The following is a 56,150-nucleotide window of genomic DNA, read 5'->3' on the forward strand; positions in this document are numbered from 1 at the left end:
TGATCGCGAAGGCCGGCAAACTGACATAACCGAGCGTAAACGGCGGGCGCAGCGGCTCACCCCAGCCCGAAACGATGAAACCGATCGTCGAGGGGATGGCGATTATCAGACCGAATCCCGCCGCCGTCGCCACCGCGCGATGCACGGCAAGATTGAAGAGGGTCAGAAGCGGCACGCCGAACGTGCCCCCGCCAATCCCCATCAGGACGGAAAGAAATCCGACCGACGTCGCGATTCCGCCCCGCGCCGCGCCGGTCGGCGGCGCGTCGCCCAGGCGCCAGTTCTTCCGACCGAACGCCATGTGGAGCGCGACGACGAAGGCGGCGACGCCAAAGACGATCATCAATGAAGCGCTCCGCAGCCGATCGGCGGCGATCACGCCGAGTACCGCACCGACGGCGATGTAAGGCGCCCAAGATTTCAGGAGCGGCCAGTCCACCGCCCCTTTCTTGTTATGCGACGCGACCGAGCGCATCGAGGTCAGCACGATCGTCGCGAGCGATGTCGCGACGCAAACATGCATCAGCGTCGCCTCCGGATAGTCAAGCGCGATGAAGACATAGAAGAGCGCCGGCACGATGACGATCCCGCCGCCAACGCCGAGAAGCCCCGCGAGGACGCCAGCCACGACTCCAAGGACAAGAAGCAGCGCGACGAGCACTGCGAGTTCACCGATGGTCTGGTCCATTCCCTCTCCTTCAGGCCGCCCTGCGGGCCGGCTCCAGGGCGCTGAGCGCCGCCTCGACGAGTTCCGGCCCTGCGCCGTCCAGATGCGCGCCTTCGGACAGGATTCGGCGCCAGCGCCGCGCGCCCGGCCGGCCCTGAAAGAGCGTGAGCATATGCCTGGTGATCTGGTTCAGCCGGTCGCCTTGCGCGAGCCGCGCCTCGATATAGGGCAGCATCGCGCGCACTGCGGCTTCCGGCGTCACGCGCCGGGACTCGCCGAACAGCCTGCGGTCGGCGTCGATCAGGACGCCAGCCGGATTCTGATAGGCGGCGCGCCCGATCATCGCCCCGTCGAACCCTTCAACCAGAAACGCTTCGACCGCGTCCAGCGAACCGATCCCGCCATTGATGGCGAATGACAGTTCCGGTCGCGCCTTCATCACCCGCCTCGCCAGATCGTAGTCGAGCGGGGGAATCTCACGGTTCTCCTTCGGGCTCAACCCGTCGAGCCAGGCTTTGCGCGCATGGACCGCGAAATGCCGGACGCCGGCGCCCGCCACCCGGTCGACAAATTCGGGGAGCGCGCGCTCCGGGTCCTGATCGTCCACGCCGATCCGGCATTTCACCGTGATCTCGGCGCGCCCCGCCGCAGCTTCGATCATCGCCCCGACGCAGCGCGCGACGAGATCCGGCTCGCGCATCAGGCACGCGCCGAATGCGCCCGAACGAACGCGATCGGAAGGGCAACCGACATTGAGGTTGATCTCCGCGTAACCGAAATCCAGCGCCGCCCGCACCGCCGCCGCCAGAAGCTCCGGCTCCGAACCTCCCAGCTGCAGCGCAAGCGGCTGCTCGGCTTCCGAATAGCCCAGCAATCGCTCACGCGGCCCATGAACGACCGCCGCCGCCGTGACCATCTCCGTATAAAGCAACGCCCGCCGGCAGAGCAGCCGGTGAAGATACCGGCAATGCCGGTCGGTCCAATCCATCATCGGCGCCACGCTCAGGCGGGCCGCCATTTCAGTCTGCAATCTCAATGCCTTAACCCATTGCTTCCGGAGTGATGCGTGTAGCGCATCCCGGGTGTTTCCTCAGGTTTCCCCCGGTTTCTCCGGGTTTCCGGATGGCTCGTGCTACCGGGTAGCACAGTCGGCTCCAAGAACATTTCCGCGCCGCGCGCGCGCCCCACCCCTCGAACTCCCGAAAAAATCACGCGGAAGATTTCTGTGTCCTGAAAAACGAACGCAGCTCCCCGATAGAACGGAATTACGAGGTATATAATGAACACTGACCATCAGAACCACCCTGCAAACGCCGAGCCACATGCCCCTGCGCAGATCGATATCGCCGTTTCGCGCCGGCCATCGACATCATCTGCGGATCGCGAGGTCGAGATCTTCTCCTCCAAGCGAATGAAATCCAACCGGGGAGAGAAAAGAAAACGCGGCGGGGAGCCGAACATTACGGAGCGGGTCGACCGAAACGGGGCCATTCGTTATCGCGTCCAGATCCGTGGCAAGGTTGACGGCAAGCTCCACAGTCTTTGCCAGACCTTCAGGTCGATGCGGGTGGCCAAAAAGTGGCGGGACAAAAAATTCGCGGAGATTGAACTCTACGGATTTCCAACGCGACAGGTTACCGGCTCCACGGTTGGCGAGGTCATCGAGCGCCGGCTCGAGACGCATCGACACCTGGGTCGCACCACAATAGCAAATCTGAAAAATCTCAGAGGCCGTGACATCGGAAAGAAGCCGGTCTCGGCGCTGACCATGCAGGATTTCTTTGAGGTCGCAGACGAGTTGCTGAGTGAAGACATGCTCCCGCAAACCGTGACGGGTTATCTCACCCTGCTTGTCGCCACACTGAAATGGGGGGATAGGCGCGGCGAACGCCTGCCCGCCGGCATCGCCGAGAACGCCATGGCGATCATGTGGGAGGATGAAATCCTTGCGAAATCCGAAGCCCGCACGCGCCGCGTCTCCCCCGCGGAGCTCGGGAGCATCCTCGCGAAAATCGCCGAGAACCCGAGACAGAAGATTCCAGTGGCTACGATCATCGCCTTCGCGGTTTTCTCATCCCGCCGGTTGGGTGAGATTTGTCGTTTGCGATGGGATGACCTGCGGATCGACGGATCCAGAATTCTTGTTCGGCAGATGAAGCATCCTCGGAAGAAACGAACCAATGACGTCTGGTGCGCGCTGCCGCCCGAGGCGTTGCGCATCATCCTGTCAATGCCGCGGGTTTCGGAGTTCATCTTCCCCTTCAACCCTCGCTCGGTTGGCGCAGCCTTCCGGCGGCATCGGAATCGCGCGAATGTGGCCGATCTTCGGTTCCATGATCTCAGACACGAGGCCATCACGAGGCAGTTCGAGATGGAGAAAACGGCGCCGTTCGTCAGCAAGATCTCGGGCCATGCATCCGCCGCATGCCTCGAGCGATACGAGCATGTCGAGAAAGTCGGAGATCGCTTCGCGAGCTGGGTATGGCTGGAGGCGGCCATCGCCGGCGATCTGACGCTCGCTTCCAAACCGGCTTCCGCGATCGGACGATCGCGTTGATATGGTTGGACGGCCGACCGCTGGTCCGGCCGTCCAATCCGCCGCGGAGATAAATTTCGATGGGCGAGATATTTTCTTTTCCGCCGCTCACAGAACGAACCGATCTCCTTCAAAGCACCGGGAAGGATAGATCAAGTGATCACAATGCAAATGCTGACCGCCCATTTCGATGGCCTGCCCATCGCGCCGTAGGAGGCTATCACGCCTTTCTTCAAGATGAGGGTCGACACCCTGATACAGAAGATAGACGAAGGCGTCATTCGCCTCCCGTATTTCAGACTTGACGACAGCCAGAAGGCTCAGCGCCACGTCCATTTGACCGATCTGGCCGCGCTGATTGATCTCCGTCATGCGGAGGCTCAGGAAGAATTCAAGAAGCTCTGGCGCTGAAGAGCCGTGTAGCGCGGCTCTGATGCGGCGCTGCCTCTGAATGTTCGAAAATCCGGAATATCTCTCCGAGCATGCTTTCACCGGATCGAAAGGCATGGATGCGGAATGAAAATGCAGATCGAACACCGGAACGATGAGGGCCTTGGTGTCTTTCGACGCCGAAAGTGGCGCGCTTGTAAACACCCCTCTTGCCCAAAGCGGCTCAGAACGGCCTTTCGGCTCCCTCCAAACGTATTTCCACTTCACGCCGTCATATTCGCCATCCAGCCCGACCTCGGCTGGCCGGACCGCAAGCCACCATTTGGGACGAGCTGAACGCTTGGGGCAAATCCATCGCAGGCTGGCGCCGCCACATCATTTCATACGCCGTGCGAGATGGCACGCTTGGCGATGGGCGCATGGACGAGGTCTATCGACTCTTACCGTGGGACAGGGGACTTGATAACGTGGGCGAGGAGCTTCCAGGCGTGCCCGGTTCGGTAACGGGCCGCACTGCTGTCGCGGCTCCTACGCCGCCCGTCGCAAGCGCGCCTCGGCTCTATCCAGCCGCGGCGATCCGCCGCCGGTCTTACCGCCATGCGCGTGCGGCGGCGTCGCCCTCGCTCAGCGCGGAATATTCCTTTCCGGCTTTGAGCGTGGCGTGACCGAGATGCGTCGAGATGATCCGCGCGGCGATCACGGGGTCGTGCCGACGCATGTAGTCGGCGGCGAGGGTCAGCCAGTTTTTTGCCGATGACCTCGCCGTAGCGCAGATGGATCAACCGGTCCGGGCGTCCGCACAGGATCAGCTCGTCGAGGACTTCACCGACCTCGGGCCAGAGCTCGCCGGCTTCCGTCATCCTGCCGGTCTTCCCCTGGCGCCAGGCGAGACGCCAGGAGCCGTCCGTTGCGCGCCGGAGATCGTGGCCGAGGCGCCAGCCCGCCATGTCCCCGGTCCGGGCGGGCTTGTTCATGTCGATCGCAGCGATCGCCGCCGATCGAAGCAACAGGACCTTGCGCGCGGAATGGTCAGGCAGGGACGCGGCTTCCGTGCGCATTTCACCGATCCGCCGGGCGATGTATTCGAAGCCTCCCCTCCTCATCAGGTCGGCGATCGGGGCGAACCGCGCTCTCGGTACTGCAGTTCCCGGTCGAGGAGAACGGCCGCTGGTGTGGCCTTCCACTTCGACCAGCCGGCCGCGCGCGCCGCCAACGCTGTGCTGCTGGCCGTGCCGCCACGGCTGGGCGAGCCCTGGTCGGCCGACACCATGATCGGCGTGCTGCGCGACGCTCTGGAAATCGGCAAGATCCGGGCGGTGGACGGCGCGGCGCTCGAGGGCCTCGGACAGTACCTGCCGGCGATCATGCTCGCTGCGAACGAGGGCGGCGAGACCGTCAGCACCGACATCTCGCGCGCGGTCTTGCCGATCCTGATATGGCCCCAGCTTCTGGACGTCGTCACCGAGGTGTCGCCATGAGCTCGATCATCGGATGGAACCAGATCGAACCGGTCGCCCGCGACCAGAGCTTCCGCGAGGGGCTTGAAAGCACGATCTACGACCCGGCCTGGACCCTGGCCCGGCAATGGCAGATCGGCGAGTTCCAGGGCGAGGATGCCGGCAGCGCGGTGCTGGCGCGGATAGCCATGCGCGCCCGTCCGGTCACCCACTACCGGCCGGGCCCGCCCGGCAGCGCCGCCGCGCCGGTGGCCCTGGACGAAGCCCGGCCGCTGGAAGCGCTCGTCGAGACCGAGACCGCCGCCGATTTCGGCGCCACTGGCTGGCTCGACCGCTCGGAGGCCGGGGTGCACTTCCTGCGGCTGCTCGACGTCCACCCGGCCCTGCCGGAAGAGCGCGCGGGCTGGATCGCCAGCCACGGCTTCCCGTCGCTCCCCGCTGACGCGGTGCTTTCGGCCACGCACGGCGCCTCGCTACGCCGTCACCGCCCTCGCCATCCTTCTGTTCCTGCTCGCCCTGCGCCGCTCCGGCGTGCGCGCCGGCCGGCTCGCCGAACGGCTCGAGACCATGGAGAGAACCCATGAAGCCCAACGACGGATGCTCAAGCCTGCGGCGCGTCGCCCTCGTTCTCGCGACGATCTGGCTGAGCGGCTGCGCGACGGGCGGTTCTGGCGGAGGTCGACCTGAACGTGTAAGGGCAGGCTACTCGGCGGAGGCGAGAGAGTCATGGGCCGGCCGGACGAATGGCACGTCTCTGGCGGCTCCACCTTCTACGATGTATCGTTCATCGAATCCTGCCAGGCTCGCCTGGCGGTTGCACCAGCACACCACAGGCCGCCCGTTCCGCAAGGTGGGCTGCTCCGACCGGAAACCGGCGGGGCATGGCGATCGTTGGAAGGATCAACCCTTGACCGGCCAAGCCGCTCCCATGCGGCGCCCCGGCAACAGATGCTTGAACCCATGACCGATTTCCTGATTTTCCTGAGCCGTTTCTTAAGGCTGCTGCATTTCGTGCGCGGCGCGCTCGGCGCGCTCCTGCTTCTCCTGGGCGTCTGCGCGCTGGCGCTGATGTGGGCGGAGGGCTTGCCCCTGGGCGACGCCCTATACCTTACCGCCGTGACCGGCTTGACGATCGGCTACGGCGACATCGCGCCGGCGTCGCCGCTCGGTCGGATTGCATGCGTCACGGCGGGCTTGATCGGCGTCGTCTTCGTGGGCCTCGTGGTCGCCGTGGCGACCCGGGCTCTGGCGCAGGCCGTCAAGGACAACAGCGAAGGCCGCTGAGCCCTCGGCTCCGGCGCGCTGCCGCACGACCAAATCCGAGTTCAGATCGCCGTAGCGGCCGCAGAGCGTGGGGCTTTGCGGAGCGCTTGCATGAAGGTCACCTGACCGAGCCCGGGCTGGTCCACCCGGCGGACTCGAGCGCGTCCGTCATCGCGGCCAGGATCTCATCCGCGGCCTGATGGCTGCCGGCGTAACCGACGGGATCCAGCCCGGGACTGATCTCGTTCATGGCGGCCAGAGCCCGCTTGGCGCATTCCCTGTCCTCCAGCAAGCCGCAAGCCATGGCGAGGAGCGATTGGCTGAAAGCCGACCCGTCGCGGACGGCGCTTGTCGCGATGCTCCTCATGGCCTCGCCGTCGCCTTTCATCAGCCGGTCGATCGCGAGCAAGTGGAAGTACCAGCCGGGCGGGTTGAGGGACAGCGCGACGGCGCGTTCGATCAGCGGAACCCCCGCTGCGAAATCGCCGCGCACCGCCAGTCTCCATCCCAGTTGCACGAGCGTGTATGGGTTGTTGGGATTGCTGTGGAGCGCCAGCCGTGCAAAGCGTTCGCCTTCCTCGAAGTCGCCCCGGTAGTGGTTGATGGCTGACAACGCGTTGAGACCAAGAATGTTTTCCGGCTCCAGAGCGATGGCTTTCATTCCCGCCTCGACGGCGGTCTCCAGCGTGATGTCCGGGTCGGGCGAGCGGATGTGGCCGAACCTGAGGGCGTCCAGCCGAAGCCAGGCCCGCATCGCCCAGGCGTCCGCGTAATCGGGATCATTCCGCAGAGCGGCCTGAACGCAGTCATATAGCGGCTGGTACAGGGCCGGCGAAAAGCTCCGCTTGTAATAGTATCCGCTCAATATGCATTCGTGGCTCGAGACGTCGACGCTAACGCCTTCATCCATACGACTTTCAGCAACGCCCATGATCGCGCCATAAGGCTCGCCAAGACTGGATGCAATCCTAGCGGAGATATTGTCTTGACGCCCAAGATTCTGAAACAGGTCCACGCTGCTCCGGTATGAATCGCTCCAGATGATTTCGCCGGAACGCGTGTCGGTCAATTGAACCGCGATCTCGGTGTTTTCCTTGTCGGATCGCAGGGTTCCGGTGACAACGTGGGATATGTCCGGCCGTCTGATCGCATGCTCCGCGTCCCAGCCGGGATCGCGCAGATCCCGGCTGGCGGTCGGGAAGAACACGCGAATCCCCGAGAAGCGGCTCAAATCGTTGGCCAGCTGGTTGGAAATCCCAAACGCCAGGTAGTGGTCCCTGTCATTGTCGCTGACCGCCACGATGGATCCGATCGCAACGGCGGGCAGATCGCCCCGACCCGTCGCGGACGAAGCGTCGACCGCTCCGCGATCGAGGAAGAGCGAGCCGACGGCGGCGACCATCGCAACGACGCCCGCAGCGACCAGCGCGAGCCTCGGCCAGGTCCGTCGCGGCCGGAGAGCGACATGCGCCTCGACCTCCTCCTCGGCCGCCTCCGGCATGGTCGTCTCGGGTTCCGGTTCGTCGAGCGGCGCCCCCGCGCGCCGTTCGAAAACCGGCACGTATGCGCCCTTGGGGATCGAGATCCGGACCAGGTCCCCGGCTCCGGCCCCGACATAGTAGCTGCTCAGGTCGTGGCGTAGACGTCTCGCTTCGAGGCGCACTACCGGGTCCGTCCTTGGATCGAAGGTGTGGTCCCGCCCGTAAACCGCGGTAGCGATGGTGAACCCCTTGAGCTCGCGAGCGCGCCCGACGAGGGTTTCCTCAACCACGAAGCGAAGCATCGCACGACGCTTTGTCGTCGCGGGAAAGTCCTTGCTGGCCAACAGCTGGGCCAGCACCGCCCGCACCTCGTCCTTGGAGGCGCCCTCGCTCTCCGAAGGAAAGGGTTCGGCCTGCATTGCTGAACTGCACATATATCCACCCGCCGCCGACTCGTTAGCGCACCATAGCACGATCAGTTCAAGGCAAGAATTGGGATATCACTGGAGTTCAGCGCCGCTCCGGAGCGCTCCCCAAGTGACTTCAGATAAAGCACTTCTGAGAGTTCGAACACGTTTGAACTCCCCCGCGCGCTGCTGTTGGCGCAGACTGCGTGCAGTTGGATATTTGATGAATGGGAAGGATTCTTGATAAATGGGAAGGGCGCGCCGCCGAAGAACTTGGATTGCATGAGACGGTTCTGAGGCTTTGGATTCGCAAGTTTGGCCAGAGTGGGACGGGGTCTGCGCGACCCTCCGTCAGGCAGGCGCAGGGCCCGTCCCCGGCCGACCTGGCCGATGAGAAGGCCCGGCTGAAGCGAGAGCTGCAAAGGGCCCAAACGGAGCGCGACATCCTAAAAAAAAGCGCGCTCATCTTCGGAGCGGCCACCCGATGAGTTTCGGGTTCGTCGATGAGCATCGCAACCTCTGGCCAGTGCGCACGATCTGCTCGGTCCTCGGGATATCGGCCAGTGGATATTATGCTTGGCGACGGCGCCCGGAGAGCCGGCGCAGCGTCGAGAACCGAACCCTTCTTGGCGATATTCGTCGCGCTCATGTCGAGAGCGGCGGATGTTACGGCGCGCCACGCATCCATGCCGTGCTGCGCGCCGCCGGCCGATGCGTCGGGCGCCACCGTATCGCGCGCCTGATGCGCCTCGCCGGCCTGCGCGGGCTGGCCGCAATCCCACGCCGGGTGCGAACCACGAACAGTCGGCACGGCTATCCGATCGCCCCCAACAGGCTGCGCAGGAACTTCGCGGCAGCCGCGCCGAACCAGGTCTGGCTCGCTGATCTGACCTATATCAGAACCGGTGAAGCGGGCGCCGGTCCACTCCGTCCAGCCTTCAGGCTGAACGCGCCGCCGCTGGTTTCGCGCCATCATCGTTCCGTCTCTTCTCCAACATCCTTCATCGTCACCGTGCAAGGCTCGTGCGCCGCTGAGAGATTCTCGTCATGGTCCTCGAGAATCGAGGCGAGGAATGAAAGAGGCGCGCCGATCGTGTCCGCGACGACCTTCTTCGCGATATCTCCCTCGGAGAGATCCACTCGCGGATCGTCAATGGGCCCGGTGACCGATACGGAGCCGATGGCGTCTATCACGCCGCGCCTTTTCGGTCTCGGATTGAAGTGCATGTCCAACGTGCGCTGCCGAAGATCGATCGATCCGCCGCCGATCATCTGCACCTGCCCCGTCTCCAGAACGAACCTCCGCGCGTCGCCCTTTCCATCTGCGAACTCAAACCGGACCTTGACGCAGGTGAGCGGCGCTCTCCCGTCCGCATCGCGCGTGAAAAGCCAATGCAGCGCGTTCTCTCCGGCAAGATCGACGACGGCGCTCGGAAGAGTCCCGTCGCGAAGATCGGCCGACACGACCCCGCTCATGGATGCGGCGAAGGCTTCCGCTCCGTCCCAACGTCCCGAGAGGGATGCGTCAACGTCGAGCGTCCCTGACAGCTTCGGCGGCCCGACGAAGAACGCTTCCAGACGTTGCAGCTGCAATCCACGTCCTTGCCCGTCGACCGTCAGCGAGAGCGGTTTCGTATCGGTTTCGGCTTCGATGGCTCCGCTCAACGTCTCGCCGAGAAACTCGAGAGCCAGCGGATCTAGCCGAACCCGGCGCCCGTCTACGGACACGAGCGCATCCAGCCGCTTCGCTTCGCCTCCCACGCCGCGCACCGTACCCGCGGAGACCTTGATCGTCGCACGAGTGCGTTCGACGAAACCTTTCCTCAGTTCGACCTCGGGCGTTTGACGCGCCGCGAACAGCCGCGCCACTTCTCGGCCCATCTTCACGTTCGAAAGATCGGCCTCGCTCATCGCCACCGAACCGCTGATCCGCGGCGCATCGCCTTCCACCGCGCTCCGGATGTCGACGGCCGCCGCAGTCTGTCCCAGCCTCGCATCGCCCGTGATGGAAAGCCCCGGATCGCCGAGCGCCATGGCGCCGTCGAAGGCCACCCCGTAGCCAGGGGACGCCGTCGTTTCGAGCGCCGACGCCAGCGCGCTCACGTCGGGAATGTCGATGCGCACATCGAAGGCGTTCGGTTCCGAGGCAGACCGGTGCGCGACGCTGAGCGCGATCAGATCCGAGCCTTCGGACTTCGCGTCAAAGCTCGTGACCTGCATAGCCCCCGAAGCGTCGGACAACGCGGCGCTGCCGGCGAAACCGCCGACGTCGCCCGCCTCTGGACGCCCGGTGATCAGCCGAAACACCGGAACGCGGAAATCGGCGTCCAGGCTCCATCCTCGGAGTTCGAGAGCGTCGTCCAGGCTCCCGGCGACCTCAAGGGCCCCGCCATCGGCCCAGTCCTGCCGCAGCTGGATGTCTGCGATCTGGAGCCGACCGTCAACGGTGCGACGCACAGCCCCTATCTTGACCGGACCGATGGTCTGCAGCTGGAACCTGGCGAGGTTCGTGTTCAGAACGAGCTCGTTCACCGCGATCTCCGACACGCCTCCCTCGATGCGTCCGGCCATCTTCAGCAGATGAAAGGCGGCGTCAGCTTCGGCAGACAGGCTGTCATCGGGGGCAGCGCGTCCAGGTTCCTTCACGCCGGGCATCCTGATGGGACGCGGCTTCGGAATGGGCGAAACGGCAACGCCTTTCACCCTTTCTTGCCCGCCGCCGGGCGAACCGCTGGCGGAAGGCGACGGCGAACCGTGATCGCCAGGCGCGTCCCCGTGGCCGACATCGTCCACGCCGGCCGTATCCGTCCGGGACGCGTTCGCGGTCAACGCGACGAAGTCGAACGCGGCCCCCTCGCCCGCCGACAGGTCATCGATCGTGCCGTTTACGGTCAGCGTGGAGCCGTCCGCGCCCTTCGCCTCGAGGATCGCGGAAGACGCCGCCAGCGCATCCAGCGGGCCGCTGAGCGTCATGCCTCCCGTCGCCGAGCCTTCGATCAGACGCTTGAGGCCGAAGCTTTCCTGCAGATCGCCGAGCGACGTCGAAGAATATGCAAGCTGGGCGTCGAGCGCCGGGGATCGAGAGGTTCCGTGGAGACGTCCCCGCAGCTCGGCCGCAAGGCCCGGCGCCGTCACGCTGACATCGAGATTCTGCGGCCCGTCCCGCTCCAGCGCCATCGAGAGATCCGGCAGAGTCGCAGCGAGTTCGACGGGCTGGCCGTCGAAAGCGGCCTTTCCCTCGATTGCATAGACGCCCTCCTGGGCCTCCCGCGTAGCGAGTTCATGCAGCGACAGCGTCCAGTTCCAGCCGTCCGGATCGTCAGTGCGCATCACTTGAACGTCGTTGAGCGTCAGCTTGCCGAGCAGCGGCGAGCCGAGGGCATCGCCTATCTGCGCGGCGATGCGCTGCGGAAGCGGCCTCTCGTGGGGGGCAGCCGGGCCGTCGAGGACGAAGCGCAAACCGGCGAGCTCAAGTCGCTGCAGATCGAACCGCCCAGAGAGCAAGGCAGCGGTCCGGAAGTCCAGAGACACCCGCCCGATCGGCCCGTCGTCGAGCGATGCGCCAGATTGAGAAACGCCGTGGATCATGACCTTGGAGACCGCGCCGAGCTCTACTGAGACCTCGCCGCCGACGGCGACCTCGCGTCCGGTCAGCCGAGACAGCAAAGAGGCCGCAACGGCGCTCCGCGTCCCGTTGAGCGGCGGCGCCAAAAGCACCGCCAGCACGATCCCCCCTAGCGCAACGAGGATGACCCCGGCGAATAGCGTGAGGCGACGAAAGGTTCTGATCATACGCTCTCGTCTCCTTGTGGACGATTTAAAGAGAATCTTCGGCGTCAGCTGCGAACGGCGCCGCCAGAAGACGCAGAGTGGTGGAAGAGCCGCACCGCATTCCGGCGAGGCCCGCAAGCATAGCGCCGGCAGACTTCACGGTGAAGTCGAGACGCGAGCCCTGGACGCCATCGCAACGACCATCCGTCGCCGCCTTCAGACTACAGCGGCCGAAACGCTCTGAACTGATGCGGTAGATACCCCATCGGGTCGGAGTGGTCCGGATCTCATCGGCGCGTCATGGCAGGACCCGGTCGAACGCCTCGGCCAGATGGCGGCAGGCGAGCGGTGCGCGCCGTTCGGCAGCCCCCTCCATATTGGCGCCGACCCGAAGCAGACCGCAGGTCCCGTGGTGCGGGCCTGAGCCTCGCCGAGCGTTCCGGCGCGGCTCGTCCGTCGCGCGGCGCCCCGGTCGCGTGGATGCTACCGTGCCTGCTCGTCGGAGACGTCGTTTCGCGACACCACCGCCCCGTCGGCGGAGAGCAGCGTCGCGAAAAGCCGCAGCGCCGGGAATTGGGCGCAGACGATCATGAAGACGGCCGTAAGCGGCACGCTCAAAAACGCTCCGGCGAGGCCCCAAAGGCCGCCCCAAAGCGCGAGCGCCAGCATCACTGCCAGGGAACTCATGTCGAGGCTCCGCCCGGCCAGCATCGGCTGGATCACGTTGTCGATGATCAGCCTCAGCGCGCCGCCGACGATCAGCACGAACCAGAAGGGCCATGCGAAGCCGAACTGCAGCAGAGCGAAGACGGCCGGTGCCGCGATGCCGAAAACCGTGCCGACGGTCGGGATAAACGCGGTGAAGAAGATCAGGAGCGACAGCGGCGCGGCGAAATCAACTCCGGTGAGCTTGAGAACGGCATAGAGCACCGCCGCGGCCAGCGCGCTGGTCCGCGTGTTGATCCACATGTATCTCTGCACGATGATCGAAATGGTCCGCGCGGCGCGCGCCAGCCGTTCGGCCCGCGCCTCGGAGCCGAGCGCGATGGGTAGCTTTCGCGCGAACGCTTCCCGCTCCGCGAGCATGAACAGCACGTAGAAGAATACCAGAAGCGCCGTGGCGAGGACAGCGCCCGCGGGCGCGATCAGACTCGAGAGCGCCGCCTCGACATCGAAATGCTCGAGCTTCGCGCGAAGCCGGTCGGCGGCGTCCTGTCCGATCGCGGCGGACAGATTGTCGATCCGCGCTCCCAGACGGGTCGCATAGACGGGTGCTGCCGCGGACATCTCGGCGACCTGACCTGTGATCACGCGGATCGCTCCGGCGAAGAAGCCGAAAACCGCTGTCATGCTCAACACGTGCGCGGCCCACCCCGGGATCCCGCGGCCGGCGATCGTGATCCCTCGCGTCCGCTCTCCGATCGCGACGATCAGAATAAAAAGCAGCACGGCGATCGAGAGCGGTACGAAGAAGTCCCGGCCGTAATGGAGGAGCGGCAGAAGAATCGCGATTGACGCGAGGCCAAGGAACCACGGCGGCGGCGATGGAGGCGCCGCCGGGGGAGCCTCCTGCTCGGCTTCAACTTTCGACTCGCTTATCATCCGGCCTCAGAACCTGAAGGTCAGGCCGACCACGGGACCGTACATCTCCAGCGTTTGCTCCAACGAGCCGCTCTCATAGTCCATGTAGATGTAACGAAACGCCAACTCCGCTTCGATATTCTCGTTGAACTCGTAGCTGACGCCCGCCATCGCTTCCCACGCGATTTCGGAGCCGACGCCGAATCCGCCAACGTTCGCCAAGCCGAAAACCGAAGAGCGTTCGGCGATGGGGTAGCGCCCGCGCGCACCGATGACAGGATCGACCCATGCGCTGGTCGAGCTGCCGCTGGCGGAGATCAGGGCGCCGGACCGTGAAACGGTCGCCTTGGTCCTCACCACGCGCGCGCCCCCCATCAGATCGAACCAGGCGGCATCGTCTTCCCAAGTCCGCCATGCGAGCAGGCCGGTGCCCAGAAAAGAGGTCATGCCGAGTTTCCGCCGAACCCCGAGGGAACTTCTCCCGTCGAAGTCCAGATCCGCGTAAACTATGTCCCCGACGATGCCGAACCGGCCCCGCCGTAGTTCGCCGTTCACGAATACGGCGAATTTCAAGGCTTCCAGTACATTGTCGATCCCCGCCGAACCGCTGCCGTTCAGTCGCCCCCCTCGAGGACCGTCCACGCCCACGTCGGCGTCGATGGCTGGGAGCCAGCCGTAGATCGTGGCGCGACCGCTCCAGCCCTCGGCCTTGTCCTGAGAAAAAGCCGCAGACGGGATGAGGAGAAGCGCAAACAGAAACCTGCGGAGCATGGCGTCACCTTTTGGAGGTTTGGGAGGCGTCGGGCAGGCCCGTCGCGAAGAAGGGCGGGGCGTCGCGCCACGCCTCGCCGGTGCGGAAATAATCTCCCGCAAACTCGTAGAGGCAGGACATGAAGGACGGGTCGAACTGTTCGTCCGGGTCCGGACAGGGGATCTCGGGCGGTATCCAGGTCACGTTGAAGTCGACCTTGTCGCGCTGAGCAATCGCGTAGAGACGATAAACGTCGCCGGTTCCGCTGCCGCGGATCAGCGAACTCACCGCCGCAAAGCCGATAGCGGGCAGACGAGCTCGAACTGTCGAATGAGGCGGGGCAAGGTCGTTGTTGACCACGACCCAAACCCTGCGATCGAGATCGCGCCCGAGAATCCGCCGTGTCGCTTCGGCGATCGGCACCTGAGGCGAGATGAAAGTAACCTGCGACGAGGCCCCGCCGTCGACATGCATCTCATCATAGACGCGGCCGTCCGGCCCTTCGACATCGACGAACATCGGCGGAAAGGCGACGGGGATCGCCGCCGAAGCGCGGATGAGCTCCTGCACGAGCTTGAGCGCGCCCGGGTGGCCGGAGTTCGCGATCTCGCCGATGTTCCAGATGACCGGTCGACCGGCGTCGAGGTTGGTCGTGCCGATGCTGAGCTCCCGTCCGCGCCGGTGCTCTTCGGCAATGCGATCGAGAAGCTCCGCAGTTATGTATTTCTCGATCAGCCGGGCGAGCGGCGTCGTGTCGGCGAGCGCCGTGCCGGCGATCAAGCCCGTGACTACGGTGCTCTCGAGGAGATCGTCCGTCGTATAGGCGGAGTAGAACTCCTTGAGCATGTCGTCGTACTCGGGTCCGAGGAACGCGAAAGGAGCGATGATGGCGCCGGTGGAGACGCCGGCGACACCCTGGAACTCGGGCCGCGTCCCGCTTTCGGTCCAGGCGGCCAGAAGGCCGGCGCCGAAGGCGCCCCACTGGCCGCCTCCCGACAACGCGAGATAGTCGACCTGCGGCGTCCGCCCGGCCGCAACCTCGCGCCCGAACCGTTCGCGCAGCAACGGCCCCGCGGTTTCAAGCAACCTGTCGACCTCCGCTGGCGTCAGCGCATCGCCCCACTCCCGAAGCCCCGGCGTGCCGAGAGGCTGGACGATGTCGGCCAGGTCTGCCGGAACCGGGGTGCGCGTGATCGAGACGCAGCCGGACTGGGCTAGGAACGCCAGACCCACGCAGATCGTCGCGAACGCGTCGAGCATGCGTCGATGAGGGCGTCGGCCGTACATGCGGTCAAGTCGCGCACGGCTGCCGCAGCCTAGGCGCGGCGTCTCGTCTCGCCGCCTGGCAATCGCGCTGAGCGGGTTGAACCTGCCGCCGCGTCCCTGCGTCAGCCAGGGAGCCGCGGTGATGCGAATGGGCTCAAGCTTCACGATCTCAATCCGGAAACAGCAGGGTGATCTGTGCGCGCACCCCGAAGGAATCGGGGCCGGCGTCGGGAGACTCGGCCCAGTAGCGTCCATTGACCAGAAACTGGACCTTCTGATCCTGGATGTTGACCAGTTTGGCCACGAAGACGTTGATCGGGACGGACCACTGGTCGGCTTTCCAGTTGTAGGAGGACTCCGAGTTCACTCCGATCGTCCAGGCCGAGGACGAGGTGTGCGTCAGGAATGGCTGCAGGAAGGTCGCGCTCACCTTGTCGCGGCCGCTCACGGACCAGACGTGGTTGGCCAGGGCGCCGTAGGTCCAGGGCCCTTCCTGCACCAGGGCGACGCCGGTCGGACCGAGACCGAACTTGCCGCTTCCGAGCAGATCGTCGGTCGAGGTTGGCAGAGAGAGCACCGGCCCGACGCCCCAGGTCAAGTTGCCGACGGCGGTCTGCAAGGGCGCCTTCGGCGAGAAGAAGCCGCTCTGCAGGACGTCGCCAAGGCCGAACTGCTTGCCCGAGCGGCCGGCGATGTCGTCCTGCCAGGCGATGGGGACGATCGTGCGCGAGATGAGATTCCAGTTTTCGCTGAGGCTGATCGGCACGACCGGCTGCACGTTGAGCAAAAGCTTCTCGCCGTCCTCCGGCCCGTAGCCCTGATCGTAGTTGAACTGGAACGGGACCGAGATCAACGAGGAGATCGGGTTCGAAAGCTTCTTGGCCAGATCGGAATCGTTATCCGCGGCCAACGCGGGATCGCCCGTCAGAGCCAATGCTGCGGCCGCCAGGCACGGTTGCAAGAACCGAACCGCCGCGCCGAGCCGCCATCTCGGCGGCGCCGGGCTCGCCGCTTGATCGCTCGCCGGCGCCGCGCCCATCAGTTTCCTGAGTTTGCTCATTGGTCGTCCTCTCGCTGTTCAATCCTGCAGAAAGCGGCGGGCTGTCGGCCGGAGGTTCTACTTCCTCAGTCCGGGAACACCACCCGCCAGTCCTTCGCCATGTCCACCACTGTCCAGCCGTGGGACGCGGCGGCGTCGAGGCCTTTGTCGAGCTTTCCGAACGTCGCCTTGCGGTCGTAGGCCCACTCGCGCTTCGCGTCCGTATGGTGGACGTAGAGGCAGAAACTCGGGCCGGGCGGCAGACAAGTGTATTGAAGCATCTGCAGGTCGCCGTCGGAATTGCCGAAGGCGGCGATAGGCTTGCGCCCGATATGCGTGCCGATCCCGACCGGCTTGCCCGGGCCGTCATCGATGAAGTCCATCTCGGGTTGTTTGAGCAGGACAGGCGCGCCGTCGACGATGTCGAACTTGAGCTTGGCCGAGCTGCCCATGACCTGCTCGGGCGGAACGCCGTAGACCTCCTCGGTGAAGACGCGCATGAAGTCGATCCCGCCGCCAGAGACGATGAACGTCTTGAAATCGTTGGACCGAAGGTAGGCCAGGAGCTCCAGCATCGGCTGGTAGACCATCTTAGTGTAGGCCGCGCCCTTGGCGGGGTGGCGGGAGGTCTCGAGCCAGTCCCGCACCACTGCGGCGTACTGATCGGACGTGAGGCCCGAATGCGTCGCGAGGACGACCTTCAGCACGTCCTTGACGCCGTTGGGAAAGGCTTTCGCGATGTCGCCCTTGAGGATGGAGGAGTAGGGCTCGGTTGTCTTCCAGTCGGGATTCTGGTCGGCTAGGGCCTTCACGCGGTCGATCGCGAAGGCGAGCTGGGTGTACATCGGCTGCTCGGCCCACAGCGTGCCGTCGTTGTCGAAGGTCGCGACGCGTTCGGGGACGGGGACGAAATCCGGCCCGCCCTCCTCCGACACCGCTTCGACGAACGCGACGATGGCGGACTTGGTCTCGCCGTCGTTCCACGAGGGCAGCGGGTCTTCCTGCGCGTGCGCGACGGCGGCGGCGCCGGCGATCGTGGCGGCGGCGCAGAGGGTCCGCAGGTGGTCGGTCGAGAAAATCATCGGTTCTTCTCCAAGAGAGAATGCGAAGTGGCCGGGCCCCGCGAGGCCCGGCTCGAAGCTTGCGCGGGGATCAGTTGCCCGAAGGCAGCCCGATGCTCACGCCATCCTTCTGCAGTTGATCGCGGATGTATTTGAACCGCTGGTACTGGGTCAGCGTGACCGGGCCGGAGTAGGTCTCCGACTGCAGCTTGCGGGGCGGGTAGTCGATATAGGTCTTCATCTTGGCCTTCACCGCCTCGTTGGCCGGGACCACCGCCCAGGTGCTCTCGGTGAAGGTGGTCATGAAGATGTCGTACCGCTCCTGCGGATCGGCCAGCAGGTCGAAGACCTGGGGAACGGTGGCGACATAGCTTTCCGCGCCCTTCCAGCCGAGGTTGGTGTCGACGGCGAGACCGCCGGTCTGCGCACCGTCGTCGCCGCGAAGGTTGAAGACATACTTGAAGTTCCCGACGCGCACCGCGCCCGGCGTCAGTTCGTCCTCGGTGAAGTAGAACCAGTCCTTGCGCTTCGATTCGCCCGATCCGGTCAGTACCGGGGTCATGTCGTAGCTGTCGAAAATGATCGGCTGGCCTTCGCGGTCCTCGGTCGGCAGCTCGATCCCGGCGGCGGCGGCGAAGGTGGCCATCAGGTCGAGGCCGCCGACGATGGCGTCGCTCTTCGAACCGGCATCCACCTTGCCGGGCCACCGCACGACGGCGGGAACGCGGCTGCCGCCTTCACGCACCGTGCCCTTGGTCGAGCGGAACGGGGTGTAGCCCGAGTCCGGGTAGACGTCCTGCCAGGCGCCGTTATCCACGGTGTAGACCACCAGCGTGTTTTCGGCGAGGCCGAGCTCGTCGAGCTTGTCCAGCACGTTGCCGATCCGGGCGTCCAGTTCGACGACTGAGTCGGCGTAGTTCGACTTGGTGATCGACTTGCCGACGAAATCCGGGTGCGGAATGTTGGGCTGGTGGTTCTTCATGAAGTTGACGTTGATGAAGAACGGCGTGTCCGGGTCCTTCGCGGCGTCTTCGAGGAACTCGAACGCGGTCGCCTGGACATGGGCGTCCAGGTACTTGATCCCGACCTTGCCCTGATCCGGCGTGTCGGCGTCGCCCAGGACCTTGTAGTCTTCAGTCGCCTTCTCGCCGGCGTTGCCGGACAGCGAGCCGGTGGTCACCTTGACGAACATCTTGCGCAGATCGTCGCTCATGTTCCGGTGCCAGTCGGGATCGGCGTAGGTGTAGGCGTTTAGGTGATAGAGGAAGGCGTGCTTCATCACGTCGTAGCCTTGCGCGTTGGGCAGCGCGTAGTCACTCTCCCCCAGGTGCCACTTGCCGGTGAAATACGTCTTGTACCCGGCGGTTTTCAGCACCGAAGCCAGCGTCCATTCCGCCGCCGGCAGGCCGCCGCCCTGACCCTGGAAGGCCACCGTGGTCATGCCCGAACGGTTGGGGATGCGGCCGGTCTGCATCGCGGCGCGGCCGGGCGTGCAGCTCGGCTGACCGTAGAAGTTGGTGAAGAACATCCCCTCGCTGGCCAGCTTGTCGATGGCCGGGCTGGGCATCCCGCGCGCCGCGCCGCCCAGGTACGGCCCGAGGTCGCCCCAACCGGTGTCGTCCGACACGATCAGAAGGATATTGGGTTTGCCGCCCGCTGCGCTCTGGTCCTGCGCCATCGCCGGCGCGGCGAGCGCCGTGACGCCGACCGCGATGGCCGGCAATACTGATGAAATTCGCATTGTCATGGTTCCTTTTTTCTTTATCGGCTTACGTTTCGGGAGATGGCGCAGGCTGGATTCCGCAGCGACATCCGGTCCTGCGTCGGCGCGCGGCGCGCCGACGCCAGTTCTTCCTTCGGTTCCTGGAGAGGCTCGGCGCGGCTCGCTCGCCGGTCCTCATCTTGTTTCCAGCAAGGTTCCCTTCATCACCGCCAAGCATTGATTCCGGTTCGGACCGGTGTCCGCAGAGGCGCAGACGACAACTTCACTTGAGCATTTCTTCGATCTCGGCCTCGATCTCGATGATCAGATCCTCGAAGCCGACGATGCGCTCGGAGCCGGGCGGGTCGACTCCCCGCCACCGATCCAGGGCGTCGCAAGCCGCTCGGTAGTCGGAGACGATCGAGCGGAACTCTGCATCGACGGCGCAAAGCCAGCGGATCTCGAGAATTCGATCCGGCCAGCGTTCCGCCATGGCTGTCCATGGTTCCATCCATCCCGTTCCAGTGGAAAGGTTGCTTTCGCGATCATGGCGATCGGTGCTTCTTCGATTTTTTGGTGTGGCGTGATCCCCCTGCCTATCAGCGTTCCAACTGAGGGCATGCTGCATCGAGAGGCGCGACGGCAGGGAGTACGAACGGGTTCGAACTCTTAACAATTATTTTAAATCAGCACCTTGCCCGTATTCCACGTCGGCAATTAGAGCTGCCCTGACGTGCTCGACAGGCGGCTGGACGAAGCGTGCTATGTTCGAGCAGTGATTCGGCGGCGGATGGTGTTGATGGCCAATTCGGAAGGGTTTGGACAGTCTTGTCAGCCGCATGTTGAAGACTTCTCCGAAGCCGAAATTCGAGCGGAACTGGCTCGGCTGTTGTCCAGCAAGGACTTTCCGGCGACCCAAAAGCGTCGTGAGATGCTGTGCTTCGTCGTTCAGGAAACGCTCGCGGGGCGCGCTCGCGAGCTCGAGGGATTCACGATCGCCTCCGCGGTTTACGGGCGGGACGAAACCTTCGACGCCAAGACGGATCCGGTGGTGCGCCTCGAGGCGAGACGTCTACGCCACGACCTGAGCAGCTACTATGTCGGGGTCGGAGCCGCAGATCCGGTCCGGATTTCGATCCCGAAGGGCGGATACGTGCCGGTGTTTGAACCTCGCGCGGGGGCGCCTGCCGACGATGTGGCGCCCGAAACCGGTATATCGGAGACGATCGAAGGCGATGTCGAGGCGCCCGCCGCTCTTCGGCCGCGCTGGACGACGCCGAAGCTCGCCATGGTCGCGGCGGGCGCCTTGGCGCTGATCGCAGGCGTCGTCTCGATCTTCCTCTTTCGCGGAGCGGAAGACGGCTCGTCCGCGACGGGTCACGGCCGCCCGCCCGCCGTCGCGATCGGATCCTTCGTGGCGCTCAGCGACGACGACAGTGACCGCTACCTTGCGTTCGGCATTGCCAACCAACTGGCCAACGACCTGAGCCGCTTCTCGGGAATCCGTGTGTTTTTCCGGCCGCCGGGCGAGACCTGCGCTGTCTCGACAGCGACGGGCCCTGCGCCTGCCTGACGGGGCGCCGCTTGAACTCATCCGGAAAATACCGGCGCTTCGTCGTCTCCATCGGACACTCCTCCTCTTGGCTCGAAAGCCTATCATGGGTGTCCACTCAATCAGGGTAGGATCACGTCCGGCGGGCGGTGCTGCGCGACGGGATGAGCGCGCGGGCGGCGGCGCTGGCTTTTGGCTCTAAGCCACTGGCTACCGATGGCCGCTGTTAAACGCGGGGTGCGTCTAAGACAGTCGGCCCGGGCACGCACACCCAATGTTGCCGACCTTGCGTCTCGCGGCAATCTGATCTGCCGAACGCAGAACTCTGTCCTCGCGCCACGCAGAAGCGTCAGGGCGGTGGCAGCTCGCTTGCGATGCCGCGAAGGGTCGTATCCTGAGGGTTTGCTTCCAGAGCTTCGAAAAGCACGGCTCGCGCCGCATCGACGCCTTCGGTCGCGGCGGCGATGCGGACGAGCATCACCCATGCGTCGGTCCGCTGCGGGTCGAGGTGCACGGTCTCGCGGAACGCGCTGGTGGCGGCGGGGAAGTTCCGCAGGGTCAGGGCCATCCCCGCCGACTGCAGGTGCGTCTCGGGGAAATCGAGACGGCTCGCCAGGGCCCCTTGCCAGTCGTTCATGGCGGCGGCGAAGTCTGTCGCGATCTCGTCCGGCAGGCGGGCGATCGGCGCGTCGAGGAATTGACGTGCCGCGGCGATGCGGACGCTGCGCGAAGGGTCGTCGAGCAGCCCGGCGAGGCGCGGCAGCCGCTCCATTGGGGGCGCGGTCCGCTGGAGGCCCGCGGCGGCGGCCCGGACCAGTGGGTCGTGGTCCTGAAGGAGCGGCGCCAGCCGCTCGGCGGTCGAGGGGCTGTTCGCCTGTTCCAGAAGCCAGAGGGCCGTCGCGCGCACGATGCCGGGTTGGCTCTCGTCGGCAGCGAGATCCGCGAGTTCGCCGGCGGCGGAGACCGCATCCTCTCGACCGCGCGCGAGGGTCTCTCCGTAATGCGGCCCGCGATGCACGGGGTCCGGGAACCACTCGGCGATCCTCTCTGCCCCCCAGTCCGGCTCGCGATCCTCATGGCACGTCGTGCAGGCGTCCGGCGCACCGGTGGTCGCGGCAAGGTCGGGGCGCGGGATGCGGAAGCTGTGGTCGCGCCGCCAGTCGACGCCCATGTAGGCGCGGTCGGTCATGTGGCAGCTGACGCATTGCGCGGCCTCGGAACCTTCCTCGTGGAAATGGTGCGCCGGCGTGTCGTACTCTCCCGCGGCCGCCGGAAACTCCTCGCGGCCGGCGGGGGAGTGGCACTGGGTGCAGACCGCGTTGCCCTCGGTCACGAGTTCGGCTGTATGCGGTTCGTGGCAGTCCGTGCAGCCGACGCCCGCCTCGAACATCTTCGACTGCAGGAACGACCCGTAGACGTAGACTTCGTCGAGGATCTGGCCGTCGGCGTGGTAGAGGCCAGGGCGCAGCAGCGAGAGGTTATATGCGTCGTGGTAGGGTGTTCCCGGGATCGGGTTGCCGTCGCCATAGGGTTCGCGCCTCGAGTGGCAGCCGGCGCATTGCTGGATCGCCGCCTCGGTGTCGTCGAAGTCCACGGTGAAGCCGTAGGCGCCGAGGTCGGCGCCGCTATCCGCGATCTCCGCCCAGGCGACGTGTTCCGAGCCGGGTCCGTGGCAGGCCTCGCAGCCGACGCCGATCTCGACCTCGGTCGAGGCGTAGGTCTGCGTGGTCGCGTCGTAGTTCTTGTCGTAGCCGGTGGCGTGGCACTCGGCGCAACGGGCATTCCAGGTCTTGTACGGACCGGTCCAGTGCAGCGCGTCGTCGGGCGGCAGGTCCTGGTCGGGGTAGAGGTGGTACCACTCCTCCCGCTCGGTGTCCCAGACGACGTCGAAGCTCTGCAGGCGCCCGGGCTCGGTCTCGAGCAGGTACTGCTGCAGCGGCTCGATGCCGGCGACGGAGTGGACGGGGTAGTCGGTGGTGGTGCCGTCGGTCTCGGTGACTTCGACGTCGTAGGTTTCGCCGTCGGTGCGGAACTGGGCGGTCATCCCGTCGAGGGCGAACTGCGTGCCGTCGAAGTCGGCGACGACGGTCTCGGGCGAGGCCTCTGTCCAAGCGAGGGCATGATGCGAGCCGGCCCACGCCTCGGCGGCGCCGGTGTGGCACCCGGTGCAGGCGTCGGAACCGACATAGCCGGGCGTCTTCTGTCCAGTCGCCGGCGCGGCGGCAACTACAAACAGAACGACGAGGAGGTGCACGAGGTGACGCATCAGGAACCTACTCGCATAGACGGCGCTGTCTGTCACGCGCCCGGATTCAGGGGCGGCAGGCCCTGTTTGTCATGTTCAAGCATGCCGTGCGCGGCGCGAAGGACGGCGATCAGGATCGGGTCCGGTCGCGCCGCGGGCGCGCCGCCGCCGCTGATGCTGGTGCGGCTGCCGCGAAGACCAATACGCATCGGAACGGCGAGACGCAGCAGACCCCGATCCTCGGGATCGCGTTCGACGGTTTCATCGCCCCTGACCCGCCCGACTGACGCCGTAGAAAAAACACCCGGCCGGCAGGAAAAATGTCTTCCCGCCGGCTCGGATCGACCTCACCTCCTGAATGTCGCCGCGGGCGGCGGGTTTCCGAAACCTGGTTTCCGAAATCCTTTCCGAAACGATACCGAAAGACATGATCCATGATCGAGAAGAGCAAAGGCGGACGCCTGAGAGAATACACCGAGGCGCAGGCGCCGCAGGGAATCGAAAGTGTTGAGGCCCGCGGCGATATCGCGGACGGCGCGACGATGAAGCAGGCGATGCGCGATGAGCTCGGCGTCTCGCCCGGGAGCGACGCCGGGATCCTCGACGCGGAGGTCCGGCGCATATGTCAGAAGCGCGACCAAGCGATGGCGAAAGAGCGCGCCGAGACCCGTGTGCTGATGCTGGAGAAGGGCGAGATCGACCTGCTCGCGGACTTTGGTGCGCGGCCGCAAGGCGCGCTCAGGCTCAAGAACAACCCGGACGCGAACATCACCACCGACGGCTACGGCGCCATCGGCTCCGTGGTCTATCTGGAAATGAACCTGCGCCGGAAGCCGTTTGACGATCTGCGCGTGCGCAAGACGCTCGCCTATGCGATCGACACGGATTTCATCGCGAACGTGCTGTTCAGCGGGCAAACTAAAGTGGGAACGGGGCCGATTCACTCGGGCAACCCGTTCTATTCGCCAGATGTGCCACGCTACGAGATCGATCTCGACAAGGCCAGGGCGCTGCTCGACGAGGCCGGGTTGAAGCCTGACGCGAAACCGATATCGTGAATTTCGTGACTCTCACCAGCATGCTGGAAGCACTCTTTCTCGATTCCGAATACCGGAAAACGCATTCTGCGATCTCAGGCCGCGTCGCCCCCGGCGCGCTGGTCTACGCCATCGCCGAATGGTTGACCCTCAACGCCACGGCGCAGGGCACCGGACCCACCTTTCTCAACATGGAGCTGAACGTGAACAAACCAGTACTTGAGGGTGGCACAATCCATGTCGAGATCGAGGTGACTGAAATCCGGTCCGCGTCCAAGGGTGGGCGAGGTCTGGTGAGGACGCGTAATGAAGTGGTCAACCAACGAGGCGAGGTGGTCATCATCTACACGCCGCTCCGGCCTATGGCGCGACCGGAAGGCTGACTGTTGAGAATGGCGCTACAGTATGGACGTGATGGGTGAGCCGGTCGGGAAGCGCGCCGGTCAAGCGCGGGCGTACATGATTGCATCCGTGCTACGCTTGAGCTACACGTCCGCTGCTTCCCTCGCAAGTATCTGATAACATACGAGTTATTCGATGTCGCCCAAGTCCATCATTGGCGCGACGCTTAGCTTGTGTCTTTGATTATCAGTGATAATCGTTCTCCGGGGGACTGTTCGCCGTTACTGCGATATCGATAAGTCGCCTGCTCCCCTACCGCCGTCATCCCCGTCGGACCACGACACGAAACAGCCATCCACGCCAGACGCGGCGAGCGATGGGTCGCGCAGATATACAAGCGCGGCGTTGGCAAGGCCAAGTCCCTCGGCGTGAAAACCGCGGCGCGCGCATGAACGGCCCGAGCGAGCCCGGCGGGATTCGGCGACGAGCGTGCCATTGTTGAGGATGGCTGAGCGCATGTTCCATCATGGACGACTTACAGGGTGGCGCGGGCGATCGCGCGCCCATTTCCCGGCCGCGCGGCCGATCAGGCCGACCGCGACGCGGCCATGAACGTCTTAACCGCGCCATCCGCCCGGCGGGAGATCTCCGCTTCGTCCGGCCGCTCGCCCCCAAGCACCACGGCGGTGAGTGCGGGCATGTTGCACATGCCGAGGAACCGCCAGGCGGCGTCCTCCGGATCATCGAGCGCGAGAACGCCCTCCTCCGCCTGCGCCGCGAGATAGGCGGCGAGCCGGCGCGCGCCATAGGCCGCGCCATTGACGAAGAACGACCGGGAAATATCCGGGAACGCCTCCGCGGCGCCGATCACCATGCGAATCAGCGCGACGTGCTCCGGCGCGGTCAGCGCCGCGATCAGGCGACGGGCAAAGTCGCGCAGCACCGCCTCGACATCGTGATCCGCCGGATCGAATGTCGCCAGCCGCTCGGCGGTGTTGCGCTTCTGCTCGCTGATCAGCGCCTGAAAAAGCGCGGTCTTGCCGTCGAAATAGACATAGAGCGTCCCCTTGGAGACGCCCGCGGCGCGGGCGATTTCACCCATGCTGGCAGCGGCGAATCCACGCGCCATGAAGACCTCGCGGGCGCCACTCAGCACTTGCGCGCGCTTCGCCTCGCCCGGGCTCGGCGCCCCGGTCCTGTCGCTGCTCGCGACGGCGGTCTTGGCCTGCTCGATCATGCCGCGTTACCCCTTGATGACGTCGAACCGGCGCGGCGCGCTCGCCGTGTGCGGCCGGAATTGCAAAATGTTTGACCGAACCGTTCGGTCATCTTGAAGTGAACCAGAACCGCTGATAAGTCAAGAAATGACCGAACGGTTCGGTCATGCCAATGGGAGCCGGACGATGGCGCCGAAGGATCTCGAAATCAGGGAAGACCGGAGCGGCGACGATGTGCTGCCCCTGGGTGAAGCCCCTTTCGAAAACCGCGCTTCCGCGCGCGGGAGCGACGCGGCGAAAGCGCGGCCGCCGCGCAGGAAGCGCGTGGCTCTTCTCCTCGTCGCGCTTGGCGTGATCGGCGGCATCGGCTGGTTCGGCTGGGACTGGTGGACGGTCGGCAGGTTCGAGGTTTCGACCGACGACGCCTATGTCGGCGCCGATTTCGCAATTCTGGCCCCGAAAGTGGCGGGCTATATCGCCGAGACGCCCGTCGCCGACAATGAGGCGGTGAAAAAGGACGCGCCCCTCGTCCTGATCGACGACGGCGACTACCGGGTTCGCCTGAAGATCGCGGAGGCGGCCGTAGCGGCGAAGCGCGCCGCGGTCGATCGGCTGTCCAGTCAGATCGGCCAGGCCCGCGCCGCGATCGGCGGCGCCGAGGCCAATATCGCATCGGCGAACGCCAGTCTCACGCAGGCCGACGCCGATCTCGCGCGGTACGAGGATCTGGCGAAATCGGACTTCGCCAGCCGCCAGAGGCTCGAGGCCGCGCGCGCCGCGCAGGCCACCGCTCGCGCCGCCGTCGCCGCGGCCGAGGCCGGGCGCGAGGAAGCCGAGGCGGCGCTCGAGGTCGCGATCGCCAGCGCGGCGGAGGCCGAGGCCGCGCTCAAGGGCGCGGAAGCGGAGCGCGAACAGGCGGCCCGCGACCTCGAAGCCGCCACGATACGCGCGCCGTTTGACGGCGTGGTCGGAAATCTTGCGGTGGCTCCCGGCGATTACGTGCAACCCGGCGCGCGGCTTCTCGCGGTGATCCCGCTGAGCGAGGTGTATATCGACGCGAACTTCAAGGAGACGCAGATCACCGACCTCAGGATCGGCGCGCCGGTCGAGGTGCATGTGGACGCCTATCCCGCCCGCGGCTTCACCGGCCATATCCGCAGCTTCGCCCCCGCCACCGGCTCGATTTTCAGCCTGCTGCCGCCGGAGAATGCGACCGGCAATTTCACCAAGGTCGTGCAGCGCCTGCCGATCCGCATATCGGTGCCCGAAGAGATCGCCGCCGAGGGGTGGCTGCGGCCGGGCCTTTCCGTCGTCGTCACCGCCGACCGCCGGGGCGCCGAAAGCGCCGGGGCGGACAGGTAACGCGCCGTCATGACCGCCGGGCAGATTCGGGCCGCGCCGGCCGAGGCGGAGCCAGTCGTCACGGCGCGCCGGCTGATCGCGTTCTTCGCGCTGGTTTTCGGCATGTTCATGGCGATCCTGGACATCCAGATCGTCTCGTCATCGCTCGGCGAAATTCAGGCCGGGCTCTCCGCTTCGCCGGACGAGATTTCCTGGGTGCAGACCAGCTATCTGATCGCGGAAGTGGTGATGATTCCGCTTTCGGGCTTCCTCGCGCGCGGGCTCTCCACGCGCGTCCTCTTCACCATCTCCGCCGCGGGTTTCACCTTCGCGAGCCTGCTCTGCGCGACCGCGGACTCGATCGACGAGATGATCGTCTACCGCGCCATTCAGGGTTTCATCGGCGGCGGCATGATCCCGACCGCCTTCGCCGCGTCCTATGCGATCTTCCCGGCGAAGGCGCGCGGGCCGGTGATGGCCCTGGTCGGGCTGACCGTCACGCTGGCGCCGACCGTCGGGCCGACCGTCGGCGGCTACCTGACCGATCTCTTCTCCTGGCGCTGGCTCTTTCTGGTCAACATCGTTCCCGGGCTGGTCGCGAGCGTGATGGCCTGGACGCTCGTCGACTTCGACGAGCCGGACCACGCGCTGCTGCGCCGTTTCGATTGGGTCGGGCTGGCGACGATGGCGGTGTTTCTCGGCAGCCTCGAATATGTTTTGGAGGAAGGTCAGAAGGAGGACTGGCTGCAAAGCGGGGTCATCACGGCCTTCCTCGTCATGAGCGTCGGCGCCGGTCTCGTCTTTTTCTGGCGGGTGTTGACGGCGCATACGCCGATCGTCGATCTCAGGGCCTACCGCAACCGGAACTTCGCTGTCGGCTCGCTCCTGACCTTCGTGCTCGGAATCGGGCTCTACGGGCTCACCTATCTTTATCCGCTCTATCTCGCCCGCGTGCACCAGTATTCGGCGCTGCAGATCGGCGAGACGGTTTTCGTCACCGGCGCCTTCATGTTTCTCACCGCGCCGGTCGTCGGCGCGCTGTCGCGAAAGATCGATCCGCGCGCGGTCATCTTCGCCGGTCTTGTCGGCTTCGCGGTCTCGTCATGGATGCTGACGCCGATCACCGCGGAGTGGAAGTTCGACGAGCTTTTCTGGCCGCAGGCGCTGCGCGGCGTCGCGCTGATGATGTGCATGATCCCGATCAACCTTCTGGCGCTCGGCACGTTGCCGAAGTCGGAGTTGAAGAACGCCAGCGGGCTGTTCAACCTGACGCGTAATCTCGGCGGGGCGTTCGGGCTGGCGGCGATCAACTCCATGCTGGTCGGGCGTTCGGATTTTCACTTCTCCCGCCTTGCGGAGCATGTCGCCTGGGGCGCGCCGGCGGCTGAGGAGCGGCTCGCAGCGATGACCGCCGCGTTCACGCCGCGCCTCGGCCCGGACGCGGGCGTCGCCGCGATCAGCCAGCTTTCCGGGCTTGTGCGTCGGGAGGCGCAGGTGCTGTCCTTCGCCGAGATCTTCACCGTGATGGCCATCCTTTTCGCCGTGATGATCTTCATGGTGGTCTTTCTTCAGCGCCCCGAGGACGAAGGCGGGCCTCCCCCGGCGCATTAGCTCGGCCCAAGGTTCGGGTCGGCCCGGCTTTACCGGCGTCTCCCGCGGCGCGACCGGACGCGGGAGCCGGTCCTCCATCTTCTTCGGAGTCTGAAACGATCCGGCCCGGCGCGCGCATCCGGGCCGGGATGGCGCAATCGAAACGCCGCGGCTACAAAGGCGACCGTCCCTTCGCCGGCGGGCTGCGGATCGGAACCGCGGCGGTGGAGAGGAACCGTCCGAAACGCCTGCTCAGAATGAGGAACCCGTGCCCGAACACTCCGCAGGATTCAGCGCCCGAAGAACAGGACAGAGGACGCCGGAGGGAACCACCGCGTGAGCATTGGCGTCTTTTTCCTCGTGCTTGGCGCGGCGCTGCTTCACGCGGCGTGGAACGTGCTGGTCAAGGGCGGCGGCGACAAGCTGGCGGCGGTGACGGCGGTGGTGATCGGACAGGGGCTTTGCGGGGCCGTCGCGCTCATCTTCGCGCCGACGCCGGATGCGGCGGCGATTCCGTTCATCCTTTTCGGAATCACACTTCATATCGGCTACCAGTTCTTTCTGATGCGGTCCTACCGCATCGGCGATCTGACGCAGGTCTACCCGATCGCGCGCGGCGTCGCGCCGATGCTGGTGGCGGGAATCTCCTATTTCGCGCTCGGCGCGGAACTCGACCGGGTCGAGGTCATTGCGATCGTCGTCATCGGAATCGGCATCCTCAGCCTCAGCGGCGCCCGCCAGTCCGACGGGCTTCGCAACGGCCTGGCCGCGACGCTGGCGCTCGCGACCGGATGCTTCATCGCCGCCTATACGCTGGTCGACGGCTACGGCGCGCGGGTCGCGGTTTCGCCGCTCGGCTATTACGGCTGGGCCGCGATCGGGAACGCCGTCGTCTTCAGCGCGCTGATCGGCGTGCTGCGCCCGCAATCGCTGGTCACGGCGGTCCGGTCTCCGGTTCCACTGCTGATCGGCGGCGCGGCCTCCTTCGCCGCCTACGCGATGGCGATCTACGCCTTCACCGTCGCGCCCATCGCGCTGGTGGCGGCGCTGCGCGAAACAAGCATCGTCTTCGCCCTGCTGATCGGCGTCATCTTCCTGAAGGAGCGCCTCAACCTGCTGAAGATCGCGTCGACCGCGATCACACTCTCCGGCGCCGCGCTCCTGCGGCTGTCGAAGGGCTAAGCGGCGCTTATTTCCTCCGGTCTTTCCGACGCGCCCGCTTGTCGCTCTCCTTCCGGCCCTCTGCGCGGCCCTCGCTATACGCGACGATGCTGAAGACGATGCCGATCGAGAGGCCGAATATCACGCCCGCGGGGTCCATGTGCTTCTCCGGTTCGGGTGATTTCAGGGATTTTTCAGGGACGGAACGCGGCGAGATCGGAAAAGGTTGCGGGGTCGCGCGCCGCATGTCCGGCCGAACTCGTCCTCCGCGAGGCCGACCGATGCGCGCGCGGCGCCTCCATCGCGCCCCTCGGGCGCGTTATCGCACGCGATAAGGGGATCAAACCATTGAACTTGCCGAGAAATCAGAAAATTCGTGTTTTTCCGCGCGCGATTGGTCCCGACACTGGCGGCGTGGACCGGACGGGCGTCACGGGGCGCCCGTCCGGATTTCCCACCGGGTTTCCCATCGCGATCGATGCGGCGCGCGCGCTCGACGAAGGTCATTTCACCACGCGCCGCCAATGGGTGCGCGCCGCCGCGCGGCGTGGTTATACTCCACCTCCGGTTTCATCGGCGCGGCGGGTCTGAGGGCGAGCATGATCACGGGTTACAGACTGAATGACGGCGGGCTGGCGCCGGCGGACTCGCCGGAAAGCGCGATCTGGCTCGATCTGATGGAGCCGACCGAGGAGGAGCGCGACCGGATCACCGCGCTCCTCGGCTTCGAGGCCCCGACCGAAGCCGAGCAGGCGGAGATCGAGATGTCCTCGCGGCTCTATCTGGAGGGCGAGGCGGCGGTGATGACCGCGCTGATGCCCGCCCACACCAAGACCGACCAGGCGGAGATCGGGCCGGTCACCTTCATCCTGACGGGCGACCGGCTCATCACGCTCCGCCATCACGAGCCGCGGCCCTTCACCAGCTTTCCGGCCCATGCCGGGCATTCCCACCTGCCCTGCGATTGCGCGCTGGCGGTGCTGCTCGGGTTGATGGAGGACACGATCGACCGGCTCGCCGATCTGATCGAATATGTCGGGCGCAAGATCGAGACGCTGACCACCCGCGTCTTTCGCCCCGCGCCCGGCGAGCGGCCGGATCTCGAGGCGCGGCTGCAGAAGATCGGCTGGCGCGACGCGCTCATCACCCATGTCCGCGATTCGCTGGTGACCATCGAGCGCCTGCTCGGCTTCCTCGCGCCGGTGCTGGAGAAGCGCGGCGAATCGAAGGCCGCCCTGGCGCTGGTCGCCAGCCAGATGCGGGATGTGCGGACGATTTCCGAGCAGGCCGGGTTCCTGATGCAGAAGACGTCGTTCCTGCTCGACGCCACGCTCGGGCTGATCTCGATCGAGCAGAACGCGATCACCAAGATGTTCTCCATCGTCGCGGTGGTCTTCCTGCCGCCGACGCTCGTCGCGTCGATCTACGGGATGAATTTCCAGTTCATGCCGGAGCTGGGGTTCCATCTCGGCTATCCGCTGGCGCTGTTTTTCATGGTGGCCTCGGCGGCGGTTCCGCTGCTCTATTTCAGGCGCAAGAAGTGGTTCTGACGGAGGGAAAGGAATGATTTCAGGCTTCCGGCTGGACGGCGGCGGTCTCACCCCGGCCGACGGCCTCGACGATGCGATCTGGATCGATCTTCTGGAGCCGGACGACGCCGAGCGCGCGCAGATCTCCGCGCTGATCGGCGCCGAGGTTCCGGTGCGCGCGGATCAGGAGGAGATCGAGCTTTCCTCGCGGCTCTATTTCGAGCAGGGCGCGGCGGTGATGACCGCGCTCCTGCCCGCCTCGACAGAGAAGGCGCGGGCGGAGATCGCGCCGGTGAGCTTCATCCTGACCACGGACCGTCTGGTCACCGTGCGCCATCACCGGCCGCGCCCGTTCGAAACCTTTCCGCAGCGGGCCGGCAAGCTGGCGCTGCCCTGCACCTCTTCGACGACGGTGCTGATCGGGCTGCTCGAGGACATCATCGACCGGCTCGCCGACATCACCGAGGTCGCCGGCCGGCGGATCGACGCGCTTTCGGCGCATACGTTCGAGTCGGAAAAGGCGGCGGACGGCGATTTTCGCGGCGCGCTGAAGGAGATCGGGCGGCTCGACGGGCGGGTCGCGCAACTCCGCGACTGCCTGATCACGACCGAGCGGCTGCTGGGCTTTCTCGGCACGGTCATGGACCAGCAGAAACCCGGCAGGGAGGCGAAGTCGATCCTGAAAACGCAGGTGCGCGACGTGCGCACGATCTCCGAGCAGACGGCGCAACTGATGCAGAAGACCGCGTTCCTGCTCGACGCCACGCTCGGCCTGATCAGCGTCGAGCAGAACGCGATCATCAAGATCTTCTCCGTCGTCGCGGTGGTCTTCCTGCCGCCGACTCTCGTCGCCTCGATCTACGGGATGAATTTCGAGGTGATGCCGGAACTCTCCTGGCCGCTGGGCTATCCGGCGGCGCTTTTCGTGATGTTCGTCTCGGCGGCGGCGCCGTTGCTCTACTTCAGGCGCAAGGGCTGGTTCTGACCGCGGCGACCGGCGCCCCATCCCGCAACGGACGGTCGCAATCCCCGAGAATCGCGATATGGTTCCGGCCGCGCGGGTCTCGCCCGCGTGGCGGCCGCCCTTTCGGGGCCAAATCACTTGCCGGGCGGCGGCCCGGCCGAAATGGAGATCTTCGATGAAGCCTGTCCTCACTCTCGTCGCCGGCGCTTGCGCATTGCTGGCCGGACCCGCGCTGGCGGCCGATGTGACCATCGGCATGCAGCTGGAGCCGCCGGCGCTGGACCCGACCGCCGGCGCGGCGGCCGCGATCGACGAGATCGTCTACGCCAATGTCTTCGAGGGGCTGGTGCGGTTCGCGCCGGACGGCTCCATCAAGCCCGGCCTCGCGGAGAGCTGGGAGATAACGGATGGCGGGCTGGTCTACACCTTCAAGCTGCGCGAGGGCGTGACCTTCCATGACGGGACGACATTCGACGCCGAGGACGTGAAGTTCTCGCTCGACCGGATCGCGGCGGAGGAGAGCGCGAACGCGCAGAAGGCGCTCTACGCCTCGATTCTCGAGGTGGTGGCGCTGGACCCGACGACCGTCCGCGTCACGCTGAACCAGCCGACGGGCGGGTTTCTCTTCAACCTCGCCTGGGGCGACGCGGTGATCGTCGCGCCGGAAAGCGCCGCGGCGAACGCCACGGACCCGGTCGGCACCGGGCCGTTCAAGTTTTCGAAATGGGTCAAGGGCGACAGCGTCGAGATCGTGAAGAACGACGCCTATTGGGGCGATGCGGCGAAGCTGGACAAGGCGACGTTCAAGTTCATCTCGGACCCGAACGCCGCCTTCGCGGCGGTGATGGCCGGCGACATCGACGCCTTTCCGGGCTTTCCGGCGCCGGAGATCCTTGAGCAGTTCCAGTCCGACCCGCGCTTTCTGGTCATCGTCGGCTCCACCGAGGGCGAGACGATCCTCGCGACCAACAACAAGGCGGGGCCGCTGGCGGACGTGCGGGTGCGCGCCGCCATCGCCCACGCAATCGACCGGCAGGCGATCATCGACGGGGCGTTGTACGGCTACGGAACGCCGATCGGCACGCATTTCGCCCCGCATAACCCGGCCTATGTCGATCTGACGCTGCAATCCGCCTACGATCCGGAATTCTCGAAGAAACTGCTGGCCGAGGCGGGCCACGCCGAAGGGCTGACCCTGCGGCTGAAGCTGCCGCCGCCCTCCTACGCGCGGCGCGGCGGCGAGATCATCGCGGCGCAGCTGCGCGAGGTCGGGATCGAGACGGAGATCACCAATCTCGAATGGGCCGGCTGGCTTGAGGAGGTGTTCAAGAACAAGGATTACGACCTGACCATCGTCTCCCATACCGAACCGATGGACATCGGCATCTATGCGCGCGACGATTATTACTTCAATTACGCCTCTGACGAGTTCAAGGTCGTCCACGCGATGCTGGAGCGCTCGACCGACGAAGCCGAACGGACGGCGCTCTTGCAGGCGCTGCAACGGATCATCGCCGACGATTACGTGAACGGCTATCTCTTCCAGCTCGCCCGGACCAGCGTGCAGAATGCGAAGCTGAAAGGGCTCTGGAAGCATTCACCGACCCAGGCGAACGACCTGACCAAGGCGTATTGGGAGTAGGCCGGGAGCGCCGCCCGGCTCATTCCGGCATCCCGGCGCGGCGGAGGCCCTCGAAATAGCGGGCGCCGCCAAGCGAGCCGCCATAGTCGCTGACCGCGCGCCGCGCCGATATGCTGTCGCCCGGAATGAGGCGCATATGGGCGGCCATCGCCGCCTCGGCTTCCGCCTGCCGCCCGAGATGAGCGGAGGCGGAAGCGATGACGGAAAAGAGCGTGAGAAAGCCGTCCGTCAGCTCCAGCCCTTGCTTCGCGTGGCGGATCGCCTCCTCGTCGTCGCCCAGCAGCAGGAGAGCTGTCGCGCAGCCGCCGTGCAGCGCCACGAGATTGGGGCCGAACGGTCGGAGGCGGCGGCGCCGCGCGAAGCATTTCAGCGCGGCGGCCGGATCGCCGGACCAGATGCTGGCCCAGCCGGCGTAGAACAACACGTCGGTGTCGAAGGGCGCCCGGCGGAGGAGATCGGCGATCGTCCTGTTCAACGGGGCGACGGCGCGCGAATGCATGAAATCCGCGATGGCGAGGCTCAGGTCGAGATGCGGAAGCTGGCGGGCGAAGCGCCGCGCCGCGGCCTCCCATTCCGGCAGCAGCGCGTAATAGCGCTCGAACCCGCCGCTGAAACCGCAGGTGCGCCCGGCGAGCACGCAGGCGATCGCCTGGGCGTGGGCCTCGACCAGCGACGGATCGCGTTCGATGGCGCGAGCGTACAGCGCGAGCGCCGCCTCGGACGAGTCCTGGTGAAAGGAACGGCGCGCCATCATGCCCGCGAGAAGGCACTGCTCGGCGGTCAGGTCTTCGGGCGGAATCCCCGACAGCCGCGCGTCTTCCTCGTCGAGGATCAGCCCGGCGACCGCGGCCGCGGCCTCTTCGCCGACACGATCCCGCCATTCGAAGCCGTCCGCGAGGTCGCCGTCGAATTTTTCAGACCAGATCAGGGCGCCGTCCGGCGCGGTCAGGCGCGACTCGAACCGGAGACGGTCGCCGCGGGCGCAGAACGACGAGACGAGCGAATAGGCGGCCTCGGGCGCCCGTTCCGCCGTCTCCGCGTTCAGCCAGCGCACCGCGCCGGGATAGACGCCGGGATCGGAGGTCAGCGCCTCGGCCATCTCGCGGATTTCGGTACGAGGATCGGCGGTCGCGCCGGGCTGGAGGCCGAGGCGCGGAAAGCTGCGGCGGGAGAGGTTGCCGCCAGCCGGCGCCGGCGCCGCGGCGCCGCGGCGCCGCGGCGCCGCGCGGGCCCAGAGCCGCAGCGGGCGGGCGATGTGCTTCAGCATCCGCTCGCCGGCGTCGTCGAAGGAGGGGCGCAGCGCGCCGTCGAGGCTGGTATAGGCCGGGCCGGAGATCATCACGCCGCCGGGATCGGCGAGCGCTTCCAGCCGCGCGGCGACATTCACGCCGTCGCCGAAGACGTCCTCATCCTCATGCGTCACGTCGCCGATATGGATGCCGATGCGGAGCCGCATGGTCCCGTCATCCGCGAGACGGTCCTGCACCTGGATCGCGCAGCTCACCGCGTCGGCGGCGCTGTTGAACTCGACCAGCCAGCCGTCGCCCATGTTTTTCACGATCCGGCCCCTCGCGCCGGCGACGGCCGGGCCGAAGATTTCCGCGCGAAAGCGGCGGAGTGAGGCGAGCGTCGCGGCTTCGTCGGCGACCATGAGCGCGAAATAACCGGCGATGTCGGCGGCGAAGATGGCGGCCAGCCGTCGGCTCATCGCAAGGCTCCCCTGCCCCGAACGCTGTGCCCGCAATGTGCGAAATCGCGGCGACCGATGCACTCCGGCATGTCCGACGCGGGCGCGCGCCGCGTGCGGAAACAGCTTGCCCTCGGCGCGGCGGCGCCGTAGCCGGAAGGCCGACGAGCCGGGGTCCCGCATGTTTCGCTACGCTCTCCAGCGTCTTCTCTCGCTCGGGCTCAGCCTCTTGGCGGCCAGCGCCGCGATCTTTGCGGTGGTGGAGGTGATTCCGGGCGATCCGGCGGCCTACATGCTGGGAATGAACGCGAGCGCGGACACGCTCGCCGCGGTCCGGGCGGAGCTTGGCCTCGATCAGCCGCTGGTCCTTCGCTATCTTGGCTGGCTCGGCGGCATGGCGACCGGGGATTTCGGGATCAGCTACACCTACCGGACGCCGGTCAGTGAACTGGTGGCGGAGCGGGTCTGGGTCTCGCTGCCGCTGACGATCTACGCGCTGGCGCTCTCCACGCTGATCGCGATTCCGGCCGGGCTGCTGGCGGCGGCGCGACGCGGGCGGGCGACGGACTGGGGGGTGATGGGGGTGACGCAGCTTGGCGTCGCTGTGCCGAACTTCTGGTTCGCGATCCTCCTCGTCATCGTCTTCGCGATCAATCTGCGCTGGGTCTCGGCCGGCGGGTTTCCGGGCTGGGAGGGGGGCGTATTCCCGGCGCTGAAGGCGTTGACCCTGCCAGCCATTGCGCTGGCGCTGCCGCAGGCCTCGATCCTCGCGCGGGTCATGCGGTCGGCCCTCCTCGACACGCTGGACGAGGATTTCGTCCGCACCGCGCGGGCCAAGGGGCTGTCGCGCCGCCAGGCGCTCTGGAGTCACGCCTTTCGGAACGCGCTGATCCCGGTCTTGACCATCATCGGCCTCCAGTTCTCCTTCCTCATCGCCGGGGCGATCATCATCGAGAACGTCTTTTTCCTGCCCGGCCTCGGGCGGCTGATCTTTCAGGGCATCACCCAGCGCGACCTGATCGTAGTGGAGAGCGTGGTGATGATCCTCGTCTTCGCGGTCATACTCGTGACCTTCCTCGTCGATCTCGCCTATGCGTGGGTCGATCCGCGCCTGAGGCGGCGATGAGGGGGAGCTTTCTTTTCGGCGCGCTTCTTTCCGGGCTTTTCGTCGGAGCGGCGCTGCTTTCATTCGTCTGGACCCCCTACGATGTCGAGGCGCTGGATATCGGCGAGAAGCTGCTGGCGCCCGACGCGGCGCACTGGTTCGGGACCGACCAACTCGGCCGCGACATCTTCTCGATGATCATGGTCGGTGCGCGGGTCTCGATCGCGGTGGCGGTGATCGCGGTCGGGGTCGGGGTGATCTTCGGCGTCCCGCTCGGGCTGGCGGCTGCGGCGCGGCGCGGCGGGCTGCTGGACGAGGTCATCATGCGGACGAACGACCTGATCTTCGCCTTCCCGTCGCTGGTGATCGCGATCCTGATCACCGCGGTGTTCGGCCCCTCGGCGGTGAACGCGATCATCGCCATCGGCATTTTCAACATCCCGGTCTTCGCCCGGCTCTCGCGCGGCGCGGCGCTCTCGCTCTGGTCGCGCGATTTCATCATGGCGGCGCGGGTGGCAGGCAAGGGCAAGGCGCGGATCTCGGCCGAACATATCCTGCCCAACATCGCCAATCTCCTGATCGTGCAGGGAACGATCCAGTTCAGCCTTGGCATTCTTGCGGAGGCCGGGCTCTCCTATGTCGGGCTCGGCGCGCAGCCGCCGACGCCGAGCTGGGGGCGGATGCTGGCGGAGAGCCAGACGCTGATCTACGGCAACCCGCTGATCGCGGTCTGGCCGGGCATGGCCATTGTCCTCACCGTGCTCGGGCTCAACCTGATGGGCGACGGCTTGCGCGACTGGCTCGACCCGCGGCTGAGGCGGGCGCGATGAGCCTGCTGGAGATCGACCGCCTGTCGCTCGGCATCCACGAGCTGCCGATCCTGAAGGATGTGAGCTTCGCCATCGCGGCGGGCGAGGTTTTCGGCGTGATCGGCGAGTCGGGGTCGGGCAAGTCGCTGACCGCGTATTCGGTCATGCGCCTGCTGCCGCGCGGGGCCGCGCCCACGGGCGCGGTCCGGCTCGACGGCGAGGATCTGTTGGCCAAGAGCGAGCGGGAGATGTGCCGCGTCCGGGGGGCCGGGATCGGCATGGTGTTTCAGGAGCCGATGACGGCGCTCAACCCGGTCCGCACCATCGGCGAGCAGGTGGCGGAGACAGCGCTCATTCACGGCGCGATGGGGCGGCGCGAAGCGATGGCCAATGCGCGTGCGATGCTGGACCGGGTCGGCCTCCCCGCCGAGCGGTTTCCCCTCGACCGCTATCCGCATGAGCTTTCCGGCGGCCAGCGCCAGCGCGTGGTCATCGCCATGGCGATCGCGCTTCGGCCGCGCCTGCTGATCGCCGACGAGCCGACGACGGCGCTGGATGTGACGACGCAGGCGCAGATCATCCGGCTCCTGCGCGAGTTGGTGGACGAGTTCGACATGGGGCTGATGCTCATCACCCATGATCTGGGGCTGGTCGCGGATGTCGCGGACCGGCTGGCGATCATGCGTCATGGCGAGGTGGTCGAGGCGGGCGAGACCGGCGCGATCTTCGCCGACATGAAGCATCCCTACACGCGCGCGCTCTACGCCGCGTCCTCCCATGTTCCCGACCGGGCGGCGGTCGTTCCGCAGGAAACGCCGGTGCTGGAGCTGCGCGAAGTGGTGCGCGAATACCCCGCCCCGCGCGCCGGGCTTTTCGCGCCGCGCGGCGCGCGGCGGGCGGTTGACGGGGTCAGCTTCACCCTGAAGCGCGGCGAGACGCTGGGGCTGGTCGGCGAATCCGGCTGCGGGAAATCCACGCTCAGCCGCGCCATTCTCGGGCTGGAGGATGTCCAGGCGGGCGAGATCAGGGTCATGGGTCATGTCGTCTCGGCCGGGCTTGCGCGGACGGAGCGGCGGCGGATGCAGGCGGTGTTCCAGGACCCTTACGGCGGCTTCAACCCGCGCTGGTCGGTCGGGCGCCTGGTGGCGGAGCCGTTTCATCTTCTCGACGATCCGCCGACGGGCGCGGCGCGGCGCGCGGCGGTGGCGAAAGTGCTGCAAGAGGTCGGCCTCCGCCCCGACGACGCGTCGAAATACATCCACGAGTTTTCCGGCGGCCAGCGCCAGCGCATCGCCATCGCGCGGGCGCTGATCATCGAGCCGGATCTGATCATTCTCGACGAGGCGGTGAGCGCGCTCGACGTGTCGATAAGGGCGCAGATCCTCGATCTCCTGGCCGATCTCTCCGCGCGGCTCGATCTCTCCTATCTCTTCATCAGCCACGATCTTTCCGTGGTGCGGGCGATCACCGACCGGGTGCTGGTGATGCAGGCCGGGCGGATCGTCGAGGAAGGCGCGACCGAAGAGGTTTTCCGGAACCCCGCGCACGCCTATACCAGAACCCTGATCGCCGCCGCCCCGGATATCGAGGCGGCCCTGAAGAGGAGGCGCGCATGAACACCCACCCCGATCTCTGGTTCGGCGCCGACGCCGTCTATATCTCCGGCGGCTGGCGGGCGCCGGCGGGCGGCGAGCGGCTGCCGCTGGAGAACCCTTCCGACGGCTCGACCGTGGGCGAGATCGCGCGCGGAAGCGCCGCCGATATCGACGCGGCTGTCGAGGCGGCCGATGCGGCGCTCGAGGGCGACTGGGGCCGGGCGACGGCCGCCGAGCGGGGCCGCGTGCTGGCGAAGATGGGCCGCATCGTTCTGGACCGCGCCGAGGCGCTGGCGCGGATCGAGGCGGCGGATGTCGGCAAACCGCTGAAGCAGGCGCGCGCCGACGCGCTGGCCCTCGCCCGTTACCTCGAATTCTATGGCGGCGCGGCCGACAAGGTGACGGGCGAGACGATTCCCTATCTCGACGGCTACACGGTCTATACGCTCCGCGAGCCGCACGGCGTCACCGGGCATATCGTGCCCTGGAACTATCCGATGCAGATCATCGGCCGCTCGGTCGGGGCGGCGCTGGCGATGGGCAACGCCTGCGTGCTGAAACCCTCGGAGGAGGCGTGCCTCACCGCCCTCGCCTTCGCCGCCATCGCGGAGGAGGCGGGGCTGCCTGCCGGCGCGGTGAATGTCGTGCCGGGGCTGGGCGCGGAGGCGGGCGCGGCGCTCTCGGCGCATCCGGGCGTCAGGCATCTGTCCTTCACCGGCTCGGTCGCGGTCGGCCAAATGGTGCAGACGGCGGCGGCGCGGAACGTGGTTCCGGTGACGCTGGAGCTGGGCGGAAAATCGCCGCAGCTGGTCTTTGACGACGCGGATATCGAGAAGGCCCTGCCCTTCCTCGTCAACGCCGGGGTGCAGAACGCCGGCCAGACCTGCTCGGCCTCGTCGCGCATCCTGGTGCAGCGCGGCGTCCACGACGAAGTGCTGGCGCGCATGGCGGCGCGCTACGAGGCGCTGCGCGTCGGCCCGGCGATCGACGATCTCGATGTCGGGCCGCTGATCTCCGCCCGCCAGAAGAAGATCGTCGACGGGTTTCTCGGCGCGGCGGGCGATCTGGAGCGCGCGGCGACGGGCCGGATCGTCGACGGCGCGCCGGAGGGCGGGCATTACGTGGCGCCGACGCTCTTCGCCGGGGTCCGCCCGGATCACCGGCTGGCGCGCGATGAGATCTTCGGCCCGGTGCAGGTTGTGATCCCATTCGAGACCGAGGAGGAGGCCGTCGCCATCGCCAACGGCACGGATTACGGCCTCGTCGCCAGCGTCTGGAGCCGGGACGGCGCCCGGCAGATGCGCCTGGCGAAGAAGCTGCGCGCGGGACAGGTCTTCGTGAACAATTACGGCGCGGGCGGCGGGGTCGAGCTGCCCTTCGGCGGCTACGGCAAGTCCGGCCACGGCCGCGAGAAAGGTTTCGAGGCGCTCTACGGGTTCTCGGCGCTGAAAACCGTCGCGGCGCATCACGGCTGAGACCCGCGCCCGGAATTCCGGCGGAAGCGACGGAATCGCCGCCGGGCCGCGTTTGAACTTCGGAGAAGCCGCGCTCGGCGCGGCCGATGCGCCGCAGCGGCGCCGGAGGGCGACGATGCCAGACGAAAGAGAGAGAAAGCAGGGCGCGCTTGGACGCCGCCTCGCCATCGCCCTCATCGCTGCGCTGAGTTTTTGCGCCTCGCCCGAGGGGCTGGCGCGGCTGGAGCTCGCCCCCGACCGCGCCGAAGCCGCGATGCAGGGCGGCGGCGACCGCGCGGAGCGGCGCGGCGAACGGCGCCAGCGCGCCGGGCGCGACGAGCGCCGCAGCCGGAAGGAGGGCCGCGCCGAGCGAGGCGGGAACGCCGGTCGAAACGCCGACCGCGCCGAGCGCCGCCGGGGGCGCGGCGACGCGAACATGGAGCGCGAGCGACGGCGTAACCGTCAGGCGCGCGACCGGGCGGCGCAGAACACCGTTCCGGGGCGCGGCGACCAGCGGGTCGAACGCGACCGGCGCAGCAACCGGCTCGCCCGCGACCGGGCGGCGCGCGAACGCATCCCCGGCCGGGGCGATCAGAGGGTCGAACGCGACCGGCGCGGACCTGACGCGCGCGGGCGCGGCGGGAACGGGCGCGACGCGCGCAACCACCCGCCCGGCCGGCGCCATGCGCATCGGGGCGATCGCCATCGCCACTGGCGCGGCGATCGCGGCCACCGGCGCGGCCGCTACTGGCGCGGACGCGGCTGGCGGCCGCCCCATTACCGCGCGCCCTATTATCGCCGTCCGCATCCATACTGGGGCGATTATTACTATTCGCCGTTCTGGGGCTGGTATTTCACCGCGCCGCTCGCCGCAGCGACGCTGGTCTATGTCGCGACGCCGCCAGCGGATGAAGTCTGCGAGCCCGTCTTTCTTTATGGTGAGCGGCATCTGGATTGCGGCGGCGTCCTCTACAGACCGACATCCTATCGCGACGAGATCGTGTACGAGATCCTGCCGGAGAGCAGGGACGAGGCGCGCCCGTCGCGCCCGGGCGTCACGATGATGCTGACCTCGCCCCGGATGCGCGGCGAGGACATCCGCGAACTCCAGTATTCGCTGCGCTCGCGCGGCTACCTGCCCGGCCCGGCGGACGGGGTGTTTGGCCCAGCGACCGAGCGCGCGGTGCGCGAATTTCAGCGCAATCGCGGGCTCCGGCCGACCGGACGGGTGGACGCGGAGACGGCGCGCCAGCTCGAGCTCTGAACCCCGGCCAGTGCGCGCTTGCGCCGCCCGGCGCGCCCGGCGCATCATCGGCGCCGCAAACGCATGTCAGGGGATGGAGCGAGATGAGACTGAAGGGCAAGACCGCCATCGTCACGGGCGGCGCGCAGGGGTTCGGCGGCGGCATCGTGGACAAGTTCATTGCCGAAGGCGCGCGCGTTCTGGTCGCCGACATCCAAGGCGACAAGGCGGCGGCGAAGGCGAAGGAAGCCGGGAACGCCGCCTCGCATTGCGCGGTGGATGTCGCGAAGGGCGAAAGCGTCGAAGCGATGATGAAGGCGGCGATGGACGCTTTCGGCCATATCGACATTCTGGTGAACAACGCCGGGATCACCCATCTGCCGACGCCGATGGAGGATGTGACCGAGGAGGAGTTCGACCGCGTCCTCGCGGTCAACGCCAAATCGGTCTATCTTTGCGCGCGCCATATCGTCCCGCACATGAAGGGACGCATGACCGGCGCGATCGTCAATATCGCCTCCACCGCCGGGATTTCGCCGCGCCCGAATCTCAACTGGTACAACGCCTCCAAGGGCTGGATGATCACCGCGACCAAGACCATGGCCGTGGAGCTCGCGCCCTTCGGCGTGCGTGTCAACGCGCTCTGCCCGGTGGCGGGGGAGACGCCGCTGCTGAAAAGCTTCCTTGGCGAGGACACGCCGGAGATGCGGGCGAAATTCCTCGCGACGATCCCGCTGGGCCGGTTCTCGCAGCCGTCCGACCTCGGCAATTGCGCCGCGTTCCTCTGCTCGGAGGAGGCCGCGATGGTCACCGGGGTCGCGATGGAGGTGGACGGGGGGCGCTGCATTTGACCCGCGCCTACCGGCCCGGCCCGCGCAATCTTCTGACCGATGTCGAAGGGCTGAAGGTCGGCGGCGCGGAGGACCGGCGCGTCAAGACCGGCGTCAGCGTGGTGACGGCGGACGCTCCGTTCACCGCCGGCGTCGCGGTGATGGGCGGGGCGCCCGGAACGCGCGATGTCGAACTGCTCGCCCCCGACAAGACGGTGCAGGGGGTCGACGCGCTGGTGCTTTCCGGCGGCTCGGCCTTCGGGCTCGACGCCGCCTCGGGGGTGATGGCGGGGCTGAAGGCGGCGGGGCGCGGGTTTCTCGCCGCCGGAGTCCGGGTGCCGATCACGCCGACGGCGATTATTTTCGATCTTGCGAATGGCGGCGACAAGGACTGGGCGGAGTCCCCTTACCCCGCTCTGGGGCGCGCGGCGCTGGCCGCGGCGGGGGCGGATTTCGCGATCGGGACGGCCGGGGCCGGCGTCGGCGCGACGATCGCCGGGATGAAGGGCGGGCTGGGTTCAACCTCGCTCGTCCTCCCGTCGGGCGCGACGGTCGGCGCGCTGGTGGCGGTCAACGCGCTTGGCGGCGCGGTGGTTCCGGGCGGGCGGCGGTTCTGGGCCGCGCCCTATGAGATCGGGGCGGAGTTCGGCGGGCTCGGGCTGGCGGGCGCGGCGCCGGAGACGGCCGCGCTCTTCGAGACAAAGGCGGGCGCGCCGGCGGCGGGGCTGAACACGACGATCGCGGTCGTCGCGACCGACGCCGCGCTCGACAAGGCGGGGGCGACGCGCATGGCCTGGGCCGCGCATGACGGCGTCGGCCGGGCGCTGGTTCCGGCCCACACGCCCTATGACGGCGACCTCGTCTTCGCCGCCTCGACCGGGGCGCGCCCGCTCACCGGCGATCCGCTTGAGACGCTCGCCATCGGCCACGCCGCCGCGATCTGCCTCGCCCGCGCGATCGCGCGGGCGGTGTATGAAGCGACCCCGGCGCCGGGGGACGGGGTTCCGTGCTGGCGCGAGGGGGGGTGAGAGAAGGCGCCGGCGGCCCGGTTCGCCGGAAAGGACGCCCCTAGGCGCAGCAGGAACCGCCCTCCTGAATCGGCGGGCACGGGACGGTCGCGTAGGAGCAAAAGACGCAGCAATCGCCCTTTTTCGGCTTCAGGACGGCCTTGCACCCCTTGCAGTCATAGAACCACTGGCAGGCGTCCGTCGGCATGATCTCCGTCTCCGCATGGCCGCAGAGAGGGCAGGTGATCGTCGATGAGAGAACTATTTCCGGCGCGTCTTCATTCGCCATAGCGAAACCCCCGCGAGAACGAGAAACCCGGCCAGAACCGGCAGCAGGACGGCGTCATTATAGACCACGCCGAGAAATCCGGCGAGGCCGAGAGCGGGGAGGACGACCGGCAGAAGCGGCGTGAAGCAGCAGAGCGCCGCAAGAACGGTTCCGCCGATTCCGAACGTCAGCAACTTGTTCCTCATCGCGGCGACCTCCCCCGGCCGGGGCTGTCCGGAAAGCGCGGGTGGCGCCAGGCGGGCGCCGGGACTTTCCCTCGGAAACCGGCGTCGGCGCTCACGGAAGTTTGGGTTGCTTCGGCATCCATGGCGGTTCTCTAGTCCCTGTCGCGGCTACAGGAGCAAGCAATATTTTTCCGATCGGCCAAGCCTCAGCACGCAGTGGCGTCGGGATCGAAACGATCCGCTATTACGAGCGCAGAGGCGTCGTGGGCGCGCCGGGGCGCTCGGCGGCGGGCCGCCGGCTTTACAGCAATGATGAAATCGCGCGGCTCCGCTTCGTCAAACGCTGCCGCGCACTCGGGTTTTCAATCCCGACAATCCGGATCTTTCTGTCGATGACGCCCGACCGGGGCCAATCCTGCGCCGAGGTCAAGGCGATGGCCGGGGATCACCTTCGGGAGATCGACCGCAGGATCGAGAGCCTGACGACGCTGAGATCGGCCTTGCGGCGCCTTTCAGAATCCTGCGACGCCGGCGAGACGAATTGCCCGATGCTTGACGAGTTGATGAGCGATGACGCGGACGCGCGCGCCGGTGAAACTGCGTAGGGGGACGAGCCGGCCGCCGCCCCCCTGCCCCGGTTCGCCCTACGCGCCGAGCAGCCGCGGCAGGGTGAGCGAGATCGCGGGAACGAAGGTGATCATCATCAATGCGACGAGAATCGCCAGATAGAACGGCCAGATCGTTCGCACCGCCTTCTCGATCGGCAGCTTGCCGACCGCGCATCCGACGAACAGGCACGCCCCGACCGGCGGCGTGCAGAGGCCGAGACCGAGGTTCACCATCAACATCATGCCGAATTGCAGCGGGTCCATGCCGAGGTTGCTGGCGACCGGCAGGAAAATCGGCGTGCAGATCAGGATCAGCGCGGCCATGTCCATGATCATCCCCAGGATCAGGAGGACGGCGTTGATCATCAACAGGATCATGATCGGGTCGTCGGTGATTCCGGTGAGGAGCGCCACTGTCTTGTCCGGCACCCGGTAGAAGGTGAGCATATAGGCGAAGGCGCCGGCGCAGGCGATCAGGATCATGACCATCGCCGTGGTCCGCACCGACTGCCTGACGGCGACCTTGAACGTCTCCCAGTTGATGCTCCGGTAGACCAGCAGCGTCACCACGAAGGCGTAGATGGTTCCGAACGCCCCGGATTCGGTGACCGTGAAGACGCCGGAGAGCACGCCTCCGACGATGATGACAGCGGTGAACAGACCTGGAATCGCGCCGACGAAGCTGAGCCCGAGCACGGTCCAGCCCGGGAACTTTTCGGCGCGATAGCCGCGACGCACCGCGACGACATAGGCGGCCACGGCCAGGCAAAGACACATCAGCACGCCGGGGACGACCCCGGCGAGAAAGAGCTTGGAGATCGAGATTCCGCCACCCGCCGCGATGGCGAAGATGATCATGTTGTGGCTCGGCGGGATGATAATGCCGGCGATCGACGAGGTAACGGTGACATTCACGGCGTAGTCGGCGTCGTATCCCTTCTCCTTCATCACCGGCACCAGGATCGATCCCAGCGCCGAGATGTCGGCGACCGCAGAGCCGGAGATGCCGCCGAACAGCATCGACGAGAACACGTTGACGATGCCGAGCCCGCCCCGGACCGCCCCGACCGCCGCCGAGGCGAAACGGACGAGGCGTATCGCGATGCCGCCGTGGAACATCAACTCTCCGGCGAAGATGAAGAACGGGATCGCCATCAGCGAAAAGACGTTGATGCCCGAGACGATCCGCTGGAAGCCGATCATCAGCGGCAGCCCTTCGAACCAGAACGCCGCGATGGCGGAGATGCCCAGCGCGAATGCGACCGGCGTTCCGACCACGACGCAGAAGGCGAAGAGCCCGAGCAGCAGAAACAGCCCCATTGCGGCTCCTATAGTATGAGGTCGTCGCGTTGATCGCGCCCGAGCGCGAAACGCAGAAGATGGCCGAGCGAGAACAGCAGGATCAGCCCTCCACCGATCGTAAGAGGCAGAGATCTGAGGCCCTCGGGCAGGTCGATCAGGGGAATCTGAGAGCGCCATTTGAAGAGCGTCAGCAGACTTCCGTGCCACAGCATGAGAAACCCGAAACCGGCGAGGAACAGGTCGGTGATGACCACGCAGACGGACCGGAGATGGCGCGGCCCGAAGGTCCGGAAGGTGGTGACCGAAAGATGCGTGTTCTCGTGAACGCCGACCGCGGCGCCGAAGAAGGCGATCACCATCACGAGCAGCAGCGCGACCTGCTCGACCCAGGTCGGGGTCGCGTTGAGCACATATCTGCCAAAGACGAGCCAGCCGAAGATCACGGTCAGGACGACCAGCGACACGCCGGCCAGCACCCGGCATAACGCGGCGACGCCGTCCAGCGCGGCGTCCATCCATCTGAGGAAGGCCGGGGCGTCCCGGCGTGGGGGCGGGGTGTTCATCCCGAACATACCGTGGCGCCGCGCCCGGGGCCGAACCCGGGCGCGGCGCGCCGGATCACTCGGTGGCCTGGATCAGTTCGACCAGCGGACGAAGATCGGGGTTCTTCGCCAGATAATCCTCATAGACCGGGGCCATCGCCTCCTGAAACGGCGCCTTGTCCGCGATCTCGTTGACGACGACGCCCGCCGCCTCGACCTTCTCGCGGCTCGCCGCTTCGCGTTCGGCCCAGAGCTGACGCTGCAATTCGGCGGATTCGGCCGCCGCCTCCTTCACCGCCGCCTTCATGTCGTCGGACAGCCCGTTATAGACATCCGCGTTGATGCAGACGCATTCGGGGATGATGAGGTGCTGGCTGAGCGAATAATATCCCGCCACCTCGAAATGCCCGGTGGATTCATAGGACGGCCAGTTGTTCTCGGCCCCGTCCACGACGCCGGTCTTGAGCGCCTGGTAGACCTCCGCGAAGGCCATCGGAGAGGGGTTGCCGCCAAGCTGCGCGATCATGCCGGAATAGAGGTCGTTGTTCATGACGCGGACTTTCATCCCCTGCACGTCCTCGGGCGTGTTGATCGGCTTGGCGCCATTGTAGAAGGAGCGGGCGCCGGCGTCGTACCAGGCCAGCGGCACCAGGCCCTCCGCGGCCATGCCCTTCGCGATCATCTCGCCGGCTTCGCCGTCGAGGACGCGGAACATGTGCGGCACGTCCTTGAAGATGAAGGGAAGCGAGACGACGTTGGCTTCAGCGGCGATCGGGCCGATCGGGCCGAGGTTGAAGTTGCCGATCTGAAGCCCGCCGAGGCGCACCTGTTCGATCGCGTCCGGCTGGCTGCCGAGCGTGCCGCCGTGGAACATCTGGAGCGAAATCTCACCGTCCGTCTTTTCCGTCAGCAGTTCGGCGAACTTGTCCATCGCGACAGTGTTCGGGTACCCCTCGACATGGATGTTCCATCCGCGCCAGTCTGCCGCCGAGGCGCCGAACGCCAGAGACAACGATGCGAGCCCGCCCAGCACGGACGCTTTCAGCATATGGTTCATTCTTCTCTCCCTTGGTTTTGTAGCCGGCGTCCCGTTTGTCGGGGCCGGTCAGGAAAACAACGTGCCTCCGTTGATGTCGATATTCGCACCGGTGATGAACGCGGCCTCTCCCGACGCCAGGTAGGCGACGAGATTGGCGACGTCCTCCGGCGTTCCTTCACGCTTCAGAGGCGTGACGCCGGCGACGTGCTTGCGGACTTCGGGCTTCGTGAAGACATTGTGGAAATCGGTGTCGATCATGCCGGGGCAGACCGAGTTGACGCGGATATCCGGCCCCAGCTCCTTCGCCAGTCCCCGGGTCATCGTCATGACCGCGCCTTTCGAAGCGGCGTAGGCGACCGCGCCCGGCCCGCCGCCGTCGCGCCCGGCCTGGCTGGCCAGACCGATGATGGAGCCCCCGTTCGTCATGTGCGGAAGCACAGCCTTGACGGCGCGCACAAAGGATGTGGCGTTGAGATCCATCACGCGGTTCCAGTGGTCGAGGTCCATCTCGGCCATCGTCTTGCGCGCGACGAGCCCGCCGGTGTTGTGAACGAGAATGTCGATCATTCCGCCGAACGCCGCAGCGGTCTCCGCAGCGAGCGCCGCGACATCCGCGTCGACCGTCATGTCGCCGCGCTTCGCCAGCGCCCGACCGCCGCGCGCCATGATCTCCTCCACGGCGCTCTCGGCCCCTTCGGCGGAACTGTGGTAATTGATCGCGACCGCCGCGCCCGCAGCGGCGAGCCGCATGGCGCAGGCCCGGCCGATATCGCGGCCGCCGCCGGTCACGATGGCGGTCTTTCCGGCCAGCGACCCGGCCTCGCCCCCCTTATTCGCAGCAACGTCGTTCATCGCGAGTCCCTTCATTTCCTTCGATGGCGGCGGATTCCACGCGGCTCCGGCCAGCCTTTCTTGAATCGTCGGGTTGAAAGGATGACTAGTATGCTAGTATTGTCAAGCCCGGTCGGCGAGGCTGCCCCGGAGGAGCGAGGACCGACCGGAAGGTCGCGCAGGCCTTCGCGGATCGCAGGACATGACCCGAACAACGAAGGCGCGATATGACGCAAATCGCTGAATTACCTGAACGCCGCACCACAACGGACCTGGTCTTCGACAGTCTGCACGACGATATCGTGGCGCTGAACCTGCTGCCGGGCGCGAAACTCTCGGAGGCCGAGATCGCGCGCCGCTTCGGCGTATCGCGCCAGCCGGTTCGCGACGCCTTCAACCGGCTGGCGAATCTGGACCTGCTGCTCATTCGCCCCCAGCGGGCGACCGAGGTCCGCGGCTTCTCGATGGCGAGCATCACCCATGCGCGGTTTGTGCGCCTCGCGGTCGAACTGGAGGTGATCCGCCGCGCCTGCGCCGTGTGGGATGACCGGTGCGCGGAGACCCTGAGGCGGAATCTCGACCGCCAGGAAAAGGCGGTCGCGGCGGGCGTCGCCGAGACCTTCCACGAGCTGGATCAGCAGTTCCACGAACTGATCTGTGAACATGGCGGCTCGCCCCTGGCGATCCAGACAATCAGGGAATGCAAGCAGAAGGTCGACCGTCTCTGCGTACTCAGCCTCGGGCGCGCGCGTGAGGCGGCGACGCTGCTGGGGGATCACCGCAACCTCGCCGCCGCCCTTGCGGCCGGCTCGGTGGAGGAGGCCGTCGCGATCACCCGGCTTCACCTGACCCGGCTGGACGCCACCATAGAAGAGATCCAGCGCACGCACTCCGAATATTTCGAATGAGCGCGACCTCCTCCGGGCCGGCGGGCGATCGGACGGGGGTCCGGTTGCGCTGAATTTCAATCGAAGGTAACGCAGGCTTCAGAAGGTTCTGAGGCCGAGCCAGAGACACCCGGATTACCTCATCGCGCAATTGTTCCAGGGCGCTTGAGAAGCGGCGACGGCAATCGGGAGAGACGGGTTCAGTGAAAACCTTATGTGTTCTTGGCACGCGCCCGGAGGCCATTAAAATGGCCCCTCTCGTTCGGGCGCTCCGCGCCGACGACAGGTTCGACAGTCGGCTCTGCGTGACGGGACAACACCGGGAAATGCTGGATCAGGTCCTTGGCCTGTTCGACCTGAAGCCCGACTACGACCTTGAACTGATGACACCTGACCAGGACCTGACCGATCTCTCCGCGGCGATCCTGAAGGGTGTCCGCGACGTCCTCGCGACCGACAGGCCGGACATCGTGCTGGTGCATGGCGACACCGCGACCACCTTGGCGACATCGCTGGCGAGCTACTATCAGAGAACGCCGATCGGCCATGTCGAGGCGGGACTTCGCACCGGCGATCTCTACGCGCCGTGGCCGGAGGAGGCGAACCGGAAACTGACCGGCGCGCTGGCCGAGCTTCATTTCGCCCCCACGCCGCGCGCGCGCGACAACCTGCTGGCAGAGGGGGTGGCGGCGAAACGCATCACCGTTACCGGCAACACTGTAATCGACGCGCTTCACCTTGTGACGCGGCGCATAGCGGAAGAGCCTGACCTTCGGGCGCGGCTGGAGGCCGAGTTCACCTTTCTCGCCCCGGGCCGGCGCGTCATCCTGGCGACCGGGCACCGCCGCGAGAGTTTCGGCGAGGGTTTCGACCGGATATGCGAGGCGCTGACGCGCGTCGCGAAGGCGCATCCCGACGTGGATATCGTCTATCCCGTGCACCTGAACCCGAACGTCCGGAAACCCGTCAGGGCGCGCCTTTCGAACCTGCGGAACGTGTATCTGATCGAACCGCTCGGCTATGCCGCCTTCGTCTATCTGATGAATCGCGCGCATCTGATACTCACCGATTCAGGCGGCGTTCAGGAGGAGGGCCCATCCCTTGGAAAACCGGTCCTGGTGATGCGCGAGACGACGGAGAGGCCCGAAGCGGTGGAGGCGGGGACGGTCCGACTCGTCGGGACGGAAGTCGAGAAAATCTGCGCCGAGATCGAAATTCTTCTATCTGATAAAGACGCCTACGAAAGGATGAGCCGTGCCGAGAACCCATATGGCGATGGAAAGGCCTGCGCCCGCATCCTCGAGTTCCTCGCGAGAGCGCTCTGAAGGGGACGATCACGGGTTCGACAAGGTCGCCGTCGTCGGCCTGGGTTATATCGGGTTGCCCACGGCGGCGATCTTCGCCGGAAGAAAGGTCAAGGTCGTCGGAATCGACGTCGACAGGAAGACGGTCGCCACGATCAATCGCGGCGAGATCCACATCAAGGAGCCCGAGCTCGACATCCTGGTGCGGGCCGTCGTGGCCAATCAGTTCCTGCGCGCGACCGACGCGCCCGAACCGGCCGACGCGTTCCTGATCGCCGTGCCGACGCCCTTCCGGAACGGCGCCGACGGCGCGGCGCGGGACCCTGATCTCAGTTTCGTTCAGGCGGCCAGCGCATCCATCGCCCCGGTTCTGAAACCCGGCGACATCGTCGTCCTCGAATCGACATCGCCGGTCGGAACGACGGAGAAGATGGCCGGCTGGCTCGCCGATGCGCGCCCCGATCTCACCTTTCCGCAGGACGCCGGCGAAGCCTCCGACATCCGGATCGCGCATTGCCCGGAACGGGTCCTGCCGGGCCGGGTGCTGCGGGAATTCGTCCAGAACGACCGGCTGATCGGCGGAATGACGCCGCGGTGCTCGGCGATGGCGGCGAAGCTCTACGGCCTTGTCGTCGAGGGCGAATGCATCGTCACGACGCCGCGGACGGCCGAACTCGCCAAGCTGACGGAGAACAGCTTTCGCGACCTGAACATCGCGTTCGCGAACGAGTTGTCGATGATTTGCGACGAACTCGGCGTCGACGTCTGGGAGCTCATCAACCTCGCGAACCGTCATCCGCGCGTGAATGTGCTGCAACCGGGCGCCGGCGTCGGCGGCCATTGCATCGCGGTCGATCCGTGGTTCATCGTCAGCAGCGCGCCCGGCTCCTCGCGTCTCATCCGGACCGCCCGCGAAATCAACGACGCCAAGCCCGGATGGGTGCTGATGAAGATCGAGTCCGCGATCGCCGCAACGGTCGACGCGGGCCTCAGGGGGCGGGCGTCCGATGTCACGGTCGCGTGCTACGGCCTGTCGTTCAAACCGGATATCGACGATCTGCGAGAAAGCCCCGCGGTGCATATCGCGCGCGAGCTCTGCGACCGTCATCCGGGCCGCGTTCTCGCGGTCGAGCCGCATATCGACGCGCTCCCGCCCAGCTTGAACCGGGCGCAAAAATGCGATCTGCAGACCGCGATCGAAACGGCCGACATACACGTTATCCTCGTCTCCCATTCGGAGTTCCGCGCGCTGGATCGGCGCATGTGGCCCGGCGCGACGATCGACGTCGCCGGCCCCTTCCGGAGCTGACCGATGGCGGCGCCCCCGACGAACAGCACCAGCGACGCCCCGTTCGCGGCCGGCGTCATCGCGCGCATCCGGCGCGTTCTCGGGGTGCGGCCCCCCTCGCCTCAGATGCTGGTCGACGCCTGGCGAGGCGGCGGCGCCAACGCCGTGCTGAAGGCGATCGACCGGCGCTTCGCCGCGAACGAGGCGCGGCGCCTGGAGACGGTGACGCAGGCCGCCGCGGCGATCCGCGCCGCCGGCCACCTCGACGCGGACCTGCCGCTCGTCGTGGCGGCGACGAGCGGCGGCGCGCCGGCCAAGACGAGCCGTCGCCTGTTCCGCGCGGCCGATGACGCCGGAAACGCGCCGCTCGCCCATGCCGCCGCGACTCGGCTGGAAGCGTTGCTCGCGACCGGGACCACAGCCGAGCCGGAGCCCGCCGGCGACGACGCCGAGGCGCTGAGCAATTTCAAGCGCCGGCTATCCTACCGTCTCGGCATGATCGAACGCCTGGGCTGCGCGGCGCCGTCGCGGCGCGTCGCGCCCGCTCCCGGCCGCGTCGCCTATCTGCTGCAAAGCAGCCTGCCCTATGTATCGAGCGGTTATGCGATCCGCGCGCACGGGCTGGCCGACGCGTTGCAAAAGCGCGGGCTCGACATGCTCTGCGTGACGCGGCCGGGATTCCCGCAGGTCAGAACCGGATTCGCGCCGGAGACCCCGGTCCCCGAGAGCGAGGAGATCGACGGCGTTCGGTATCGGCGCCTTCCCTTCGCGGGCAAGCCGACCGATCCCGATTATTTTGATCGCGCCGCCGATGCGACCACCGATCTGCTGGTCGAGACGCGGCCACAACTGGTGATGGCCGCCTCTCCCTACTGGAACGCCCTCCCCGGCCTCATCGCCGCGCGCCGGATCGGCGCGCCGTTCCATTACGAGGTCAAGGGCTTCTGGGAGATCACCAAAGCCTCCCATTCCCCCGAGTTCGCGGCGAGCAAGCGGTTCGAGGAGCTCCGCGCCCTCGAAGGCGCGGTCGCGCGCGCCGCGGATCATGTCTTCACGCTGACGCGCTTCATGGCCGGGGAGTTGACGCGCCGGGGCGTCGCGCCCGAGCGCATTTCGCTACTGCCGAACGCCTGCGATACGGATCGCTTCGCGCCGGCGCCCCCCGACGGCGAACTTCGCGCCGAGCTCGGCCTGCCGCCCGACATTCCCGTCATCGGCTTCATCGGATCGTTCGAACCCTATGAAGGGCTGGACGACCTGATCCGCGCGGCGGCGCAGCTCAGGCGGAGCGGGCGCAAATTTCGCCTGCTGATCGTCGGCGCCGAAAACTCCCAGGGTCCCGATCCCGGCGCGCTCACCGCCGAACTGAAACGGCTTTCGCAGGAAACCGGCCTTGGCGACTGGATGGTGATGCGCCCGCCCGCGCCGCACGCTCAGGTGCCCGCGCTCTACGCGCTGACCGACGTGGTCTGCATTCCCCGCAAGCCCTTGCCGGTGACCGAAATGGTCTCTCCGCTGAAACCGCTCGAAGCCATGGCGATGGAGCGGGCGGTCGTCGTCTCCGACGTCGCCGCGCTCACGGAGATCGTCGAAGACGGCGTGACGGGCCGCGTCTTCGCCAAGGGCGACAGCGACCGCCTGGCGGACGCGCTCGCCCACCTTGTCGACGACGCGCCGCTCCGCCGCTCGCTCGGCGCGGCGGCGCGGCGCTGGGTGCTGACGGAGCGGACCTGGGAAGGCGTCGCCGAACGCGCCCGCCGCAAATTCGTGATCCGGTGACGAGACGCGAAGCCAGAACGGGCCAGCGGTCCGCCGCGCCGGGCGAAGGTCAGAAAACCTTGTCGAGCGCGCTATCCAGCCGCGCCACCGCGCCGTCGACGTCGCGCAGCTTGTCGAGCCCGAAGAGCCCGACCCTGAAACTGGCGTAGTCCGGCCCCTCATCGACCATCAGCGGCACCCCGGCGGCGACCTGATATCCGTGTTTCGCGAATTTCGCGCCCGACTTCACGTCGGGATCGCTGGTGAAGGCGACGACGACGCCCGGCGCCTCGAACCCTTCCGCCGCGACCGATTTCAGGCCATGCGCCGCGAAACTCGCGCGCACCCGCCGCCCGAGCTCCTGCTGGGCGGTTTTCAGCTTGTCGAAGCCTTCGGCCTCCGCCTCCTTCATCGCGTCGCGGAAGCGACGGAGCGCGTCGGTCGGCATCGTCGCGTGATAGGCGTGACCGCCGGTCTCATAAACCTCCATGATCTTCGTCCAGATCGTGAGGTCCAGCGCGAAGGAGGAGGAGCTGCGCCCCTTCATCTCTTCCCTCGCCCGCGTCGACATCATCACCAGGCCGGCGGAGGGCGACGACGACCAGCCCTTCTGCGGAGCCGAGATCAGCACGTCGACGCCGAGCGCCTTCATGTCGACCCAGATGCAGCCGGAGGCGACGCAGTCGAGCACGAAAAGCCCGCCAACCTCGCGCGTCGCCGTCGCGATGGAGGCGACGTAATCGTCCGGAAGGATCATGCCCGAGGCGGTCTCGACATGCGGCGCGAAGACTGCGGCGGGCCGCGTCTCGCGGATCTTCGCGACCACCTCGTCGACCGGCGTCGGCGCGAAGGGCGCGTCCGGCGCGTTGCCGACGCGGCGCGCCTTCATCACCTCATGGCCGGCGACGACGCCGCCCGCCTCGAATATCTGCGTCCAGCGATAGGAGAACAGGCCATTGCGCACCACCAGCGCCTCTTCGCCCTCGACGAACATCCGCGCCACCGACTCCATCGCATAGGTGCCGCCGCCGGGCACGATGGCGACATGATCGGCGGCGTAGACCGATTTCAGCGTCGAGGAGATGTCGCGCATCACGGTCTGGAACGCCGCGCTCATGTGATTGAGCGACCGGTCGGTGAAAACAACGGAGTATTCCAGCAATCCGTCAGGGTCGATATCGGAAAGAAGGGCGGTCATCGGTCACTCCTCGCAGTTATGCCGTATCCGACAGGGTTTAGGCCGGAACCCGCGCCGGGGCGAGCGGAAACCTTCGCCCCCGGCGTGTGACGCGTGTTTCCCCCCGCCCGGCCCAACTCCCGCCGCCACACTCGGCGCGTGATATTTGCGACGAATTCTGTTAAGAATTCCGGTCTGCGCGGACAGGAACCGCGCGGGTCGGAACCGAAGGCGACTGCGACAAAGAAGAGAAACTGCGGGAGACCGAATTCACAGACGACACCGAAATACCTGGATCACGCGTCACCCCGCCATCAGGAAGGTTTCATCATGTCAGTCAAGTTTGTCTCTGCAATCATTGGATGCGCGTTACTGACTTCCCCCGCCCATGCGGCGACGGTCACATTTTCCGATCTGGCGCCTCTGGCTGATGTCGAAATCGGCGGCGTTCTCTCAGTAAGCAAGTTCGATCCCGCCCTTGGAACGCTCACCGCCGTATCATGGGAGATCAACGGTGCGATCGCGTCCATCCTCGGGGTCGTAAACGATTCGACCGGATCGATCACCGGCTCGGCCTTCACCAATGTCGATTTCAACGTGGACGCCGCGGAACTCTCCCTCGGAGCATCGCCGGATTTCACGGTAAGCGCCAGCACCGGCGACGTCGCGCTTGGCGTCGGAGCAGCGGCGCTGTTTCCGGTCAGCGGGTCGTTCATGCTGACCGGGTCCGAGACGCCGGGCGCCGCGTTTCTCGCTCCGGGGATGATCGATCTTTCCTTCGCCACCCTGACATCCTTCGGCGCCACGGGTTTCGGCGGCGACATCACCATTTCGCAAGCGACCGACGCCGGGATTTCGTTCTCCATCACCTATGATTACGCGGTCGTCCCGCTGCCGGCCTCGCTGGCGCTCCTGGGCGGCGCGCTCGGGCTTCTCGGTCTTCTCGGGCGTCGACGGCGCATCGCGGGCTGAAACCGGCGCCGGCAGCGCCGCTCGCCGAAACCCGCGCCCGGCGCGGCGCGCGCGTCCGCTTGGGCGGGCGGCGCGCGTTCATTTCGCCTTCACAACGCGCCGCGCGCGTCTATCCTTCGCGCATGAAACCCGCCGCCGAATCCGATCTCTACGCGCCCGTGAAAGCCTTCCTCGAAGCACAGGGCTATGAGGTGAAGGCGGAGATCGGCCCCTGCGACGTCCTTGCGGTTCGCGGCGAGGAGGAGCCGGTCGTGGTGGAGCTGAAAC

At 66.6% G+C, this 56,150-nt stretch carries 53 protein-coding genes and 1 pseudogene (2 of these 54 running past the window's edge); 29 read left to right on the forward strand and 25 right to left on the reverse strand.

Annotated features, from left to right (window positions below):
• The 3 genes from G5B40_RS06570 to G5B40_RS21135 form a co-directional block, all read right to left on the reverse strand.
• Positions 1–688: the 5' portion of a sulfite exporter TauE/SafE family protein gene (locus G5B40_RS06570; protein WP_165096558.1), read on the reverse strand. Its footprint begins 140 nt before the window's first position; 688 of the gene's 828 nt are visible here — the first part of the coding sequence; it begins with the start codon at positions 686–688; its stop codon lies beyond the left edge, outside the window.
• Positions 689–698: 10 nt separating this feature from the next.
• On the reverse strand, positions 699–1,658 hold the full coding sequence (dusA, locus tag G5B40_RS06575; protein WP_425500087.1) for a tRNA dihydrouridine(20/20a) synthase DusA: 960 nt from the start codon (positions 1,656–1,658) through the stop codon (positions 699–701).
• A gap of 378 nt (positions 1,659–2,036) precedes the next feature.
• Entirely contained in the window at positions 2,037–2,492 is a 456-nt protein-coding gene (locus G5B40_RS21135; protein ID WP_246209730.1) for a hypothetical protein, read from the reverse strand.
• On the opposite strand from G5B40_RS21135, the gene G5B40_RS06580 reads away from it, so the two are divergent.
• Entirely contained in the window at positions 2,481–3,224 is a 744-nt protein-coding gene (locus G5B40_RS06580) for a site-specific integrase (protein WP_246209733.1), read from the forward strand. The genes G5B40_RS21135 and G5B40_RS06580 overlap by 12 nt on opposite strands.
• An 87-nt stretch (positions 3,225–3,311) precedes the next feature.
• On the opposite strand, the gene G5B40_RS21140 is transcribed toward G5B40_RS06580, so the two are convergent.
• Entirely contained in the window at positions 3,312–3,860 is a 549-nt protein-coding gene (locus G5B40_RS21140) for a hypothetical protein (protein WP_246209736.1), read from the reverse strand.
• A gap of 506 nt (positions 3,861–4,366) precedes the next feature.
• On the opposite strand from G5B40_RS21140, the gene G5B40_RS06590 reads away from it, so the two are divergent.
• The 3 genes from G5B40_RS06590 (at position 4,367) to G5B40_RS06600 (ending at position 6,334) form a co-directional block, all read left to right on the forward strand.
• A complete protein-coding gene (locus tag G5B40_RS06590) occupies positions 4,367–5,071 on the forward strand; it encodes a hypothetical protein (RefSeq protein WP_165096564.1) in 705 nt (234 codons plus the stop codon).
• Positions 5,068–5,634 carry a hypothetical protein gene (locus G5B40_RS21520; RefSeq protein WP_165096567.1) on the forward strand — a complete coding sequence of 189 codons (567 nt, stop codon included), beginning with the start codon at positions 5,068–5,070 and terminating at the stop codon, positions 5,632–5,634. The genes G5B40_RS06590 and G5B40_RS21520 overlap by 4 nt, the downstream gene beginning before the upstream one ends.
• A gap of 376 nt (positions 5,635–6,010) precedes the next feature.
• Positions 6,011–6,334: a potassium channel family protein gene (locus tag G5B40_RS06600; protein ID WP_165096570.1), complete on the forward strand. Its 324-nt coding sequence runs from the start codon at positions 6,011–6,013 to the stop codon at positions 6,332–6,334.
• Between the two features lie 97 nt (positions 6,335–6,431).
• Here G5B40_RS06600 and G5B40_RS06605 read toward each other — a convergent pair whose 3' ends face one another.
• Both G5B40_RS06605 and G5B40_RS06610 read right to left on the reverse strand, forming a co-directional pair.
• Complete coding sequence (locus G5B40_RS06605) at positions 6,432–8,213, reverse strand: tetratricopeptide repeat protein (RefSeq protein ID WP_211907427.1); 1,782 nt, start codon at positions 8,211–8,213, stop codon at positions 6,432–6,434.
• Positions 8,214–8,269: 56 nt separating this feature from the next.
• Entirely contained in the window at positions 8,270–8,485 is a 216-nt protein-coding gene (locus G5B40_RS06610) for a hypothetical protein (protein ID WP_165096575.1), read from the reverse strand.
• On the opposite strand from G5B40_RS06610, the pseudogene G5B40_RS06615 reads away from it, so the two are divergent.
• Positions 8,456–9,111 (forward strand): annotated as a pseudogene (locus G5B40_RS06615) (IS3 family transposase); the annotation flags it as partial. The gene G5B40_RS06610 and the pseudogene G5B40_RS06615 sit on opposite strands and share 30 nt — an antisense overlap.
• Before the next feature lie 62 nt (positions 9,112–9,173).
• Here the strand turns inward: G5B40_RS06615 and G5B40_RS06620 are convergent.
• The 8 genes from G5B40_RS06620 to G5B40_RS06655 form a co-directional block, all read right to left on the reverse strand.
• Positions 9,174–11,993, reverse strand: a complete 2,820-nt coding sequence (locus tag G5B40_RS06620; protein WP_165096578.1) for an AsmA family protein — start codon at positions 11,991–11,993, stop codon at positions 9,174–9,176.
• Positions 11,994–12,455: 462 nt separating this feature from the next.
• Positions 12,456–13,574, reverse strand: a complete 1,119-nt coding sequence (locus tag G5B40_RS06625) for an AI-2E family transporter (RefSeq protein ID WP_165096581.1) — start codon at positions 13,572–13,574, stop codon at positions 12,456–12,458.
• Positions 13,575–13,580: 6 nt separating this feature from the next.
• Positions 13,581–14,324 carry a YfaZ family protein gene (locus G5B40_RS06630; protein WP_165096584.1) on the reverse strand — a complete coding sequence of 248 codons (744 nt, stop codon included), beginning with the start codon at positions 14,322–14,324 and terminating at the stop codon, positions 13,581–13,583.
• A 4-nt stretch (positions 14,325–14,328) separates the two neighbouring features.
• Positions 14,329–15,564 carry a patatin-like phospholipase family protein gene (locus tag G5B40_RS06635; protein WP_211907428.1) on the reverse strand — a complete coding sequence of 412 codons (1,236 nt, stop codon included), beginning with the start codon at positions 15,562–15,564 and terminating at the stop codon, positions 14,329–14,331.
• Positions 15,565–15,739: 175 nt separating this feature from the next.
• Entirely contained in the window at positions 15,740–16,630 is an 891-nt protein-coding gene (locus G5B40_RS06640; protein WP_211907429.1) for a transporter, read from the reverse strand.
• Between the two features lie 65 nt (positions 16,631–16,695).
• Positions 16,696–17,691, reverse strand: coding sequence for an HAD family hydrolase (locus G5B40_RS06645; RefSeq protein ID WP_165096590.1), 996 nt, complete (start codon positions 17,689–17,691; stop codon positions 16,696–16,698).
• Positions 17,692–17,761: 70 nt separating this feature from the next.
• Positions 17,762–19,411 carry an arylsulfatase gene (locus G5B40_RS06650; protein WP_211907430.1) on the reverse strand — a complete coding sequence of 550 codons (1,650 nt, stop codon included), beginning with the start codon at positions 19,409–19,411 and terminating at the stop codon, positions 17,762–17,764.
• A gap of 244 nt (positions 19,412–19,655) precedes the next feature.
• A complete protein-coding gene (locus G5B40_RS06655; protein WP_165096596.1) occupies positions 19,656–19,883 on the reverse strand; it encodes a hypothetical protein in 228 nt (75 codons plus the stop codon).
• Between the two features lie 288 nt (positions 19,884–20,171).
• Between G5B40_RS06655 and G5B40_RS06660 the strand changes: the two genes are divergently transcribed.
• Entirely contained in the window at positions 20,172–20,945 is a 774-nt protein-coding gene (locus tag G5B40_RS06660; RefSeq protein ID WP_165096599.1) for a hypothetical protein, read from the forward strand.
• Between the two features lie 328 nt (positions 20,946–21,273).
• Here G5B40_RS06660 and G5B40_RS06665 read toward each other — a convergent pair whose 3' ends face one another.
• The gene (locus G5B40_RS06665; RefSeq protein ID WP_165096602.1) at positions 21,274–23,190 is read right to left on the reverse strand and encodes a multiheme c-type cytochrome; all 1,917 of its coding nucleotides are present in this window, start codon (positions 23,188–23,190) and stop codon (positions 21,274–21,276) included.
• 71 nt (positions 23,191–23,261) lie between these two features.
• On the opposite strand from G5B40_RS06665, the gene G5B40_RS06670 reads away from it, so the two are divergent.
• The 3 genes from G5B40_RS06670 (at position 23,262) to G5B40_RS06680 (ending at position 24,589) form a co-directional block, all read left to right on the forward strand.
• Positions 23,262–23,456, forward strand: a complete 195-nt coding sequence (locus G5B40_RS06670; protein ID WP_165096604.1) for a hypothetical protein — start codon at positions 23,262–23,264, stop codon at positions 23,454–23,456.
• A gap of 147 nt (positions 23,457–23,603) precedes the next feature.
• Positions 23,604–24,227 (forward strand): ABC transporter substrate-binding protein, encoded by a 624-nt coding sequence (locus tag G5B40_RS06675; RefSeq protein WP_165096607.1) that lies wholly within the window; start codon positions 23,604–23,606, stop codon positions 24,225–24,227.
• Positions 24,224–24,589 carry a MaoC family dehydratase gene (locus G5B40_RS06680; protein ID WP_165096610.1) on the forward strand — a complete coding sequence of 122 codons (366 nt, stop codon included), beginning with the start codon at positions 24,224–24,226 and terminating at the stop codon, positions 24,587–24,589. The genes G5B40_RS06675 and G5B40_RS06680 overlap by 4 nt, the downstream gene beginning before the upstream one ends.
• Before the next feature lie 545 nt (positions 24,590–25,134).
• Here G5B40_RS06680 and G5B40_RS06685 read toward each other — a convergent pair.
• Positions 25,135–25,785, reverse strand: a complete 651-nt coding sequence (locus G5B40_RS06685; protein WP_165096613.1) for a TetR/AcrR family transcriptional regulator — start codon at positions 25,783–25,785, stop codon at positions 25,135–25,137.
• A 166-nt stretch (positions 25,786–25,951) separates the two neighbouring features.
• Here G5B40_RS06685 and G5B40_RS06690 point away from each other — a divergent pair, with 166 nt between their 5' ends.
• The 3 genes from G5B40_RS06690 (at position 25,952) to G5B40_RS06700 (ending at position 29,878) form a co-directional block, all read left to right on the forward strand.
• Entirely contained in the window at positions 25,952–27,127 is a 1,176-nt protein-coding gene (locus G5B40_RS06690) for an HlyD family secretion protein (protein WP_165096615.1), read from the forward strand.
• A 9-nt stretch (positions 27,128–27,136) separates the two neighbouring features.
• Complete coding sequence (locus G5B40_RS06695) at positions 27,137–28,717, forward strand: DHA2 family efflux MFS transporter permease subunit (RefSeq protein WP_165096618.1); 1,581 nt, start codon at positions 27,137–27,139, stop codon at positions 28,715–28,717.
• Between the two features lie 315 nt (positions 28,718–29,032).
• Complete coding sequence (locus G5B40_RS06700) at positions 29,033–29,878, forward strand: DMT family transporter (protein WP_165096620.1); 846 nt, start codon at positions 29,033–29,035, stop codon at positions 29,876–29,878.
• 7 nt (positions 29,879–29,885) lie between these two features.
• Here the strand turns inward: G5B40_RS06700 and G5B40_RS21365 are convergent, their stop codons facing one another.
• Positions 29,886–30,017, reverse strand: coding sequence for a hypothetical protein (locus tag G5B40_RS21365; RefSeq protein ID WP_281350557.1), 132 nt, complete (start codon positions 30,015–30,017; stop codon positions 29,886–29,888).
• Between the two features lie 439 nt (positions 30,018–30,456).
• Between G5B40_RS21365 and G5B40_RS06705 the strand changes: the two genes are divergently transcribed.
• From G5B40_RS06705 to G5B40_RS06715, 3 genes are all read left to right on the forward strand, one after another.
• Complete coding sequence (locus G5B40_RS06705) at positions 30,457–31,407, forward strand: magnesium transporter CorA family protein (RefSeq protein WP_165096623.1); 951 nt, start codon at positions 30,457–30,459, stop codon at positions 31,405–31,407.
• A gap of 13 nt (positions 31,408–31,420) precedes the next feature.
• Positions 31,421–32,371, forward strand: coding sequence for a magnesium transporter CorA family protein (locus G5B40_RS06710; RefSeq protein ID WP_165096626.1), 951 nt, complete (start codon positions 31,421–31,423; stop codon positions 32,369–32,371).
• 154 nt (positions 32,372–32,525) lie between these two features.
• Entirely contained in the window at positions 32,526–33,992 is a 1,467-nt protein-coding gene (locus G5B40_RS06715; RefSeq protein WP_165096628.1) for an ABC transporter substrate-binding protein, read from the forward strand.
• A 19-nt stretch (positions 33,993–34,011) separates the two neighbouring features.
• On the opposite strand, the gene G5B40_RS06720 is transcribed toward G5B40_RS06715, so the two are convergent.
• Entirely contained in the window at positions 34,012–35,700 is a 1,689-nt protein-coding gene (locus G5B40_RS06720; RefSeq protein ID WP_165096631.1) for an adenylate/guanylate cyclase domain-containing protein, read from the reverse strand.
• Positions 35,701–35,860: 160 nt separating this feature from the next.
• Here G5B40_RS06720 and G5B40_RS06725 point away from each other — a divergent pair, with 160 nt between their 5' ends.
• From G5B40_RS06725 to G5B40_RS06755, 7 genes are all read left to right on the forward strand, one after another.
• On the forward strand, positions 35,861–36,805 hold the full coding sequence (locus G5B40_RS06725; RefSeq protein ID WP_165096635.1) for an ABC transporter permease: 945 nt from the start codon (positions 35,861–35,863) through the stop codon (positions 36,803–36,805).
• Entirely contained in the window at positions 36,802–37,614 is an 813-nt protein-coding gene (locus G5B40_RS06730; protein WP_165096637.1) for an ABC transporter permease, read from the forward strand. Before G5B40_RS06725 ends, G5B40_RS06730 begins: the two co-directional genes overlap by 4 nt.
• Positions 37,611–39,209 carry an ABC transporter ATP-binding protein gene (locus G5B40_RS06735; RefSeq protein ID WP_165096640.1) on the forward strand — a complete coding sequence of 533 codons (1,599 nt, stop codon included), beginning with the start codon at positions 37,611–37,613 and terminating at the stop codon, positions 39,207–39,209. The genes G5B40_RS06730 and G5B40_RS06735 overlap by 4 nt, the downstream gene beginning before the upstream one ends.
• Entirely contained in the window at positions 39,206–40,663 is a 1,458-nt protein-coding gene (locus G5B40_RS06740; protein WP_165096643.1) for an aldehyde dehydrogenase family protein, read from the forward strand. Before G5B40_RS06735 ends, G5B40_RS06740 begins: the two co-directional genes overlap by 4 nt.
• A gap of 115 nt (positions 40,664–40,778) precedes the next feature.
• A complete protein-coding gene (locus G5B40_RS06745) occupies positions 40,779–41,906 on the forward strand; it encodes a peptidoglycan-binding domain-containing protein (RefSeq protein WP_165096646.1) in 1,128 nt (375 codons plus the stop codon).
• Positions 41,907–41,989: 83 nt separating this feature from the next.
• Positions 41,990–42,736 carry a glucose 1-dehydrogenase gene (locus G5B40_RS06750; protein ID WP_165096649.1) on the forward strand — a complete coding sequence of 249 codons (747 nt, stop codon included), beginning with the start codon at positions 41,990–41,992 and terminating at the stop codon, positions 42,734–42,736.
• Entirely contained in the window at positions 42,733–43,743 is a 1,011-nt protein-coding gene (locus G5B40_RS06755; protein WP_165096651.1) for a P1 family peptidase, read from the forward strand. The genes G5B40_RS06750 and G5B40_RS06755 overlap by 4 nt, the downstream gene beginning before the upstream one ends.
• Positions 43,744–43,783: 40 nt before the next feature.
• Here the strand turns inward: G5B40_RS06755 and G5B40_RS06760 are convergent, their stop codons facing one another.
• A complete protein-coding gene (locus G5B40_RS06760; RefSeq protein WP_165096654.1) occupies positions 43,784–44,011 on the reverse strand; it encodes a GDCCVxC domain-containing (seleno)protein in 228 nt (75 codons plus the stop codon).
• Positions 43,984–44,196: a mercury resistance system transport protein MerF gene (gene merF / locus G5B40_RS06765; RefSeq protein ID WP_165096657.1), complete on the reverse strand. Its 213-nt coding sequence runs from the start codon at positions 44,194–44,196 to the stop codon at positions 43,984–43,986. The genes G5B40_RS06760 and merF overlap by 28 nt, the downstream gene beginning before the upstream one ends.
• A 215-nt stretch (positions 44,197–44,411) precedes the next feature.
• Here merF and G5B40_RS06770 point away from each other — a divergent pair, with 215 nt between their 5' ends.
• Positions 44,412–44,780, forward strand: a complete 369-nt coding sequence (locus G5B40_RS06770) for a MerR family DNA-binding protein (protein WP_246209832.1) — start codon at positions 44,412–44,414, stop codon at positions 44,778–44,780.
• A 39-nt stretch (positions 44,781–44,819) separates the two neighbouring features.
• Here G5B40_RS06770 and G5B40_RS06775 read toward each other — a convergent pair whose 3' ends face one another.
• From G5B40_RS06775 to G5B40_RS06790, 4 genes are read right to left on the reverse strand one after another with little or no spacing between them, the layout of a single operon-like run.
• Positions 44,820–46,103, reverse strand: a complete 1,284-nt coding sequence (locus tag G5B40_RS06775; protein WP_165096659.1) for a TRAP transporter large permease — start codon at positions 46,101–46,103, stop codon at positions 44,820–44,822.
• 8 nt (positions 46,104–46,111) lie between these two features.
• Positions 46,112–46,648 carry a TRAP transporter small permease gene (locus G5B40_RS06780; RefSeq protein WP_165096662.1) on the reverse strand — a complete coding sequence of 179 codons (537 nt, stop codon included), beginning with the start codon at positions 46,646–46,648 and terminating at the stop codon, positions 46,112–46,114.
• A gap of 55 nt (positions 46,649–46,703) precedes the next feature.
• Positions 46,704–47,675: a TRAP transporter substrate-binding protein gene (locus tag G5B40_RS06785; protein ID WP_425500088.1), complete on the reverse strand. Its 972-nt coding sequence runs from the start codon at positions 47,673–47,675 to the stop codon at positions 46,704–46,706.
• 57 nt (positions 47,676–47,732) lie between these two features.
• Complete coding sequence (locus tag G5B40_RS06790) at positions 47,733–48,518, reverse strand: SDR family NAD(P)-dependent oxidoreductase (protein ID WP_165096668.1); 786 nt, start codon at positions 48,516–48,518, stop codon at positions 47,733–47,735.
• A 206-nt stretch (positions 48,519–48,724) separates the two neighbouring features.
• Here G5B40_RS06790 and G5B40_RS06795 point away from each other — a divergent pair, with 206 nt between their 5' ends.
• The 4 genes from G5B40_RS06795 to G5B40_RS06810 all read left to right on the forward strand — a co-directional run bounded on the left by G5B40_RS06795 (position 48,725) and on the right by G5B40_RS06810 (position 53,755).
• Positions 48,725–49,405, forward strand: a complete 681-nt coding sequence (locus tag G5B40_RS06795; RefSeq protein ID WP_165096671.1) for a GntR family transcriptional regulator — start codon at positions 48,725–48,727, stop codon at positions 49,403–49,405.
• A gap of 227 nt (positions 49,406–49,632) precedes the next feature.
• The gene (wecB, locus tag G5B40_RS06800; RefSeq protein WP_165096674.1) at positions 49,633–50,709 is read left to right on the forward strand and encodes a non-hydrolyzing UDP-N-acetylglucosamine 2-epimerase; all 1,077 of its coding nucleotides are present in this window, start codon (positions 49,633–49,635) and stop codon (positions 50,707–50,709) included.
• Positions 50,639–51,997, forward strand: coding sequence for a UDP-N-acetyl-D-mannosamine dehydrogenase (gene wecC / locus G5B40_RS06805; RefSeq protein WP_246209738.1), 1,359 nt, complete (start codon positions 50,639–50,641; stop codon positions 51,995–51,997). The genes wecB and wecC overlap by 71 nt, the downstream gene beginning before the upstream one ends.
• Positions 51,998–52,000: 3 nt before the next feature.
• Complete coding sequence (locus tag G5B40_RS06810; protein ID WP_165096677.1) at positions 52,001–53,755, forward strand: glycosyltransferase family 4 protein; 1,755 nt, start codon at positions 52,001–52,003, stop codon at positions 53,753–53,755.
• Positions 53,756–53,804: 49 nt separating this feature from the next.
• Here the strand turns inward: G5B40_RS06810 and G5B40_RS06815 are convergent, their stop codons facing one another.
• Positions 53,805–54,932 (reverse strand): aminotransferase class V-fold PLP-dependent enzyme, encoded by a 1,128-nt coding sequence (locus G5B40_RS06815; RefSeq protein WP_165096680.1) that lies wholly within the window; start codon positions 54,930–54,932, stop codon positions 53,805–53,807.
• A gap of 309 nt (positions 54,933–55,241) precedes the next feature.
• On the opposite strand from G5B40_RS06815, the gene G5B40_RS20890 reads away from it, so the two are divergent.
• Positions 55,242–55,883: a choice-of-anchor E domain-containing protein gene (locus G5B40_RS20890; RefSeq protein WP_179961604.1), complete on the forward strand. Its 642-nt coding sequence runs from the start codon at positions 55,242–55,244 to the stop codon at positions 55,881–55,883.
• Between the two features lie 122 nt (positions 55,884–56,005).
• A protein-coding gene (locus G5B40_RS06825) for a DUF2161 family putative PD-(D/E)XK-type phosphodiesterase (RefSeq protein ID WP_165096683.1) crosses the window boundary here: on the forward strand, positions 56,006–56,150 show its 5' end (the start). The gene runs 545 nt beyond the window's last position; the window shows 145 of its 690 coding nt (coding positions 1–145); it begins with the start codon at positions 56,006–56,008; its stop codon lies off the right edge, out of view.

Origin of the sequence: Pikeienuella piscinae, from assembly GCF_011044155.1 — a bacterium.
In the GTDB taxonomy this organism is placed as follows: domain Bacteria; phylum Pseudomonadota; class Alphaproteobacteria; order Rhodobacterales; family Rhodobacteraceae; genus Pikeienuella; species Pikeienuella piscinae.

Bases quoted from the DNA above. Each gene is read 5' to 3' on its own strand.
- G5B40_RS06630 (WP_165096584.1), bottom strand. From the start codon at position 14,324: ATGCTCCGCAGGTTTCTGTTTGCGCTTCTCCTCATCCCGTCTGCGGCT.
- G5B40_RS06740 (WP_165096643.1), top strand. From the start codon at position 39,206: ATGAACACCCACCCCGATCTCTGGTTCGGCGCCGACGCCGTCTATATC.
- wecB (WP_165096674.1), top strand. From the start codon at position 49,633: ATGGCCCCTCTCGTTCGGGCGCTCCGCGCCGACGACAGGTTCGACAGT.
- G5B40_RS06665 (WP_165096602.1), bottom strand. From the start codon at position 23,190: ATGCGTCACCTCGTGCACCTCCTCGTCGTTCTGTTTGTAGTTGCCGCC.
- dusA (WP_425500087.1), bottom strand. From the start codon at position 1,658: ATGATGGATTGGACCGACCGGCATTGCCGGTATCTTCACCGGCTGCTC.
- G5B40_RS06690 (WP_165096615.1), top strand. From the start codon at position 25,952: ATGGCGCCGAAGGATCTCGAAATCAGGGAAGACCGGAGCGGCGACGAT.
- G5B40_RS06635 (WP_211907428.1), bottom strand. From the start codon at position 15,564: ATGCTCGACGCGTTCGCGACGATCTGCGTGGGTCTGGCGTTCCTAGCC.
- G5B40_RS06620 (WP_165096578.1), bottom strand. From the start codon at position 11,993: ATGATCAGAACCTTTCGTCGCCTCACGCTATTCGCCGGGGTCATCCTC.
- G5B40_RS06675 (WP_165096607.1), top strand. From the start codon at position 23,604: ATGATCGAGAAGAGCAAAGGCGGACGCCTGAGAGAATACACCGAGGCG.
- G5B40_RS06685 (WP_165096613.1), bottom strand. From the start codon at position 25,785: ATGATCGAGCAGGCCAAGACCGCCGTCGCGAGCAGCGACAGGACCGGG.
- G5B40_RS06745 (WP_165096646.1), top strand. From the start codon at position 40,779: ATGCCAGACGAAAGAGAGAGAAAGCAGGGCGCGCTTGGACGCCGCCTC.
- G5B40_RS06705 (WP_165096623.1), top strand. From the start codon at position 30,457: ATGATCACGGGTTACAGACTGAATGACGGCGGGCTGGCGCCGGCGGAC.
- G5B40_RS06790 (WP_165096668.1), bottom strand. From the start codon at position 48,518: ATGAACGACGTTGCTGCGAATAAGGGGGGCGAGGCCGGGTCGCTGGCC.
- G5B40_RS06650 (WP_211907430.1), bottom strand. From the start codon at position 19,411: ATGCGAATTTCATCAGTATTGCCGGCCATCGCGGTCGGCGTCACGGCG.
- G5B40_RS06610 (WP_165096575.1), bottom strand. From the start codon at position 8,485: ATGCAATCCAAGTTCTTCGGCGGCGCGCCCTTCCCATTTATCAAGAAT.
- G5B40_RS06810 (WP_165096677.1), top strand. From the start codon at position 52,001: ATGGCGGCGCCCCCGACGAACAGCACCAGCGACGCCCCGTTCGCGGCC.
- G5B40_RS06605 (WP_211907427.1), bottom strand. From the start codon at position 8,213: ATGCAGGCCGAACCCTTTCCTTCGGAGAGCGAGGGCGCCTCCAAGGAC.
- G5B40_RS06600 (WP_165096570.1), top strand. From the start codon at position 6,011: ATGACCGATTTCCTGATTTTCCTGAGCCGTTTCTTAAGGCTGCTGCAT.
- G5B40_RS06710 (WP_165096626.1), top strand. From the start codon at position 31,421: ATGATTTCAGGCTTCCGGCTGGACGGCGGCGGTCTCACCCCGGCCGAC.
- G5B40_RS21520 (WP_165096567.1), top strand. From the start codon at position 5,068: ATGAGCTCGATCATCGGATGGAACCAGATCGAACCGGTCGCCCGCGAC.
- G5B40_RS06695 (WP_165096618.1), top strand. From the start codon at position 27,137: ATGACCGCCGGGCAGATTCGGGCCGCGCCGGCCGAGGCGGAGCCAGTC.
- G5B40_RS06720 (WP_165096631.1), bottom strand. From the start codon at position 35,700: ATGAGCCGACGGCTGGCCGCCATCTTCGCCGCCGACATCGCCGGTTAT.
- G5B40_RS06590 (WP_165096564.1), top strand. From the start codon at position 4,367: ATGGATCAACCGGTCCGGGCGTCCGCACAGGATCAGCTCGTCGAGGAC.
- G5B40_RS06785 (WP_425500088.1), bottom strand. From the start codon at position 47,675: ATGCTGAAAGCGTCCGTGCTGGGCGGGCTCGCATCGTTGTCTCTGGCG.
- merF (WP_165096657.1), bottom strand. From the start codon at position 44,196: ATGAGGAACAAGTTGCTGACGTTCGGAATCGGCGGAACCGTTCTTGCG.
- G5B40_RS21365 (WP_281350557.1), bottom strand. From the start codon at position 30,017: ATGGACCCCGCGGGCGTGATATTCGGCCTCTCGATCGGCATCGTCTTC.
- G5B40_RS06795 (WP_165096671.1), top strand. From the start codon at position 48,725: ATGACGCAAATCGCTGAATTACCTGAACGCCGCACCACAACGGACCTG.
- G5B40_RS06735 (WP_165096640.1), top strand. From the start codon at position 37,611: ATGAGCCTGCTGGAGATCGACCGCCTGTCGCTCGGCATCCACGAGCTG.
- G5B40_RS06645 (WP_165096590.1), bottom strand. From the start codon at position 17,691: ATGATTTTCTCGACCGACCACCTGCGGACCCTCTGCGCCGCCGCCACG.
- G5B40_RS06725 (WP_165096635.1), top strand. From the start codon at position 35,861: ATGTTTCGCTACGCTCTCCAGCGTCTTCTCTCGCTCGGGCTCAGCCTC.
- G5B40_RS06580 (WP_246209733.1), top strand. From the start codon at position 2,481: ATGCTCCCGCAAACCGTGACGGGTTATCTCACCCTGCTTGTCGCCACA.
- G5B40_RS06670 (WP_165096604.1), top strand. From the start codon at position 23,262: ATGTTCAAGCATGCCGTGCGCGGCGCGAAGGACGGCGATCAGGATCGG.
- G5B40_RS06775 (WP_165096659.1), bottom strand. From the start codon at position 46,103: ATGGGGCTGTTTCTGCTGCTCGGGCTCTTCGCCTTCTGCGTCGTGGTC.
- G5B40_RS06660 (WP_165096599.1), top strand. From the start codon at position 20,172: ATGGCCAATTCGGAAGGGTTTGGACAGTCTTGTCAGCCGCATGTTGAA.
- G5B40_RS06750 (WP_165096649.1), top strand. From the start codon at position 41,990: ATGAGACTGAAGGGCAAGACCGCCATCGTCACGGGCGGCGCGCAGGGG.
- G5B40_RS20890 (WP_179961604.1), top strand. From the start codon at position 55,242: ATGTCAGTCAAGTTTGTCTCTGCAATCATTGGATGCGCGTTACTGACT.
- G5B40_RS06625 (WP_165096581.1), bottom strand. From the start codon at position 13,574: ATGATAAGCGAGTCGAAAGTTGAAGCCGAGCAGGAGGCTCCCCCGGCG.
- G5B40_RS06760 (WP_165096654.1), bottom strand. From the start codon at position 44,011: ATGGCGAATGAAGACGCGCCGGAAATAGTTCTCTCATCGACGATCACC.
- G5B40_RS06730 (WP_165096637.1), top strand. From the start codon at position 36,802: ATGAGGGGGAGCTTTCTTTTCGGCGCGCTTCTTTCCGGGCTTTTCGTC.
- G5B40_RS06780 (WP_165096662.1), bottom strand. From the start codon at position 46,648: ATGAACACCCCGCCCCCACGCCGGGACGCCCCGGCCTTCCTCAGATGG.
- G5B40_RS06815 (WP_165096680.1), bottom strand. From the start codon at position 54,932: ATGACCGCCCTTCTTTCCGATATCGACCCTGACGGATTGCTGGAATAC.
- G5B40_RS06655 (WP_165096596.1), bottom strand. From the start codon at position 19,883: ATGGAACCATGGACAGCCATGGCGGAACGCTGGCCGGATCGAATTCTC.
- G5B40_RS06715 (WP_165096628.1), top strand. From the start codon at position 32,526: ATGAAGCCTGTCCTCACTCTCGTCGCCGGCGCTTGCGCATTGCTGGCC.
- G5B40_RS06640 (WP_211907429.1), bottom strand. From the start codon at position 16,630: ATGAGCAAACTCAGGAAACTGATGGGCGCGGCGCCGGCGAGCGATCAA.